At 46.8% G+C, this 57,671-nt stretch carries 59 protein-coding genes and 9 pseudogenes (1 of these 68 running past the window's edge); 28 read left to right on the top strand and 40 right to left on the bottom strand.

The window, feature by feature from the left end:
- The 3 genes in view from JCM10550_RS10050 to JCM10550_RS10040 are tightly spaced (at most 2 nt apart) and all read left to right on the top strand, a layout consistent with a single transcriptional unit that may run on beyond the window.
- Positions 1 to 171, top strand: partial view of an ATP-binding cassette domain-containing protein gene (locus JCM10550_RS10050; RefSeq protein ID WP_172673845.1) — the 3' portion only. The gene continues 267 nt to the left of window position 1, outside the view; only the last 171 of its 438 coding nucleotides appear in the window; its start codon lies beyond the left edge, outside the window; it ends in the stop codon at positions 169 to 171.
- Positions 172 to 173: 2 nt separating this feature from the next.
- Positions 174 to 515, top strand: coding sequence for an ABC transporter permease (locus JCM10550_RS10045; protein WP_062398877.1), 342 nt, complete (start codon positions 174 to 176; stop codon positions 513 to 515).
- Positions 476 to 967, top strand: coding sequence for an ABC transporter permease (locus JCM10550_RS10040; protein WP_245619016.1), 492 nt, complete (start codon positions 476 to 478; stop codon positions 965 to 967). The genes JCM10550_RS10045 and JCM10550_RS10040 overlap by 40 nt, the downstream gene beginning before the upstream one ends.
- Before the next feature lie 410 nt (positions 968 to 1,377).
- Here the strand turns inward: JCM10550_RS10040 and JCM10550_RS10030 are convergent, their stop codons facing one another.
- Entirely contained in the window at positions 1,378 to 2,016 is a 639-nt protein-coding gene (locus JCM10550_RS10030; RefSeq protein WP_172673844.1) for a winged helix-turn-helix transcriptional regulator, read from the bottom strand.
- Between the two features lie 484 nt (positions 2,017 to 2,500).
- Between JCM10550_RS10030 and JCM10550_RS10025 the strand changes: the two genes are divergently transcribed.
- Positions 2,501 to 3,598 (top strand): hypothetical protein, encoded by a 1,098-nt coding sequence (locus tag JCM10550_RS10025; protein ID WP_062398869.1) that lies wholly within the window; start codon positions 2,501 to 2,503, stop codon positions 3,596 to 3,598.
- Between the two features lie 39 nt (positions 3,599 to 3,637).
- Positions 3,638 to 4,690 (top strand): hypothetical protein, encoded by a 1,053-nt coding sequence (locus JCM10550_RS10020; protein WP_062398867.1) that lies wholly within the window; start codon positions 3,638 to 3,640, stop codon positions 4,688 to 4,690.
- A 46-nt stretch (positions 4,691 to 4,736) separates the two neighbouring features.
- Here JCM10550_RS10020 and JCM10550_RS10015 read toward each other — a convergent pair whose 3' ends face one another.
- Positions 4,737 to 5,987, bottom strand: coding sequence for an IS110 family transposase (locus JCM10550_RS10015; protein WP_062398865.1), 1,251 nt, complete (start codon positions 5,985 to 5,987; stop codon positions 4,737 to 4,739).
- A 401-nt stretch (positions 5,988 to 6,388) separates the two neighbouring features.
- On the opposite strand from JCM10550_RS10015, the gene JCM10550_RS10010 reads away from it, so the two are divergent.
- From JCM10550_RS10010 to JCM10550_RS09985, 6 genes are all read left to right on the top strand, one after another.
- The gene (locus tag JCM10550_RS10010) at positions 6,389 to 7,303 is read left to right on the top strand and encodes an ABC transporter ATP-binding protein (RefSeq protein ID WP_062398863.1); all 915 of its coding nucleotides are present in this window, start codon (positions 6,389 to 6,391) and stop codon (positions 7,301 to 7,303) included.
- A gap of 238 nt (positions 7,304 to 7,541) precedes the next feature.
- Positions 7,542 to 8,288, top strand: coding sequence for an ABC transporter permease subunit (locus tag JCM10550_RS10005; RefSeq protein WP_245619014.1), 747 nt, complete (start codon positions 7,542 to 7,544; stop codon positions 8,286 to 8,288).
- Positions 8,289 to 8,411: 123 nt separating this feature from the next.
- Positions 8,412 to 8,870: an ABC transporter permease gene (locus JCM10550_RS10000; protein ID WP_062398859.1), complete on the top strand. Its 459-nt coding sequence runs from the start codon at positions 8,412 to 8,414 to the stop codon at positions 8,868 to 8,870.
- The gene (locus tag JCM10550_RS09995; RefSeq protein WP_062398857.1) at positions 8,867 to 9,259 is read left to right on the top strand and encodes a hypothetical protein; all 393 of its coding nucleotides are present in this window, start codon (positions 8,867 to 8,869) and stop codon (positions 9,257 to 9,259) included. Before JCM10550_RS10000 ends, JCM10550_RS09995 begins: the two co-directional genes overlap by 4 nt.
- 317 nt (positions 9,260 to 9,576) lie before the next feature.
- Positions 9,577 to 10,059 (top strand): hypothetical protein, encoded by a 483-nt coding sequence (locus tag JCM10550_RS09990; RefSeq protein ID WP_157200146.1) that lies wholly within the window; start codon positions 9,577 to 9,579, stop codon positions 10,057 to 10,059.
- A gap of 132 nt (positions 10,060 to 10,191) precedes the next feature.
- Complete coding sequence (locus JCM10550_RS09985) at positions 10,192 to 10,620, top strand: hypothetical protein (RefSeq protein ID WP_062398853.1); 429 nt, start codon at positions 10,192 to 10,194, stop codon at positions 10,618 to 10,620.
- A 1,070-nt stretch (positions 10,621 to 11,690) separates the two neighbouring features.
- Here the strand turns inward: JCM10550_RS09985 and JCM10550_RS09975 are convergent.
- The 14 genes and pseudogenes from JCM10550_RS09975 to purH form a co-directional block, all read right to left on the bottom strand.
- On the bottom strand, positions 11,691 to 12,098 hold the full coding sequence (locus JCM10550_RS09975) for a hypothetical protein (protein WP_062398850.1): 408 nt from the start codon (positions 12,096 to 12,098) through the stop codon (positions 11,691 to 11,693).
- Positions 12,095 to 12,421, bottom strand: coding sequence for a hypothetical protein (locus tag JCM10550_RS09970; protein WP_062398848.1), 327 nt, complete (start codon positions 12,419 to 12,421; stop codon positions 12,095 to 12,097). Before JCM10550_RS09970 ends, JCM10550_RS09975 begins: the two co-directional genes overlap by 4 nt.
- 3 nt (positions 12,422 to 12,424) lie before the next feature.
- Positions 12,425 to 12,799: a DUF4162 domain-containing protein gene (locus JCM10550_RS22825; RefSeq protein ID WP_245619012.1), complete on the bottom strand. Its 375-nt coding sequence runs from the start codon at positions 12,797 to 12,799 to the stop codon at positions 12,425 to 12,427.
- Positions 12,800 to 12,829: 30 nt separating this feature from the next.
- A pseudogene (locus tag JCM10550_RS22820) lies at positions 12,830 to 13,248 on the bottom strand (ABC transporter ATP-binding protein); the annotation flags it as partial.
- A gap of 289 nt (positions 13,249 to 13,537) precedes the next feature.
- Positions 13,538 to 14,871 (bottom strand): annotated as a pseudogene (locus tag JCM10550_RS09960) (FAD-dependent oxidoreductase).
- A gap of 46 nt (positions 14,872 to 14,917) precedes the next feature.
- Positions 14,918 to 16,446, bottom strand: a pseudogene (locus JCM10550_RS09955) (sodium:solute symporter family protein).
- Between the two features lie 195 nt (positions 16,447 to 16,641).
- Positions 16,642 to 17,151, bottom strand: coding sequence for an acetolactate synthase small subunit (ilvN, locus tag JCM10550_RS09950; RefSeq protein ID WP_062398846.1), 510 nt, complete (start codon positions 17,149 to 17,151; stop codon positions 16,642 to 16,644).
- Positions 17,148 to 17,309, bottom strand: a complete 162-nt coding sequence (locus JCM10550_RS22815; protein ID WP_245619000.1) for a hypothetical protein — start codon at positions 17,307 to 17,309, stop codon at positions 17,148 to 17,150. Before JCM10550_RS22815 ends, ilvN begins: the two co-directional genes overlap by 4 nt.
- Positions 17,306 to 17,658, bottom strand: a pseudogene (locus tag JCM10550_RS22810) (thiamine pyrophosphate-dependent enzyme). The gene JCM10550_RS22815 and the pseudogene JCM10550_RS22810 overlap by 4 nt, the downstream one beginning before the upstream one ends.
- A gap of 169 nt (positions 17,659 to 17,827) precedes the next feature.
- Complete coding sequence (locus JCM10550_RS24975; RefSeq protein WP_281175360.1) at positions 17,828 to 18,055, bottom strand: hypothetical protein; 228 nt, start codon at positions 18,053 to 18,055, stop codon at positions 17,828 to 17,830.
- A complete protein-coding gene (locus JCM10550_RS24970; RefSeq protein ID WP_281175359.1) occupies positions 18,012 to 18,278 on the bottom strand; it encodes a hypothetical protein in 267 nt (88 codons plus the stop codon). Before JCM10550_RS24970 ends, JCM10550_RS24975 begins: the two co-directional genes overlap by 44 nt.
- Positions 18,236 to 18,837, bottom strand: a pseudogene (locus tag JCM10550_RS22800) (thiamine pyrophosphate-binding protein). Before JCM10550_RS22800 ends, JCM10550_RS24970 begins: the two are co-directional and overlap by 43 nt.
- Positions 18,821 to 20,331 (bottom strand): annotated as a pseudogene (locus tag JCM10550_RS09940) (2-isopropylmalate synthase). Before JCM10550_RS09940 ends, JCM10550_RS22800 begins: the two co-directional pseudogenes overlap by 17 nt.
- A 74-nt stretch (positions 20,332 to 20,405) precedes the next feature.
- Positions 20,406 to 21,901: pseudogene (purH, locus tag JCM10550_RS09935) on the bottom strand (bifunctional phosphoribosylaminoimidazolecarboxamide formyltransferase/IMP cyclohydrolase).
- A gap of 799 nt (positions 21,902 to 22,700) precedes the next feature.
- Here purH and JCM10550_RS22795 point away from each other — a divergent pair.
- The 6 genes and pseudogenes from JCM10550_RS22795 to JCM10550_RS09900 all read left to right on the top strand — a co-directional run bounded on the left by JCM10550_RS22795 (position 22,701) and on the right by JCM10550_RS09900 (position 29,574).
- The gene (locus tag JCM10550_RS22795; RefSeq protein WP_245618998.1) at positions 22,701 to 23,444 is read left to right on the top strand and encodes a phosphoadenosine phosphosulfate reductase family protein; all 744 of its coding nucleotides are present in this window, start codon (positions 22,701 to 22,703) and stop codon (positions 23,442 to 23,444) included.
- 132 nt (positions 23,445 to 23,576) lie between these two features.
- Positions 23,577 to 24,128 (top strand): nucleotide exchange factor GrpE, encoded by a 552-nt coding sequence (locus JCM10550_RS09920; RefSeq protein ID WP_245618997.1) that lies wholly within the window; start codon positions 23,577 to 23,579, stop codon positions 24,126 to 24,128.
- 4 nt (positions 24,129 to 24,132) lie between these two features.
- Positions 24,133 to 25,981 (top strand): annotated as a pseudogene (dnaK, locus tag JCM10550_RS09915) (molecular chaperone DnaK).
- Positions 25,982 to 25,986: 5 nt separating this feature from the next.
- A pseudogene (dnaJ, locus tag JCM10550_RS22790) lies at positions 25,987 to 27,130 on the top strand (molecular chaperone DnaJ).
- Positions 27,131 to 27,254: 124 nt separating this feature from the next.
- Positions 27,255 to 28,214, top strand: coding sequence for a methyltransferase domain-containing protein (locus JCM10550_RS09905; protein WP_062398838.1), 960 nt, complete (start codon positions 27,255 to 27,257; stop codon positions 28,212 to 28,214).
- 349 nt (positions 28,215 to 28,563) lie between these two features.
- The gene (locus tag JCM10550_RS09900) at positions 28,564 to 29,574 is read left to right on the top strand and encodes a hypothetical protein (RefSeq protein ID WP_245618995.1); all 1,011 of its coding nucleotides are present in this window, start codon (positions 28,564 to 28,566) and stop codon (positions 29,572 to 29,574) included.
- 38 nt (positions 29,575 to 29,612) lie between these two features.
- Here the strand turns inward: JCM10550_RS09900 and JCM10550_RS09895 are convergent, their stop codons facing one another.
- From JCM10550_RS09895 to JCM10550_RS17215, 4 genes are all read right to left on the bottom strand, one after another.
- Entirely contained in the window at positions 29,613 to 30,020 is a 408-nt protein-coding gene (locus JCM10550_RS09895; protein WP_062398906.1) for a DUF134 domain-containing protein, read from the bottom strand.
- Positions 30,021 to 30,088: 68 nt separating this feature from the next.
- A complete protein-coding gene (locus tag JCM10550_RS09890) occupies positions 30,089 to 30,658 on the bottom strand; it encodes a type 1 glutamine amidotransferase (protein ID WP_062398836.1) in 570 nt (189 codons plus the stop codon).
- On the bottom strand, positions 30,655 to 31,335 hold the full coding sequence (locus tag JCM10550_RS09885; RefSeq protein ID WP_062398904.1) for a diphthine--ammonia ligase: 681 nt from the start codon (positions 31,333 to 31,335) through the stop codon (positions 30,655 to 30,657). Before JCM10550_RS09885 ends, JCM10550_RS09890 begins: the two co-directional genes overlap by 4 nt.
- Before the next feature lie 110 nt (positions 31,336 to 31,445).
- Complete coding sequence (locus JCM10550_RS17215; RefSeq protein WP_172673843.1) at positions 31,446 to 31,727, bottom strand: archaeosortase/exosortase family protein; 282 nt, start codon at positions 31,725 to 31,727, stop codon at positions 31,446 to 31,448.
- A 2-nt stretch (positions 31,728 to 31,729) separates the two neighbouring features.
- On the opposite strand from JCM10550_RS17215, the gene JCM10550_RS19690 reads away from it, so the two are divergent.
- Complete coding sequence (locus JCM10550_RS19690) at positions 31,730 to 32,110, top strand: hypothetical protein (protein ID WP_218185179.1); 381 nt, start codon at positions 31,730 to 31,732, stop codon at positions 32,108 to 32,110.
- Between the two features lie 687 nt (positions 32,111 to 32,797).
- On the opposite strand, the gene JCM10550_RS09870 is transcribed toward JCM10550_RS19690, so the two are convergent.
- From JCM10550_RS09870 to JCM10550_RS09790, 15 genes are all read right to left on the bottom strand, one after another.
- Positions 32,798 to 33,289, bottom strand: coding sequence for a hypothetical protein (locus JCM10550_RS09870; protein WP_062398830.1), 492 nt, complete (start codon positions 33,287 to 33,289; stop codon positions 32,798 to 32,800).
- 372 nt (positions 33,290 to 33,661) lie between these two features.
- The gene (locus JCM10550_RS18765) at positions 33,662 to 34,060 is read right to left on the bottom strand and encodes a hypothetical protein (protein ID WP_157200144.1); all 399 of its coding nucleotides are present in this window, start codon (positions 34,058 to 34,060) and stop codon (positions 33,662 to 33,664) included.
- Positions 34,061 to 34,235: 175 nt separating this feature from the next.
- A complete protein-coding gene (locus tag JCM10550_RS09855) occupies positions 34,236 to 34,805 on the bottom strand; it encodes an acyltransferase (protein ID WP_218185178.1) in 570 nt (189 codons plus the stop codon).
- 446 nt (positions 34,806 to 35,251) lie between these two features.
- Positions 35,252 to 35,473 (bottom strand): hypothetical protein, encoded by a 222-nt coding sequence (locus JCM10550_RS09845; protein ID WP_062398820.1) that lies wholly within the window; start codon positions 35,471 to 35,473, stop codon positions 35,252 to 35,254.
- 256 nt (positions 35,474 to 35,729) lie between these two features.
- On the bottom strand, positions 35,730 to 36,050 hold the full coding sequence (locus JCM10550_RS09840) for a hypothetical protein (RefSeq protein WP_062398818.1): 321 nt from the start codon (positions 36,048 to 36,050) through the stop codon (positions 35,730 to 35,732).
- 92 nt (positions 36,051 to 36,142) lie between these two features.
- Entirely contained in the window at positions 36,143 to 37,189 is a 1,047-nt protein-coding gene (locus JCM10550_RS09835; protein ID WP_062398816.1) for a lipid II:glycine glycyltransferase FemX, read from the bottom strand.
- Positions 37,186 to 37,926: a hypothetical protein gene (locus JCM10550_RS09830; RefSeq protein ID WP_157200142.1), complete on the bottom strand. Its 741-nt coding sequence runs from the start codon at positions 37,924 to 37,926 to the stop codon at positions 37,186 to 37,188. Before JCM10550_RS09830 ends, JCM10550_RS09835 begins: the two co-directional genes overlap by 4 nt.
- A gap of 183 nt (positions 37,927 to 38,109) precedes the next feature.
- Entirely contained in the window at positions 38,110 to 38,835 is a 726-nt protein-coding gene (locus JCM10550_RS09825; RefSeq protein ID WP_062398812.1) for a hypothetical protein, read from the bottom strand.
- Entirely contained in the window at positions 38,816 to 39,658 is an 843-nt protein-coding gene (locus tag JCM10550_RS09820; RefSeq protein ID WP_062398810.1) for a DUF354 domain-containing protein, read from the bottom strand. The genes JCM10550_RS09825 and JCM10550_RS09820 overlap by 20 nt, the downstream gene beginning before the upstream one ends.
- On the bottom strand, positions 39,658 to 39,918 hold the full coding sequence (locus tag JCM10550_RS24965; protein ID WP_062398808.1) for a DUF354 domain-containing protein: 261 nt from the start codon (positions 39,916 to 39,918) through the stop codon (positions 39,658 to 39,660). Before JCM10550_RS24965 ends, JCM10550_RS09820 begins: the two co-directional genes overlap by 1 nt.
- A gap of 184 nt (positions 39,919 to 40,102) precedes the next feature.
- Positions 40,103 to 40,561 (bottom strand): PIG-L deacetylase family protein, encoded by a 459-nt coding sequence (locus JCM10550_RS09810; RefSeq protein WP_218185177.1) that lies wholly within the window; start codon positions 40,559 to 40,561, stop codon positions 40,103 to 40,105.
- A 125-nt stretch (positions 40,562 to 40,686) separates the two neighbouring features.
- Entirely contained in the window at positions 40,687 to 41,310 is a 624-nt protein-coding gene (locus JCM10550_RS09805; RefSeq protein ID WP_062398807.1) for a hypothetical protein, read from the bottom strand.
- Positions 41,307 to 42,227: a hypothetical protein gene (locus JCM10550_RS09800; protein ID WP_062398805.1), complete on the bottom strand. Its 921-nt coding sequence runs from the start codon at positions 42,225 to 42,227 to the stop codon at positions 41,307 to 41,309. The genes JCM10550_RS09805 and JCM10550_RS09800 overlap by 4 nt, the downstream gene beginning before the upstream one ends.
- Positions 42,214 to 42,678 (bottom strand): DUF1616 domain-containing protein, encoded by a 465-nt coding sequence (locus JCM10550_RS09795; protein ID WP_172673839.1) that lies wholly within the window; start codon positions 42,676 to 42,678, stop codon positions 42,214 to 42,216. Before JCM10550_RS09795 ends, JCM10550_RS09800 begins: the two co-directional genes overlap by 14 nt.
- Positions 42,679 to 42,773: 95 nt before the next feature.
- A complete protein-coding gene (locus JCM10550_RS09790) occupies positions 42,774 to 43,634 on the bottom strand; it encodes a UDP-N-acetylglucosamine-1-phosphate transferase (protein WP_245619010.1) in 861 nt (286 codons plus the stop codon).
- A 725-nt stretch (positions 43,635 to 44,359) separates the two neighbouring features.
- Here JCM10550_RS09790 and JCM10550_RS09785 point away from each other — a divergent pair.
- From JCM10550_RS09785 to JCM10550_RS09760, 6 genes are all read left to right on the top strand, one after another.
- Complete coding sequence (locus JCM10550_RS09785; protein WP_062398802.1) at positions 44,360 to 45,196, top strand: hypothetical protein; 837 nt, start codon at positions 44,360 to 44,362, stop codon at positions 45,194 to 45,196.
- Positions 45,193 to 46,170 carry a heparinase II/III family protein gene (locus JCM10550_RS22785; protein ID WP_062398800.1) on the top strand — a complete coding sequence of 326 codons (978 nt, stop codon included), beginning with the start codon at positions 45,193 to 45,195 and terminating at the stop codon, positions 46,168 to 46,170. The genes JCM10550_RS09785 and JCM10550_RS22785 overlap by 4 nt, the downstream gene beginning before the upstream one ends.
- Positions 46,171 to 46,811: 641 nt before the next feature.
- The gene (locus JCM10550_RS09775) at positions 46,812 to 48,434 is read left to right on the top strand and encodes a PKD domain-containing protein (protein WP_245619009.1); all 1,623 of its coding nucleotides are present in this window, start codon (positions 46,812 to 46,814) and stop codon (positions 48,432 to 48,434) included.
- Entirely contained in the window at positions 48,346 to 48,768 is a 423-nt protein-coding gene (locus JCM10550_RS09770) for a PKD domain-containing protein (protein WP_062398796.1), read from the top strand. The genes JCM10550_RS09775 and JCM10550_RS09770 overlap by 89 nt, the downstream gene beginning before the upstream one ends.
- A complete protein-coding gene (locus JCM10550_RS09765) occupies positions 48,740 to 49,342 on the top strand; it encodes a PKD domain-containing protein (RefSeq protein ID WP_062398794.1) in 603 nt (200 codons plus the stop codon). Before JCM10550_RS09770 ends, JCM10550_RS09765 begins: the two co-directional genes overlap by 29 nt.
- A 166-nt stretch (positions 49,343 to 49,508) precedes the next feature.
- Positions 49,509 to 49,925, top strand: coding sequence for a hypothetical protein (locus tag JCM10550_RS09760; RefSeq protein WP_062398792.1), 417 nt, complete (start codon positions 49,509 to 49,511; stop codon positions 49,923 to 49,925).
- Positions 49,926 to 50,002: 77 nt separating this feature from the next.
- Here JCM10550_RS09760 and JCM10550_RS09755 read toward each other — a convergent pair whose 3' ends face one another.
- From JCM10550_RS09755 to JCM10550_RS18750, 5 genes are all read right to left on the bottom strand, one after another.
- Positions 50,003 to 50,848 carry a hypothetical protein gene (locus JCM10550_RS09755; protein WP_062398790.1) on the bottom strand — a complete coding sequence of 282 codons (846 nt, stop codon included), beginning with the start codon at positions 50,846 to 50,848 and terminating at the stop codon, positions 50,003 to 50,005.
- 122 nt (positions 50,849 to 50,970) lie between these two features.
- Positions 50,971 to 51,378, bottom strand: a complete 408-nt coding sequence (locus JCM10550_RS09750; RefSeq protein ID WP_062398788.1) for a hypothetical protein — start codon at positions 51,376 to 51,378, stop codon at positions 50,971 to 50,973.
- A 28-nt stretch (positions 51,379 to 51,406) separates the two neighbouring features.
- Entirely contained in the window at positions 51,407 to 52,288 is an 882-nt protein-coding gene (locus JCM10550_RS09745) for a hypothetical protein (RefSeq protein WP_062398786.1), read from the bottom strand.
- On the bottom strand, positions 52,257 to 53,000 hold the full coding sequence (locus tag JCM10550_RS19685; protein WP_172673838.1) for a hypothetical protein: 744 nt from the start codon (positions 52,998 to 53,000) through the stop codon (positions 52,257 to 52,259). The genes JCM10550_RS09745 and JCM10550_RS19685 overlap by 32 nt, the downstream gene beginning before the upstream one ends.
- Before the next feature lie 910 nt (positions 53,001 to 53,910).
- Complete coding sequence (locus tag JCM10550_RS18750) at positions 53,911 to 54,099, bottom strand: hypothetical protein (RefSeq protein WP_157200140.1); 189 nt, start codon at positions 54,097 to 54,099, stop codon at positions 53,911 to 53,913.
- Between JCM10550_RS18750 and JCM10550_RS09730 the strand changes: the two genes are divergently transcribed.
- From JCM10550_RS09730 to JCM10550_RS09715, 4 genes are all read left to right on the top strand, one after another.
- Positions 54,089 to 55,384 (top strand): hypothetical protein, encoded by a 1,296-nt coding sequence (locus JCM10550_RS09730; RefSeq protein WP_157200139.1) that lies wholly within the window; start codon positions 54,089 to 54,091, stop codon positions 55,382 to 55,384. The genes JCM10550_RS18750 and JCM10550_RS09730 overlap by 11 nt on opposite strands.
- Positions 55,385 to 55,406: 22 nt before the next feature.
- Positions 55,407 to 55,823 (top strand): hypothetical protein, encoded by a 417-nt coding sequence (locus JCM10550_RS09725; protein WP_157200138.1) that lies wholly within the window; start codon positions 55,407 to 55,409, stop codon positions 55,821 to 55,823.
- An 86-nt stretch (positions 55,824 to 55,909) separates the two neighbouring features.
- Entirely contained in the window at positions 55,910 to 56,578 is a 669-nt protein-coding gene (locus JCM10550_RS09720) for a hypothetical protein (protein ID WP_157200137.1), read from the top strand.
- 81 nt (positions 56,579 to 56,659) lie between these two features.
- Positions 56,660 to 57,439, top strand: coding sequence for an undecaprenyl-diphosphate phosphatase (locus JCM10550_RS09715; protein ID WP_062398775.1), 780 nt, complete (start codon positions 56,660 to 56,662; stop codon positions 57,437 to 57,439).
- Positions 57,440 to 57,671 lie beyond the last annotated feature (232 nt).

Below are 57,671 nucleotides of genomic sequence, written 5' to 3'. Positions count from 1 at the left end.
GAACGAACAATATTTTTTCTGGATGAGATCACAGCAGCCCTTGACAACCGGATGAAACAGCAGGTGGCAGACTACTTTCTCTCTCACGAGGACTGGACGGTTCTTGCCATATCACACGATGATACCTGGTACCGTGAAGGAGTCCGCATCATTCCCGTCGGAGACAGCTGAAAATGGCCACGCCTGCCATTCCCATATCGGGCATCTTCTTTGCCTTCCTTCTGCTTGCCATTCCCGTTTTTGTCATGCACAAAACCCGCCTGCCGATGATCCGGGAGACAGTCTGGTCGTTTCTCCGGATGTCCATACAGCTGGGCCTTGCCGGTATTTTTCTGACGGTGCTCTTTGAATATAACAATGCTTTCCTGAACGTCCTCTGGTTGTGTATCATGATCACGGTTGCGGCGTATGAGTCCGTCCGAAAGCAGGAATTAAACATCCGAAAACTCTACCTGCGACCGTTGTTGCCTTTGTCATTACCACCGTATTCTGTCTCGTCTATTTTGAGGCCCTGATTCTTCAGGATGGCGGGTTGTCGGAAGCCCGATTTCTGATACCCATCGGCGGCATGCTGCTGGGCAACTCCCTTGGAGGGACTATCATTGCCGTAGCCCTCTTCTATAATGACCTGCGCAGAAACGAGAACCGCTACGTTTCGGGGCTTTCATTCGGTGCACAGAGAACCGAGGCCCTCCTCCCGTATTTCCGAACCGCACTGAAGTCCGCACTCATGCCCTCGCTGGGAAATGTCGCGGTGATGGGCATTGTGTTTCTGCCGGGGGGGCTCATGACCGGACAGCTGATAGCAGGTCTCTCCCCGATGATAGCCATTACCTATCAGATTGCCCTGATGCTCGCGATATATACATCAAGAACAATCTGTGTCACGATCGCGATTATTCTCACGTCGTATGTCAGCTTCGATGAATTCGGTATGCTGAAGAAAGAGATATTTATCGGGAAATGAGGAGACAGGGGGTTGCGTCTGCGTCTCGTTCGTGTCGCACCACGGATATCACGCAATATGCCCAATCCCATCTACCGGGTTCCCACGGGATGATACCATCCCCCCCTGTTGTCATCCCTTTTCCACCCGTTTTGCCTTCCTGCATTGGGGAATCAAAGGACGGAATGAAGATATTTTCTGCACGGAATTTCTGCCGGAATAAAATATTGTGCCGACACCGTCTGCACAATTTGCGGATATACGCGGTAAAACCGGAGATAATCATAGAGCTGACGGTAGATGTCAGATCCTGAAGGGATAAAATACTCACGGGAAATGAAAAAAATTGCCGACATTCTCAGATTCAGATCTGGCAGGGGTTTTCAGATCTCCGGGAATATCACGCATCCAGCTATAACTGGGATTATGGATCACATTTCAGGTAGTGGTTTCCGAACATCTGAGAGGCAATAACAGACAGAATTGCCTGAATATGTTGCTCTGACAATTCCGAGTGAGATGAGTCTCTTCATGTGCCAGGTGACAGTAGGGCCGGTAATATCCAAATGTTCAGAGAGTTCTTTTCGGGATATTTCTTTGTTCTTCAGAAGGATTGAATAGATTTCCTTCCCGGTTTTGCTTTTCAGAGCTATGATCATACCTTTCTCAGAGTCGGTTACAGACCCGCCCGCATTAAAGTAACCGATAAATCCATTTATCTGATATTTTTCAAGATATCTATATCGTACCAGCATCTCAAGATGATATCTGAAATCTCCCTCAGTATGGGATGACGCTCCCTTAAGTTCAGTATAACTCATGCCGGGATGCTCTTTTACAACACGCCAGATCTCTTTTCTTTTACTGTTACACAGGATATTATCTTTATTTACAGACTTAAATTGTAGAACCGGAACAAAATTCACTGCCAATAATATCTGCCGTACACCCTGTCCGTCAAGGCCAATTGAACTGGTGATCTGATTGAATACCAGAAGGAGAGAAGGAAAAAATACGTATCCCTCATTTCCGTTTTTATACTTATCAAGTGCGTCATCATAGTTCGTCACCCCCCCGGTTGCGGCTGCAACCCCCCCAGGCACCAGACAGATGATGAAAAGGATCAGGAAAAATCGTTTGTTCACCCCCCCGTTGTATTGTTTGGTGAAGTTTTCTGTGATTATCATTTGTCCCCCCCCGTGTATTAGTTCTGCAAAGCATATCTGCAAAAATCCCGTATCTTTTTATTGTTCCTCCATTCATATGCGGTTTATGGGACAAACCCCCCCGAACTGATTTGGATTGAACCGGATCATTGTATCCTGTCGAAATGAAGAAATTATTTTTCTCCTTCACTGTTCTGACAAAAATATATCCTCAGTTTTTTACTTCACTCAAATTCCTAAAATTTTCCAGATATTTATTTAGAGCTCTGAATGAGCAGCGGAGATATCCGACGGGTAGAGAGTTCTGCCACAAATCGTATTTAAGAACGTGAATATTATAATCTGATGTGGATGTACACAATCCAGATTTACCATATGTCTCTGAAAGATGCAGACAGGAGATATATTGTGCACATCAAACACCGGTGAAGATGAAATGTCAAAAAAAATCATAGTTATATCCCTGGCAGCCATAATTCTGGTAGCCTTCTGTTCTGTAGTGTTTATATCGTATACACATGCCAATCCTGAAGATTCAACAGATATTAAACCCGATATTCAGGAACCAACAGTTAAACTTTCAGAAACAGAATCAATCAATGGTGATGCCAACAATATCAAAACTCCCAAAACCATCAAAGAAAAAATTGTTGAATTATTTCCGGATATGGATATTGAATCATTAAAGCCCAGAGCTGAACCGGACTGGTTTATAAAAGGAAAAACATATCAGATATATGAGAATGCAATCACAAAGAAGGGAAAAAAATACCGAATAAAAGTTGATTCAGATTCCGAAGAAATAATACAGTTTTACCCCCTGTATGGGATGCACCAGAAAAAAGGAGAATTAGAAATTTCACTGGAAGATGCAGAAATAATCGCCCGGAAGCTATTACGAAATATAACCGGAGATAAAGCAGATTATTACATAAATAATTCAGTGATCACGTCGTCATATTTTCAAAATACGACTGCTGATGTCAGGTATACTCGGATACGGAATGGAATTCCGTATCTGACGAATGGAATCAAATTTTGCATAGACCCCCCCATGAATGGTGACGTCCTCGGTTATTCCAAATTCTGGCTGGATATTGAAAATATCACATTCCCATCTTCAGAACCTGATATAACATTGGATGAAGCTAAAAAAATTGTTGAGACAACCGTCAATGAAAAATACCCCCCCGGAACGGTGAAAAGTTTCACATTTAAGTCATCCCAGGAAGGTTTAGATACCATAAATCTGTGCTGGAATGATGATCCTGTACTGTTATATTATGAGAAAGAAATGCCTATCCGCCTTGTATGGCCGTTTTTTTTTCAAGTAGAATTAAATGAGAATCCTGAAGAGGAACCGGATAACCACAGAATACATTATTTGACCGTCGTTGACGCACATTCAGGTGAGATTCTTGAGTTATATTATGAAGATATTTCAATAGATGCGAGGAAACAATTTCGTGAAAACGATATTGATTGATTTATGGATATTTGATCCTGATAAAAGATGAGTGGATAAATGTCCAGAAAAATAATCATCATATTCCTGGCGGCCATAATTCTGGTGGCAGCCGGCTCTGTGCTGGCCATTCAGCACACAGACAGCCTGACTGAGAATTCAACAACACCTACAGAAACAGAAACGGTTACGCCGACCAACAACCCTCCTGAAATAGTAAAGAATGACACAGAATTTGATAGCGTCAAAGAAAGAATTGTTGAATTATTTCCCAATATTCTTCTGAGTTCCCTCACCCCCCCGACACAGGACTGTGACTCACAGATTCCTGAAATAAGATATATCCTGTATGAAAATGCCCTCACAGAAAAAGGGGGGGAAAAATATGACATAAAGGTTGACTATGAGACCAGGGAGATACGATCATATCGATCAACAGAGCCACAGCTTTCAAGATCTGAGGAACCAGAGATCTCACTTGAAGAGGCAGAAGAGATCGCACTTGAGTTTCTCAAAAAGTTAAAAGGAGACAGATATGATGAGGTCATTGAAGAGTCTCATATAATTACAAAGGACTGGGAGAATACATATGCAGACGTCAGATTAAAGAGATTTCACAATGATGTTCAATTTTATATCGGATCCATTCATCTGATAATTGATTTAAAGACCGGAGAGGTGGCGGAATTCTATCAAAGATGGCCTGATTTTAAAAACAGCACATTCTCATCTCCAGAACCAGAGATCACCCCCCCTGATGAAGCAAAACAGATCATTGAGACAACCATCAATGAAAAGGATTCAGAGACCAGAGGATGCATAAAATACTACTATGACTCTGTGAATTCAGAGACAATGGAACCATACTGGTACAGCAACTATGTTCTGTTATGGTATGAAAAGGATATGCCCGTCCGCCTTGTATGGAGAATTGACTTCACGGTCAATACAAAAGATGAAACAGAAACAGAGGATAGTGGACATAACTTTACTCTCTATACTGCTGTTGTTGATGCACATTCTGGCGAGATACTCAGCATGACATCCCCGAATTTCCGGATCTACAAACCCAATGAGTATATTGAGTCAGCATCCGAGGGCAGTGCAACCTGAAATAAATATGATCCTCTTTACATGAAAGTGTAAGGATAGATCATCCTTACCCTACCCTATGATCTATTCTGTCCATTACAATTTTCATCTCATGTAAAATTTTAATTCTTTCATCCACTGGGATTGAAATCGTCTCAAACACCTTTTTCTTGATGATATAGTTCTTTTCGTAACCGGTCTCATCTTCGTACAATTCGTCATTTGTTATGAGGTGCCAGGTAATGGTCACAATCTTTCGTGCAAGTGCGATAATTGCCTTGCCAAATCCCAGGGAATCCTTCTTGCGAAGATAGAATTCCTTCAGTTTGCTTTTCTTAGTCCTGGCTGCTGCATGGGCGATTTGTGTCAGCATCCAGCGTGCAACCTTGGAACCCCCCCTTTTCGTAATCCTTCCGTTGTAGTACTTGTCGGCAGACTGGTGTACGGTAGGAACAATACCCAGCCATGATGCAAGTTTGTCACCAGATGGAAAATCATGAAAATCTCCGATTTCAGCCAAAAGGGTCGCTGCACCAAGTTCCCCAATTCCCGGTACTGAAGTGAGAATCTTCATCTCCCGTGGATAACGGGCATACGCATAGTGAAAGAATTCGTTTTCAAGAGATCCAATTTCACCATCAAATGCGTCAATCATAGTGAGACATGACTTCAGACGGAGAGCAGTGTTTTCTGAGATTTCCGCATTTAACACTTCAAGGATTTGATCCCGCTTCTTTCGGAGATTCTTCGGGAGACTCTCAATGATTTCATTTACAGGTGTTCCTGAAATGATACCGGAAAGTATGCGTCTGCCGCCCTTCCCGAAAATATCCGAAAGTACATTGTCAAGATGAAATTCTTCATTGGACAACACACTGTGCGCTTCATTTTTGATATCTGAGCGTTTCCGAACAAATATGTGCCTTTGACGGATTAGAGACCTGAATCCGCGAACTTCCTGGGTGAAGACACGGGATGGCTGAATCATACCGTTCAGAGCCAGTTTTGCTATGAATTCAGAATCGACATTGTCAGTTTTCTTGTGGGTAAAGGCTTTGATGTCGCGTGCATTCCCGACAATAACAGGTATATGATCGTTGAGAGAGTCGTAGATAGGAACCCAATAGTCACTTGTTGACTCGCAGGCGATAACATCACACTGCTCGGATAATACCCATGATTTAAACTCTGAAAGACCATTTTCATTCCATTCAAACCGTTTTTGCTTCTTTAACGAATCAGTATCTGTCAGTGTTGTGGCAATGATGAACTGCTTATGAACATCAAGACCACAAGAATTGTGTATTTGTGATGACATAGAACCACATCCATTAATTAAAATGGGCAGTGAATTGACCTGAAGAGGGCAATTTTACATCCGTGATCCAAGTCACATTTGTGCCTCCGATGGCAATTCACTGGTTAGTTTTTTGCCGAGCTAAAAGCTCAAAGAGGGTACAACCTTCCTGCCCGACGGCTGAAAAGGGAGGTAAATGTAATTAAATGTTGGACGTTGTCCCACTTTCATTGGTTGTGCATGCTATTCATCAGAATATCATGAGCGTTTTTTGTAATCCAGATCATTGAAAATACCGATCCACCCCCCCACATCTCACTTAACAAACGTGTAGATGATTCTGCCATAAATCGTATAATATAAGGCACCAATAAATCTATACTCAAATTATTTATCTCCCATAAAAAGAGGCAGACCAGACCATGATCAAGACTGAGAATTTAACAAAGGAATATAATGGGAACTGCGTTGTGGATCACCTCAATATGGAGATAAAAGAGGGTGAGGTCTTTGGATTTCTGGGGGGGCCAAACGGGGGGGCAGGCAAGACTACAACCATCCTGATGCTGACAGGCATGATTGAACCCACAGCAGGAATCTGTCTGATTGACGGGATTGATGTTGCACGAAACCCCCTGAAGGCAAAAGAGGTCATCGGGTATCTGCCAGAGGATGTGGGTTTTTACGGCAATATGACCGGTAAACAGAATCTCGACTATTTGCAAATTTATGGAATCAGTCCGGACGGCCGGGAAGAGAGGACTGATTATCTCCTGGAGCTTGTCAGGCTGAATGGCGTCACCCAAACCGTTGGTGGCTACTCCCGTGGAATGAACCAGCGCCTGGGCCTTGCACAGGCACTGCTCAATGATCCAAAGGTGGTTATTCTGGATGAACCGACTGCCAACCTGGATCCGGAAGGCGTCGCCCAGTTCAGAAAAATAATCCGGGAGATATCAGACGAAGGAAAGACGATTCTCATCTGTTCCCACATTCTGTCCGAGATAAAACAGGTCTGCCGAACACTCGGCATATTATCACAGGGAAAGATGGTTGCTCAGGGAACGACAGAGGAGGTGGAAGAGCAGCTCAGAGAGCAGAGCAATATACCAATGAAGATCATCATCGAGTCCATAAAACCCCCCCTGCCGGAACTCTCGCATCCTGACATTCTTGAAATTCATAAAACAGAGAACCGGGCTGAGATCTCGGTAAACAGGGATATCAGAAGAGAACTCTCCGGCCAGTTACGGGAAGTCTCTGACGGGATAATCGAGATGCACCTCGAAAAACCCGGACTGGAAGAGCTCTTCTTACAGGTATACAGGCGGGAATGATATGAAAATCCGAAGCTCGCCATAATTGCCCGAAAAGAGACCTGCGATCATATCACCAGTAAAAAATTTCTGCTCCTTCTCTTAATGCTCTCCATAGTCGTGGGAATTGGAGCAATCACCGGTATAAATGATTATCAGAATAATCTGGACAGATATAAATCTGGAGACAGCAGCAGTGTCCCTTCACCACTCTCAATAATCAGTTCTATAACCGAGGTCATCGGATACTACGGATTTGGTGCAATTATTGCCATTGCACTCGGTTTTGATCTCATTTCAGGGGGAAAAAGAGACAAAGTCACTGAGATCCCTGCTCTCACATCCGGTATACCGGGATGAAATTATAAATGGAAAAGCGATTGGCGGGATTGCCGCACTCACGATTGCAATAACCGTGGTATTTATGCTGGTTTTTGCATTATTTCTTATTCAGGGAATTGTACCAACCCTGTATGAATTAGGCCTGATGCTCATAGTCTGGCTGATAACAATTATTTTTCTGGCATCCAACTTTGCCCTTGCACTGATGGCATCTGTAATTGCAGGCTCCAGCAGTAATGCCCTGATATTGTCTCTGATTATTCTGTTTGTTCTGTCACTTTTCATCCCGGTATTCAGCGCCAGGGTTGCGGTCTATACAATGCTTGGAGAGAATCCGAGAGACGAGCTCTCCATAGTGAGATATTACGCAGATTCTGATGAGGATTATGAATATTCAGAGAGATTAGAAGAGAAACAACAGGATTATAATCAGAAGTACTCTGCGATCTATGAGATTTCGTCATTATTCTCAATACAACGGAATTATTCTGATCTTACCAGAGTATTTGCAAAGCCGTCCTGGGACTGCATAGACGGCACACCCATACTCTCATTTGAAGAGGTCATGAATCAGGCCTGGTTACAGTTGTTATTTTTCCTGTTGTATCCCTCGATCTTTTTTGGAATTGCCTATGTGAAATTTATGAGGATGGATCTCAGGTAGAGGTGAGATAAATGACGGCAGACAGAGTAATACTCATTGCAAAAAAAGAATTTCATGATCACATTACAAGCAGGAGATATATTGCACTCCTTGTATTGCTCCTGATTATTACCGGGGGGGGATGTGTGTTCTGAATTTGATATCTACAACATGGAATTAGCAGACTATTCAATCTCCGGAAGCACTGCAATGGATGAAGATGGCAATATCAATACGGGTCTTGCTGAATACCGGCCTGCCCCGATTAATCTGTTCGGTGGAATTATGAGAGGACTGGCATCATCTGTTTTTGGAGCGCTTATTGCAATAGCAATAGGGTTTGATGCCATCACAAAAGAACGTGAATCAGGATCAATCAAATCACTGTTTTCACATCCGGTATACCGGGACGAAGTGATAAACGGGAAAGCTATTGGCGGAATTCTTGCACTCGCACTTGCGGTAACAACCGTTTTTGTGATTACCGTTGCAATACTTCTGATCAACAGTATTGTTCCGGGTCTGGATGAGTGGCCCGGAATCTTCTTGTTATGGTTTGTATCAGTTCTGTTTCTGGTAAGTTGTTTTGCCATGCAATCATGACATCAGTATTTGCCAGAACAAGTGGCATGTCATTGGTATACGCCCTGATCATCTTCTTTGCCTTCGCATATCTCGCACCTGCAATTGCACCATCAGTAAGTGGATACATCCTTGGGCCGGACCCAATGGCAGATATGCGTGATGACATCTCATATGAGGACTACGAATTGCTGGTTGAGGAGACGAAAGGCTATTACATGAATGAATGGGAGATCACGAACATAATCAACCATCTCTCAATCAAGCACAATTACGGACAGATTGGCAGTGCTATTACAAATCCATTTTTTTATGGAACAGAGGTGTTAAGAATGGGTATCGTCTGGATTATGCTGAGATGGGAATATCCTTTGAAGATTTTATGGGAAAGGTTGGATCCAACATTCTGATGATGTTTATTTACCCGGCAGTCTTCTTTGGAATTTCATATGTGAGATTCATGAGGATGGACCTCAGGTGAATAATCCATTCAGCAGTAGAAATCCAGATTATTTTTTTATCAGACATCTTTTTCCGGATATTTTTTTAAAGCTCTGAATGAGCAGCAGAGATATCCGACGGGTAGAGAGTTCTGCCACAAATCGTATTTAAGAACGTAAATAATATAATGTGAAATGGATGTACACAATCCTGATTTACCCTGTATCTCTGAAAGATGCAGACAGGGGGGGATATATTGTGCACATCAGACACAGGTGAAGATGAGATGTCCAAAAAAATCATTGTTATATCCCTGGCAGCCATAATTCTGGTAGCCTTCTGTTCTGTAGTGTTTATACCGTATACACATGCCAATCCTGAAAATTCAACAGATATTGAACCCGATCTTCAGGAACCAACAGCAAAGCCTTCAGAAACAGAATCAATTAATGGTGATGCCAACGATATCAAAACTCCCAAAACCATCAAAGAAAAAATTATTGAATTATTTCCGGATATGGATCCTGAATCATTAAAGCCCAGAGCTGAACCGGACCGATTTATAAAAGGAAAAACATATCAGATGTATGAGAATGCAATCACAAAGAGTGGAAAAAAATACCGAATAAAAGTTGATTCAGATTCCGGAGAAATAATACAGTTTAACCCCCCTGTTTGGGATGCACCAGAAAAAAGGAGAATTAGAAATATCACTGGAAGATGCAGAAATAATCGCTCAGGAACTATTAAGAAATATAACTGGGAATAAAGCAGATTATTACACAAATAATTCAGTGATCACGTCGTCATATTTTCAAAATACGACTGCTGATGTCAGGTATACTCGGATACGGAATGGAATTCCGTATATGGCGAGTGGTATCAATTTTGGTATGGACCCATGAATGGTGACGTCTTCGGTTATTCCAAATTCTGGCTGGATATTGAAAATATCACATTCCCATCTTCAGAACCTGATATAACATTGGATGAAGCTAAAGAAATTGCTGAGACAACTGTCAATGAAAAATACCCCGGAACAGTGAAAAGTTTCACATTTAAGTCAGCCCAAGTGGGTTCAGATACCATAAATCTATGTTGGAATGATGATTCTGAACTGTTATATTATGAGAAAGAAATGCCTATCCGCCTTGTATGGCCGTTTTATTTTCAAGTCGAATTAAATGAGAATCCTGAAGAGGAACAAGATAACCACAGAATACATTATTTGACCGTCGTTGACGCACATTCAGGTGAGATTATTCGGTTATATTATAAAGATATTTCAATAGATGCGAGGAAACAGTTTCGTGAAAAAGAGATTGATTGATTTATGGATATAAGATCCTGATAAAAGATGAGTGGAAAAATGTCCGGACAAATCATTGTCATATCTCTGGCGGCCGCCTGCTCTGTGCGGATTATTCAGCATACAAACCGCCTGACTGATAATTCACCACCTCTCCCCCCCTTATTCGACTTTATCCACCCTTTTTGCCTTCCGGCATTGGGGGAATCAAAGGATGGAATAGAGGTATTATCTGCACGGAATTTCTGCCGGAAAATGAAGGTCGGAATACCGGTTATTTGCGGAAAAACCGGAGTATTACAGGCTATTAAGGGGCCTGTATTGGCACATATTCTGAGAGGAGGTCTGGACTGTCTCAACTGAGATGGAGCCACACCGGCTTCTGTGTGGACGTGTTTTTTCGGGTAAAAGGCCTGTTTAAGGGCATTTAAGCATTGCTTAACCCAATGAAGGGATTCCTGCCCCCCCAAGCACACCATTCATACAATGATTACCGGTGAACTGAAGAATAAGGTCGATATTCTGTGGGAAATGTTCTGGACGGGAGGTCTGACCAACCCTCTGGACGTTATTGAGCAGATTACGAATCTGATGTTTATCTGTGATATAACTGACCGCATTCAGACAACGGCTGGTAACAGAAGATGGCATTAACGAAACGCCATTACATAACTGAAAATGAACCCCCCCATGTTTGCAACTTTGCAACGTCTTTGCATAAAAAAAACGGGAATATTGCAAAGAAGAACGCAGACCAATATGCCTTGTATTGTATAAAATAAGAAGATAATAGAGAGAAGTGTACAGATAGTACAGGTACTTTGCGTACTTTACCAGGAACATACAGCACCCCGGATGACACTACTCTCATGTGTGGTCTTGTCTATGACTCATGTAACATTGCAATAACAATTCCTAATTCAACGTTACAGCAGCAAATTGTCCATTCATGCCCGTATGGTCGAATGAATTGTTGCAATCCGGGATTGCAAAGACATGGCAGGATATGCAGAACGTACAACATGAAACAGGTTCATGTGACGCTCTGGCTTCAGACGTTCTCAACCTGAGTAAAAAATAAAAAAAGAATATCAACCCTCAGGAAGGGTCGTCACAATCTTCTCCCGGTTTAATATCCGGGTCATAAACCCGATAACACCCAGCAGAAGCATGCCCACAATAAACATCGCTCCCACGACCGGAGCGGACATCACCACCACTCCTTCCGTCACCAGACCGTCAAAAACGGAGATCACCGCAATAAATCCGATAATCAGCACGATATTGAGAATCTGGTTCTCCTTCATCCCCAAAAGCAGCTGGACTAACCCCAACATGCCGATGGCACAGGCGATGTAGACCGGGACGACCAGAACGACAAACAGCATCATGACAACCGAAGGCAAAACCAGAAAGTCTGCTGCCGTATTGGAAAGGGCCACCAGTATCCCGGCAATCAGGAGGGCAACGGCATAGGCGGGAACCATCACGCCGATCACTTTTCCCAGCCAGATGTCCCGCAGCGGCAGAGGGGGGGAACAGAGCAGCGTTTCAATGGTCCCTTCAGTCTTTTCCCCCCCAGAAATGCCTGTGAAGAAAAGAAATATCCGCTAAAGACACCCAGCACCAGAACCAGATACATCATCAGGGAATCAAGTGTGGATACAATACTTTTCGCGTCTCCATCGACAACCGCCATTATCGCACCAAGGAGGTCATGCCCCCCGAATACACCCATGAAAAGCACGATGCCCACGATAAGAGACCGGTTCTTTGCAATCTGTCTCATCTCTTTTTTTGCGACCACAAGGATTGGATGCATCGGTTACGCCTCCTCCCGCATCACTTCAATATAAATATCTTCAAGCGAACGCTGATCTTTTCCCACCTCTTCAATACCAATCCCGGCATTGCAGAGACGGGATATGACCGGTGATGCGGATGAACCGGACAGAGTGATGGTAAATCCGGTTTCGTTCTCCTGAAAATCAGACACATCCGCTACTGCGGAAACAACAGAACGTGCCTCTGTTACCTGAGCAGAATCGGAAAGCGTGAATCTCACCTTCGTAACACCGCGGTTTTTCCGGAGATTCTCCACCGAGTCCAGGGCTTTTATTTTGCCTCCGTGAAGAATGGCCACACGGCTGCATATTTTCTGCACCTCATCAAGGTTATGCGAACTCAGGAACACCGTCATCGATTCATCCCCTGAGAGATGAACGATCAGGTCGCGAACCATCTTCTGGGCCTCCGGGTCCAGCGTTGAGGTGGGTTCATCCAGAAACAACACCTCCGGGCGGTGCAGAATAGCCCGTGCAATACCCAGCTTCCGCTTCATTCCGGTGGAAAACGTCCCGACAAGCACGCCCTTTCTTTCAGTTAAGTCGGTAAACTCCAGCAGCTCAACAATCCGTTCTTCAATATCCGGAATGCCGTAGAGTTCCCCGTAGTATTTCAGATTTTCATACGCGGTGAGTTTGTCAAACAGACCGTTATTCTCCAGTAACACCCCGACCGTGCACGGGTCTTGTCACTGGTATCAAGGGGGGGCTGATCAAAAACAAGGGCGCTTCCTGAGTCCGGCCGTAACAGTCCCAGTATGAGCCTCATCGTGGTGGTTTTGCCGGAACCGTTGGGCCCCCCCAGAAAACCAAATATCTCCCCCCTCTGAATACGTCAAAGGTGATGCCGGATATCACCGGATTTTTATCGAAGGTCTTTTTCAGATTGTGTACCGAAACAACGTTCTCCATAGTTCACTCCCATTTTATGGTGGTATCCAAAAAAATAATCGAATGGTATATTTCTATTTGTCCAGCGGAGTGATTATACGTGCGGAGGATGTGATCCCCCCCTGTCCGGTCTCACCAATCTGCTTCGATGAATACCACCGCCTGAAAAAAGATATTTTTCCAGAAATGAGACCCGATGAAGTTCACGCCGGATTGTTCAAATCAAGGAAGTCAAGAACACGCCGGATGCAGCCGTCCATATTCAGGTACTCAAACTCACCAAACCTCCCCAGAGGTTCGATTCCGACATCTTTCAGATAGGAAAGAACAATTCCGATATTCTCCCGGTAGGCAAGGTCATAGACGACATACGCATACTCCTGCCGTTTGACTGCAGCATACACCACATCTTCAGGCGACCCAAGAATATCCATCTTTGTCAGTCCTTCTACCGTGTGGGAGATGATCTCATCATCCGTCATCCGGGAGACAGCATCACCCTCATTAAAGGTAATTTCGGCCAGCACCGACGAATGCCCGGCAGGGGCGACTGCATCCGAATAATTCGACGGGAATGAGATACGGTTGAACATACCCAGCTCCTTCTGGGGGGGCACATACAGCCAGGAATAATCATTCACTGGGTGAGATACCCCCAGACAGACGGAGAACAGGGAATTATAACAGAGGGCAGCGACCGCCTCACGAATCTCCAGCGGCACATCCAACAGGCAGGGCAGCAATTCCTGCGGAGGAATTGTCGAGATACAGCGGTCAGCCGTAATCGTTTCCGTGCCGTTGCTGATCAAAAATCCATCCTCCGTCTTCTCAATAGAAGACACCGAAAAATTACATCGGATGGTATCTTCAACAGGTGCGGCAATCGCACGCACCAGTGCTTCGATGCCGCCGGTCACCGGATAGGTAAAGACCGACTGGTGCGTATAGCCTTCGGTCTCAATGCCAATCGCTGATTTGATGATATCTTCCACCGGAGGACGGGGGGGGATACGGCCATCCACCCAGTGCAGGGACATCTTCTCTGCGGGATAATTCCAGATCTTCTCATTATACGGGATCATATAGAGGTCGGCAATCCCGGTGCCGAATGTATACAGAATCCACTCCCGGAAGTTTTCCGGAGGCTGCAGTTCCCCCCCTTTTTCAAGTGCGATGAGTGTCTTGATATATTCATTGATGCAGTAAAACCGGTCTTCTGCAGGAAGTTCGGCAAGACCGTTTTCAAACGGATACTTGACATACGCTCCCTTAAAAAAGATCTTGGTATTCCGGTTCCGCTCCGCCTTGTTCTCCCCCGAGCACGTCACGCATAAACGACTGAACCGTGGCATCACGCGAGAATATGATATGGGAACCCCCCGTCGTCAAACGTAAATCCATCTGTTGTATGGGAACGGCACAATCCCCCCCCGTATGTCTCGTCACGCTCCAGAATGACTACTTCTTCACCCTGTTGGGTAAGGAGTCTGGCAAGCGTGACACCGGTAAGTCCGCCACCGATAATTGCTGTCGTCACAATCTAGAATATTATGCCGCCGGGGCATAAAAAAGGCGGGGAAAAATTATTTGGGCTGAATGTACGGGCCGGTCAGGGTGGCATCCAGCACATCTTCGCTGTTCTTCGGTGTCATCAGGCTGAAGACAATCATCGCAAGGGCTGCGAGTGTCAGGGCAATGAGACTGAAATGCACCGGCAGCGGTGCGACAAACTTGTGGTAGTATCCAAAGATACCCGAACCGATGAGACCGGCAATCATACTGGCAATGGCACCGGCGCCGTTCGCCCGCCGCCAGTAGAGCGCCGCTAAGAGGGGCACGGCAAAGGTCGCGAGCATGACGCCGATGCCCATCCATATCAGCCACGCCAGCATCTCCGGCGGATTGATTGCAAGGAACAGTGACACGGCCGCGGCAATGACGACGCATACCTGACTGACCAACAGTACCTCCCGGTCGGGAGCGGTCGGCTTCAGCAGATTCCGGTAGACATCCCAGGAGAAGAGCGTGCCGATGGTGAGCATCAGCCGGTCTGTTGTCGACATCACGGCTGCCAGCACGATCACCGCAAAGATTGCCCAGATCATCATGTTGGGCATGGCATACTCTATCCCGTACATGAACGCAAAGTCCTGAGTGTTCACGGTCGCAGGCAATACCAGTTTTCCTTCCTCAACCAGTGTTCGCACGGCAAACCCGGTAAACTTCACCAGGAACATCACCACGGCATAAATCCCGAACGCGATCAGAGGAGACCACTTAAAGAATTTCGTATCCTTTGCGGCAAGAATGTTGTTTACCACATGCGGAGCACAGGCAAGACCGACGATCAACAGAATCCCAAATGAGAAGAGGAACTCCGGTGTACAGAAGGCGTATGACGCGTAGACGGGTGTGGGATAGAACGGCTGCACCATATTCGGGTCAATCGATGCCAGCACTTCGTTGATATGGGTCAGACCGCCCGCGGAGATGATGACCAGGGGGGGTGCCATGATGATCACTCCCACGATGAGAATCATTCCCTGTATCAGTGTGGTCCACGAGACCGCATACATACCACCGATCACCGTGTAGACCGTGATAATGACAGCCGATATGATCAGTGCTGTGGTATGCGGAATATTGAAGAGCCAGACCAGAACGAGACTGATGGCAGTGTACTGGCCAACGAGATAGATCAAAGAGACGACAATCCCTGACACCGCAGCAAGTCCCCCCCGCACTGTCTTTGGGCTTTCGTAGCGGTGTGCGAGGTAATCCTCGACGGTCATATACCCGGTCTTTTTCGAGACCGCATGGAGCTTTGCCCCCCCAAAGACAATGATGGCAAAGGACGCCGCCAGTGGAACGAAGAGCTGTTCCCATATACCCGGCCACCCGGATGCATAGCCAAATCCGCTGACACCGACCAGAGTCATGCCGGAACAGACCGAGGCCACCATCAGGATGGTGAATACCCAGAATCCAAGGGAGCGGCCCGCAAGAATATAGTCTTCGGTATTGTGTATTTTCTTTGAGGCCCAGCCCCCCCGATACCGATGAGCATGATACCGTAGAGTGCGATGATGCCAATCGTGATGAGATCAGACATCGGGATCGTCACCTCTGAAATGCAGGCCCCACCAGATGAGAAGGCCAAAACAGACTGCAAGCGCACAGGCCACAGACACGAACGTTATATCGGGTAATCCAAACATGTAACTAGGGTAATGTGTGGCATGTTAACATATAACATGATTGCATTTTTTCGGACCACCGTGCAGATTCCGGAAAAAAGAGAGAAAAATTATTTTTTGGGGGAAACGGTCTTCGAACCGCGCGGCATCGCAATCTTTCCGGTTCGCACCAGTTCCTTGATACCGTACTGCCGGAGAAGACTCACCAGTGCGTCAATCTTACCGGTGTCCCCCCCGGTCACCTCAAGAACAACCGTGCGTGTTCCGACATCAATAATCCGGGCCCGGAAATTGTCTGCAAGCTGCATCACCTCCGCACGCGTCTGCCCGGCTTCCGCAGCGACCTTGACCAGTGCAATCTCCCGTGCGACATGACTCGTGTAGGTGATGTCGCTCACCTTGATGACATTGATGAGCTTGTTCAGCTGTTTTTTCACCTGCTCGATGATCTCATCGTCTGCAATCACGACAGCAGTGATTCTGCTCATCCCCCCCGGCTCTTCGCAGGTACCGACGGCGAGACTTTCAATATTAAACCCGCGGCGGGTAAAGAGTCCTGCCACCCGTGAAAGCACACCCGGACGGTTTTCAACCAGAACCGAAATCGTATGCGGTCTCATCTCTTCTCCCCCCCCAGTATCATCTCATTGATGGCAGCGCCCGCGGGAACCATCGGCATGACATTCTCTTCACGCTCAATTCTGAAGTCCAGCAAAAACGGCCCGTCATGTGCAAGTGACGTCTCTATCGCGTCTTTCACATTAGAGGAGTCCGTCACGCAGATTCCCGGCACCCGTATGCCTTTGCAATACCGACAAAATCCACCGAAGGCATATCAGTATAGGAGTAGCGTTTGTCATAGAACAGTTCCTGCCACTGGCGAACCATGCCGAGATACTGGTTATTCAGGATCATGATCTTTACCGGGATATCATACTGGACAACCGTTGCAAGTTCCTGAATATTCATCTGGATACTCCCGTCCCCGGCAATGTCAATCACCGGTTCATCAGGCAGGCAATACTGGCACCAATGGCTGCCGGAAACCCGTAGCCCATGGTGCCCAGACCGCCGGACGTGATCCACTGACGCGGACGCGTAAATGAAAAATGCTGCGCAGCCCACATCTGATTCTGGCCCACCTCGGTCACAATAATCCCCGCACCGTTGAGGATGTCAGAGAGTGTCTGGACGACATACTGCGGGGGGTCAGAATGTCGGTATCCGCAGTTGCCCGCTCTGTTTTCTTCCATTCAGCAAGTCGACCATTCCACGGTCCCTGAACCCTATGTTCCGTCAGCTTTTCGTTGATCTCTTTAAGGACATACCAGACATCTCCCACAATCGGAAGGTCCACAGCCTTATTTTTCCCAATCTCAGCAGGTCAATGTCGATATGAATCACCTGTGCATTGGGGGCAAACGACTCGAGTTTTCCAGTCACCCGGTCATCAAACCGTGCACCAATGGCGATGAGGAGGTCACATTCGGTGATGGCATAGTTGGCGCTCTCGGTTCCATGCATCCCCCCCAGCATTCCCAGGTTCAGGGGGGTGACGGGACGGTATCGCACCAAGCCCCCCCATCAGGGTGGTGGTGACCGGGATCATCAGGGTCTCTGCGAGCTGCATGAGTTCTGCATCACCACCGGATGCAATCACCCCCCCGCCGCCTGCATAGATGACCGGACGGGCAGCACCGGCAATCATGCTGGCGGCCTTTGCAATCTGTCTCGGGTGTCCCCGCACGGTCGGCTGATACCCCCCCGTATCGAAACCTTCTCCGGGACGGTTTCAGGTTCCGCGACAACGTCGGTCTGCACATCCTTGGGAATATCGATTAAGACCGGCCCCATGCGTCCGCTACCGGCGATGTAGAAGGCTTCATGCACAATCTTCCCCAGTTCACCCGCATTATTCACGAGATAACTGTGCTTGGTGATGGGAAGCGTAATCCCGGTGATGTCTGATTCCTGAAATGCATCATTTCCCAGAAGGGTGGTCGGAACCTGCCCGGTAATTGCCACGAGCGGGACCGAATCCATGTAGCGGTGGCAATACCCGTCACGAGGTTACAGGCTCCGGGCCCGGAGGTGGCGAGGCACACCCCCACTCTGCCGCTTGCCCGTGCATATCCATCTGCGGCGTGCACCGCTGCCTGTTCGTGGCGAACAAGGATATGCCGGAGTGAAGAGTCATATAATTCATCATATATCGGCAGAACGGTGCCGCCGGGGTATCCAAAAATGGTATCCACCCCCCCTTCGTGCACCAGGCTCTCAATCAGTATTTTAGCCCCGTTTTTCATGTATCTTCCCTCAGTAGTCTGTTCATCCCGGCAATGACTGCTTCAACACTCGCGGTGATAATGTCAGTTCGCGCGCCGCGGGATGTTATTATTTTTCCGTCCTTCCTTAATTTAACCGTTACATCTACCAGTGCATCCGCACCACCAGTGATGGCATCCACATGATAATCCTCAAGGCTGATATCGCAACATCGGAGACCGAATCCTGCAGAGCACGAATCGCCGCGTCAACCGGCCCGTTTCCGGTGGCAGCGCTGGTTGTTTCCGCCCCGTTCACGGCCATTGTCACCGACGCGTCGGAGTTGACTTGTTTCCGGAGACCACCGTAAACTGGCGCAGACTGAGTGCAGGAGTACATACCAGCTGCAGCACCGTATCTGCAATCGCCATCAGGTCAGCATCGGTGACCCGCTTGCCTTCCTCTCCCAGCGTTTTTACTCTCGAAAGAATGGCGGAGAGTTGTTCAGCGGTGACCGTATACCCCCCCAGCTCATTCAGCGACGCCTCAACGGATGCTTTCCCGGAATGCTTCCCGAGAACAATCCTCCGGGTTCTGCCGACCATCTCGGGCGGCACTGGTTCATAGGTTCGTGCATTCCTGAGCACCCCGTGAGCGTGAATACCACTTTCATGGGTAAATGCCATGGACCCCCCCACGATGGCCTTGTTCGCCGGAAGATCAATGCCGGTCAGGCGTGCCACCAGTGTTGAGAGGGGGGGGTATATCCGTTCGGTATGAATGCCGGTATCCACTCCGTATAGCACTTCCAGCGACATCACCACCTCTTCAAAGGGAGTATTGCCCGCACGTTCACCGAGACCGTTCACGGTCACATGCGCACATGAGGCACCCGATTTCAGTGCGGCGATGGTATTCGGGAGTGCAAACCCAAGGTCGTTATGGCAGTGGATACTGACCGGTGCAATACGGGTAAGCGGGGGTATGAACTCTGCCGTCCGTTCCGGTGTCAGAATACCCACGGTATCGCAGAAACAGAGCCGGTCGGCACCATGGGCGACACCGTCAGTAAAGATATGGGAGAGAAACGCCTGATCGGCACGGGACGCATCCTCACCGGAAAGTTCAACGATAAGTCCCCGTTCCTTTGCATACTCGACAGCCGACATGGCCATCGCATATACCTCATCACGGGTTTTTCGCATCTTCTCTACAATATGCAGATCACTTGCCGGAACAACAAGGTGCACAGAATCGGCACCTGCGTCTGCGGCAAGATCAATATCATAGGGCAGTGCCCGCACATAGGTGCAGCATTCTGTACCCAGCCCGGCATCAGAAATCAATCCGATTGCCGTAAGCTCTCCCTCTGACGCAGCGGCAGAACCAGCTTCGATAACATCGATTCCAATATCAGACAGGGCACAGGCAACCTCCAGTTTCTGGTCAGGAGTAAGCGTAACACCCGGTGTCTGTTCACCATCCCTCAGGGTGGTGTCTAAAAAACGTGGTTTATGGACAAATAAAGCAATCACTCATAGGTAATTCACCGTACATGATCAGCGACCGGAAATGATATAATCCTTTGCCCGCGGGAAAAAGGGGGGGATTAATGTCTGAAATGACGGATACCGGTAAAGACCATCGCGACATTCAGGCGGTTTGCCGCATCAATTACTTCCTGATCACGGATGGAACCGCCCGGCTGAATCAGTGCTGTTGCACCGGCTTGGCGGCTTCTTCCAGCGTATCAGGGAAGGGCAGGAATGCATCGGATGCAACGGATGTGCCTTCAAGGGAGGACAATGCCTTATCCACCGCAATCTTTGCCGCATCAACACGGCTCATCTGGCCTGCCCCCCCGATGCCGACGGTGGCGGTGGGGTTTGCAAAGATAATCGTATTGCTTTTTGTGTGCTGACAAACCTTGAGTGCCATCCGCATTGCATCATATTCGGTAGCGGTTGGTTCCCGTTCGCTCACCACACGCCAGTTGTCAGTTATTGATTCCGGAGACACCTGAATCAGGGCTCCTCCGTTGATGGTGCGCACCGCAGGTGCTGTCTCTTTTTCCGGAAGAATCATGACACGCATGTTCTCCTTTCTTGCCATAATGTTCCGGGCGGAATCCGTATATCCCGGCGCAATGACAACCTCGACAAACGTTGACGCAAGCTCTTCTGCGACATCATCCTCAACGATACGGTTTAATGCGACAACCGATCCGTATGCAGAGGAAGGGTCTACATCACGGGCACTGAGATATGCAGAGAGGAGTGCATCCCCCGTTGCCACACCACAGGGATTGTTATGTTTGACAATCACTGCTGCCGGTTTATCAAATTCATGCAGAAGACCGGTTGCAGCATCTGCATCAAGATAATTGTTATACGACATCTGTTTGCCCTGAAGCGGTGTCTGTCCCGCAATGCCGCTGTCGCCATATACTGCCGCCTTCTGGTGTGGATTCTCACCGTAGCGGAGTTCGCGGCCGTTTTTCAGCTGGAATGAATACATCTCAGGGAATTCGCAATCAATACCGTAGAGATAATTGGATATGGCCGCATCGTAGGATGCCGTCCGTGCAAAGACTTTGCGTGCAAGATGCAGACGGTCTTCTTCTGAAAGGCCGCCGTCTTTCATCTCTTCCATTACCGTGGAGTAATCCGACGGATCAATAATTACTGCAACATCACGGAAATTCTTGGCGGCAGACCGGATCATTGCAGGACCACCAATATCGATGAATTCAATCAGTTCAGGCAGAGACAGGTCTTTTTTTGCCATCTCTTCAAAGGGGGGGTAGAGGTTGACTACCAGAAGATCAATAGGCCCAATATCCTGTTCAGTCATCACCTGTTCGTCTATTCCCCCCCTCCGGCCAAGAAGGCCGCCGTGAATCTTTGGATGCAGAGTCTTTACTCTTCCGTCCATCATCTCAGGAGAACCGGTATATTCAGAGACTTCTGTAAACGGAATGCCTGCTTCCGCGAGAACCTTTCTGGTACCTCCGGAACTTAGGATTGCAATGTTGGATTCGGACAGGAAACGGGCCAGTTCAACAATTCCTGTCTTGTCCCACACAGAGAGAAGTGCAGTCTTCATGCGCATACTATCAGCGTGAGATCATAATAACCTAATGAACAGACTATGCAGTGGTAACACGTATTTTTGCGTGAGAACGACACACACTATACCACTGTATGAGAGAACGTAGCAGAAAATCCGTCCGGGAACCACCTTTTCGGGAGAGTGTGTATTGGTGTCCGGAGTGCAATGTCCCGCTTGTTGCCTCAACCTGCGGGTGCAAAACACCGGGATATGAGATCCCTCTCACCAAACCCTACGATGTACGTCCCGCACTGGAGCATGACAGAAATGTCATCAAAAAATACCTGAACGACCGATTCGGTATTGAAACCATTCCCAAAATCCTTCTGCTCAATAAATCGGGAGGCATTGACCGCACGGACACCATCATCGCCAATGGTGTTATCTTCAGCCGCCTGACGTTTGATCCCCCCCTTCTGCGGGAGTATACCATTGAACTTACTCCCGATGCCCTCCCGTTTGTCATTGAAGAGGTGTCAAAAGGCATTGTCGACATCACGGATGAAGTTGCAGAAAAGGGGGGGAACCGTCACATGGGCGGGAAAAATGTTCCCTGCACAACAGATGTTACTGACGGACCGGTTATCGTTCATGCAAACGGGCGATACGGAACCGGGTGGCTGCGAAACAATGTGGTGAAGGTAAAGAGTCTGGGGAGGCCCCCCCGCCCCCCCATAGAGATGCCGGACCCCCCCGACAGAGAGCAGGTGATTCGCTGCAACAAACCGCATCTCAAAAACTTGGAACGGCACGCCATACGCTTTATCAAAACGGAAAAAGACCTGCGCCCGGAATGCAATGTCGCATTCTCCGGGGGGGGAAGGACAGCACCGTTGTTCGTGAACTTGCCCGGAAGGCAGGTGTCACCGACTGCTATTATGTCGATACCGGACTGGAATTCCCGGAGACCGCTGCATTTGTTGAGTCACTTGGAATCCCGCTGATTCTTCACGGGCCGGATTTTCAGGAAGGACTCAGGAAGAACGGTCTCCCGACAAAAGATGACCGTTGGTGCTGTGAATACCTGAAACTGGAACCCGTTCGTCAGTGGAGAGAGACTCGGGGGGGGAGTGCACCACGATTCAGGGGGAACCGCTGGTATGAATCGTTTGCACGGGCCGGACTTCCCGGAGTGGCAGTGAATCCCTACTATTCCGGGCAGCTGAACCTGTCCCCGATCCGGAGTTGGAGGGCGCTGGAAGTATTCCTGTATATCTGGTGGAGAGAGCTTCCGCTGAACCCATTATATGAACAGGGATTTGAGCGCGTTGGGTGCTGGATGTGCCCTGCCATGTTGGAATCCGAATATGAAGTTACCCGGGAACTTCACCCGGAGAAAATTTCAGAATGGGAGAAAATAATTGGCCGATATGCCAAAAAAGAGCATATTTCTGATGCAGCAATGAAATGTGGGTGGTGGCGATGGAAGAGCCCGCCTCCGAAAATGGTTTCACTTATGAAAGAGCGTGGCATTCAGATAAGCACAAAACGATCCGTAAATACACAAAAACCAATGAAAATTAAAAATAAACGATAAATCCCCCCCCTTTTTTGAATTCAACCTGATTAGTAAGGATTAGATATTGACTCAATGAAAAATATTATATAGAACCACTAGCCATAAATTAGGTATATCGATCATAAGATGCTATAAATGGCAGAGGAGATCATGACAGATAATCCGGACATGAAAAAAGATGAAACATCTGCACCTTCGGATGGCACCACGTCCTCTGATATGGCAGATAATGACCAGACTGAACTAACAGACGCTGAACGTCTGGTTGAACTCTACAGAGAGTGCGATGAGCAAAACAAACGTTACCTGAGGCTTGCTGCTGATTTTGAAAACTATAAGCGGCGGGTCGCACGGGAAACTGAGGAACGCTCAAACCGTGCTGTGGAACAACTTGCATGTGATGTACTGGTTATTGCTGACAATATCGAACGGGCACTGGCATCAGATGAAAACACCCTTCGTGAAGGGGTCGAACAGATTCATAAACTCCTTGAATCAGTCCTGAATCGTCATGAAATCATTAGGATCGAATGTCTGAACCTTTCCTTTAACCCGGAAACACAGGAAGCAGTGGCATATGTGCCTTCTGACTGTAATGAAGGCACGGTCATTGATGAAATCCAAACGGGATACTGCAGAAAGGGAAAAGTAATTCGCTGCGCAAGAGTCGCAGTGTCACAGGGAAAAACAACAGAGGCATAAAAATATGGCATCAGAAAAGATTCTCGGAATTGATCTTGGTACAACAAACTCATGCATGTCCATCATGGAAGGCGGAAAATCCATCGTCATTCCAAATGCAGAAGGAGGACGGACGACACCCTCGGTTGTTGCATTCTCAAAAGAGGGAGAACGCCTTGTAGGAAATGTCGCAAAGAGACAGGCAGTTACCAACCCCGGACGGACGATCATCTCCATTAAACGTGACATGGGATCGAGCCGGAAAGTAACGATCGACGACAAGGAATTCACTCCGCAGGAAATTTCCGCGATGATTCTTCAGAAACTGAAGACCGATGCTGAAGGATACCTCGGGGGGGAAAAGATTACGAAAGCGGTCATCACGGTCCCTGCATACTTCAACGATTCCCAGCGCCAGGCAACCAAGGACGCAGGCAAAATCGCAGGTCTTGAAGTCATGCGTATCATCAATGAACCGACAGCAAGTGCCCTTGCATACGGCATTGACAAAGAAGAAGAGGCGACCGTTCTGGTCTATGACCTTGGCGGCGGTACATTCGATGTCTCGGTGATGACCTTGGGTGACGGTGTCTTTGAAGTGCAGGCAACAGCCGGAGACAATCACCTTGGCGGCGATGACTTTGACCAGTGTGTCATGTCATACCTTGTTGAAGAGTTTAAAAAGAAGGAAGGTATTGACCTTACCAAAGACCCTATGGCAGCGCAGCGTCTCCGTGATGCAGCAGAGAATGCGAAAAAAGAGCTTTCAACGCTCCAGAAGACGAATGTCAACCTTCCGTATATCACCACCGATGCATCAGGCCCGAAGTTCCTCGACATCGACCTGACCCGTGCAAAGTTTGAACAGCTGATTGGCGCACTGGTCGACAAGACCCTCGGCCCGGTCAGGCAGGCTCTCGACGATGCCGGTCTTAAGGCAGGTGACATTGATCACGTCCTTTTAGTCGGTGGATCCACCGTGTGCCGATGGTACAGGAAAAGGTCAAAGATATCCTGAAAAAGGATGCTGACAAAGGTCTCAACCGGACGAATGTGTGGCACTTGGTGCAGCAATTCAGGGCGGTGTGCTGACCGGTGAGACAAAAGATGTGGTCCTTCTCGATGTCACACCGCTCAGCCTCTCCATTGAAACGATGGGTGGCATCGCGACCAAACTCATTGAACGCAATACCACCATCCCTACGCGAAAGAGCCAGATCTTTACCACAGCAGCAGACAATCAGACCAGCGTTGAAATTCACGTGGTGCAGGGAGAACGGGCACTGGCCAAAGACAACTTCACCCTCGGCAAATTCCAGCTGACCGGCATTCCACCCGCACCCCGTGGCATCCCGCAGATTGAAGTGACCTTTGATATCGATGCAAACGGCATCATCAATGTCTCGGCAAAAGATCTGGGAAGCGGAAACGAACAGAACATTACCATCTCCGGTGACCGGCATCTCTCTGATGAAGAGATTGATGAGATGGTCAATAAAGCCAAGGATTACGAGGAAGAGGACAAACAGAAGCGGGAAGAGATTGAAGTTCGCAATAATGCGGATACGGCTATCTTCACCGCTGAAAAACTCCTGAAGGATTCTGAGGATAAGATCACCGAGGATGAGAAAAAATCCATTGAAGAGGCTGCAGAAAAGGTAAAAACCGCACTGGAAAGTGATGAGACCGAGGCCATCAAGACCGCAACCGAGGCACTCACGGAAGCAGTATATGCCGTAACCGTCCGGATGTACCAGGAAGCAGCAGCTGAAGCACAGGCAAGCGGTGAGACCGGAGAACCTCAGACATCTGCACAGGATGACGATTCGGTTGTCGATGCAGATTATGAAGTTCAGAATGAGAAGAAAGAGTGAGCAGGATGTCCGGGAAAAATTACTATGACATCCTTAACGTTCCGCGTAATGCCGATGAAAAGGAGCTGAAACGTGCATACCGGAGTCTGACAAAGAAGTATCACCCGGACATCAACAAAGAAGAGGGCGCAGAGGATAAGTTCAAAGAGATCAACGAGGCCTACAGTGTCCTCTCTGACTCCCAGAAACGGGCTCAGTATGATCAGCTGGGCCATGATACCTTCACCAGCGCTTCAAAAGGCTCATACCAGGGTGGCGGTGCCGGGCCGGGCGGATTTAACTCAGACTTCGGGGGGGATTCGGAGATATCTTCGATTCCTTTTTCGGCGGCGGTGCACGCGGGTCGCGGGGGGGTCCGCAGGCCGGTTCTGACCTCTTAATGCGCATACAAATCACCCTGCAGGATGCGGTCTTTGGCGTAGACAGGGACGTTGATGTGATGCACAATGAACCCTGTAGTGCATGTGACGGAACGGGGAGTGCAACAAAAAAGACGAATACCTGCCCCCCCGATGTGGCGGAAGCGGGCAGGAACGTCGCGCCAACAATACTCCGTTCGGCCAGTTTGTCAGTATGGCAACCTGTTCCCAGTGCAGAGGGTCGGGCCGGATTCCTGAAGAACGCTGCAAAACATGCAATGGCAGCGGTCACTCGCGGGTAAAGAGGACCATCACGGTCAATATCCCTGCGGGTGTTGAGAGCGGCATGCGTCTGAGGATGGAAGGCTACGGAGAAGCCGGGGGGGATGCAGGCGCTCCGAACGGCGATCTCTATATTGAGATGCATGTCAGCCCGAATTCGTCATTCACCCGAATCGGGGGGGATAATATTGAGACCAAAGCAGAGATCACTCCTGCCCAGGCAGTGATGGGTTCATCGATTACGATTAAGACGATCGACGGCAGGAAGATTGATCTGAAAGTGCCTGCCGGTGTCCAGTATAATACGGCACTCAAGATTTCCGGAGAAGGTGTTCGCCGGCGCGGCAGGCCGGGAGATCTGCTCGTCAGGATGAAGATTATCATACCGAAACATCCGGGTGCACAGGAGAAAGAACTCTACGAAAAAATCCTTGAACTGGAAGGAAATAAAGAATCCGGTCAGGGTTCCAAGGGATTCTTCCAGGATCTCAAGGACAAAATGAAATAACCCGAAACAAATCCTTCTTTTTTGTGTCCATCCATCACGGCATGGTCAGAAACGGTCACCGATACCTGTCCATACCAATTCCAAAGCAGTTATCCCTCTGGCTGGAGTAGATCTGTACCCGCATATGAAATGTATCCTTGAACTTTCCGGAGAACATCCCGAACTTCCGTTTGCAGAAGTAGAGACCTTCGCCTGCATTGAAGAACGGGCAACACAGGTGGCTGTAGTTGAATGTCCCGACCCTGACGCCTGCGGCAAACTCGCCATGACCCATACGGTCATGGAATATCTGGGCAGATGTGATGCGGATGAAGCCAGCATCATTGCCATGCTTCAGGCACTCTCCCTTACCACCGAACAGACATTTGCCGCACGCGTACGCAAGATGGAGGATGCCCCTGAAACCCTGTCCCAACTGGCCCTTGAGAGGCTGATAGGCTCGAATATCGACGGCCCGGTCTCACTGGATGCACCGGAGACAGAATACCGGGCGATTATTACCGGCAACACCTGTTATTTCGGGCGGGTCATTCTGCATATTGACCGGGGGGGCAGTTACCAGTACCGAAATCCCATGCGCAGGCCGTTCTTTCACCCCCCCGGCGTAATGATGCCCATCACTGCCCGCACGCTGGTGAACCTTTCGCAGGCAAAGATGGGTGACGTCATCTGCGATCCCTTCTGTGGAACTGGCGGAGTGCTTCTGGAGGCGAAACTCTGCGGCATGAAGATTATCGGAAGTGATATGGATCCGATGATGATTGATGGCTGCCGCAAAAACCTGCCGGGCACCGATCTCTTCCTTGCAGATGCAACGGTTCTCCCTCTGGGTGATAACTCCGTTGATGCAGTGGTAACAGATCTTCCCTATGGGCATTCCGTATGTATCATGGCATCATCAATGGATCAACTCTACGCAGATTCACTGCATGAGATACGCAGAATTGTCAGACCGGGCGGGCGATGCGTCATTGTAACCCATGTGGATGTCCAACCGCTTGCAGAAAAGGAATTTACGGTTGTCAGGAAATTTTATCAGCGGATACACAAGAGTCTGACACGACAGATTTTAATATTAAAATAATTCCGGCACCCTGACGGAGTATGATATACCGGAACCATACTACCAAACATATTTTTTCTTCTGAATTTGTTATCTGGTTTACATGAGATGGCAGTGATGAAAAACAAAACGTTCGCCACTCTAATATAGTATCCGGTTGAAAGTACCTGCAGGCAACACGGATAATAATATCAATATCATTATACTGAATTCCGCATTGCCTGGGCAAAAAGGTTAACTCATGAATACTCTCAGGTGGATAAAGGATTCCTTCAGATCCTGTAATCCAAATAAAGTAATTGCAAGGCAGGCAATCAGGCATCTGAAAAAAATCGAAAAGAAACAGCTGTTTTCAGATGACATTTCAACCATGCGTGCAGCGGAAGGACGATGGTATGAATCCCTGATGTACGAAATGCTGCTGGAATTCTCACGCAGGTCAAACAATATTCAGCATATCGTTCGTAAAGGAGCCGATGCCCCCCTTCCCTTCGATTCCTGCAAAATTTGGCCAGAACGGCCTGTATTTCTCCAACCGGGGGGGGATATCAACATCCGTGGCAATGGACAGGACATCGCTGAAGTGGACATGCTCTTTGTCGGAGGGGGGGACGGCAAAGTCGGGTTTGCAGAGGTTGTCACATCCGGAACGGAGCTAAAAGAACTCAGAGAAGAGGTTCACTATAAAAAGAAACTGCTTGGTTATCTCTATGGTCAGATTACCGTACCTTTTGTTCTTTTTTCCTCGGTTGACATATCCCGTTCTTCTGTCGTAAAAAGACTGATGCGTGAAACGGAGAGCGTGCTGATTGTAACAAAGTCATGTGAGACGCTGAAACATCTTTTGACCAGCAGTGCAACAAGAGGTATTCCCCGCAAGCCACTGAAGCACGCAAAACTCATTGACGTTGCCGATCTTCAGCCGCGGCGACCCTTTGACTACAAACAGATTCATGATTACCGAAGGGACAGGATCCTCTCGGAAATTAATGCCGGCAGACCGAAAGAAGAGTTTAATGAGAGGGATGAACTCCCGCCTCTCGCCAAGAAACTCCTTCTGGGTGCCCTCCATGAATCCGGATCGCAGGAAATATGGAAAGGGAAAAAACTGGTCATAAAAGGAGTACCGTATGATCAGGAAAAGATCACAAAGGATTTTTCAAAAATAATTATTGCCCTGGATATTCCGGAATTTGAGCCGGTCATATACCTCCGGTCCCGAAATAAAAAGGAATATCTGAAAGTCGTCGTCCGGAAATCCGGTGGTTTCCGTGTTGAAAGTAAACGAACCCCCCAGATGACCGGATTTTCCTCTGGCTGGAGTCACTCAAGCCAACGCTCGGAGGAAAGGTCTGCCGAAAATATGCAGATCAATTCCTGACACGGGCCTGATACCCACCCTGTCAGAAAAACAGGTATTTACCGTTCTGTCTGCTGTTCATGGGATGCATCTGCTGCATAGCTGCACTCCCGGTTTTTGCAGCAGCAGTCTTTCGTCTCTGAATCAGCACAGCCTGCCATCTCAAGCCGTTTGCCTTCAACGAGGGCTTCAACAACCTTTCTGCGGCCTTCATGAAGATCACGCCAGAGGGTTTTCCGGGAAACGCCCATATGTCCGGCCGCAACTTCCTGATCATAATCCAGCAAATCAACCAGCCGAAGGGCCTCAAGCTCTTCAGGTTCAACTACATTCACCCTTCCCTCGGTATCGGGATGGCAGCATGGCTGAAAACAGCGGTACTGGGAATCAGCACTCAAAAATCTTCTTTTACGGGGTCTCCCACGTCTGGTAGGTTTTTCTCCCCCCCCGGTATTACACCCTCTCATTTGTACAGGTTCCTCTATTGGCAGATTATTTATGCATACGGTATTTTCTTCTTTCTGTAACGGATATTTCAATGGCTGACAAGAGTAGACAAAAATCGCTCCACTACCCAGGTGTTACGCACTTCTGGATGAAACTGAACCCCCCCATAGATCGGATCGGTATGATGGCGCACTGCCTGGATACAGGCATCCGATTCTGCGAGAACAATAAATTCACTCCCCCCCGGAACAGTGCCGAACCGGTGCAGTTCATATGCAGTCCATTCGTTGTCACGGAATACCGGGTCATCCGATACCCTGCACCGGACAGGAGTCATGCCGATTTCAGGATTTTCTTCAATGCTGCCCCCATACGCAAGAATGAGTGCCTGCATACCGGCACAGATTCCCAGAACCGGCACGGGCGATTCCTGAATCCAGGCAAAACACTCGGTCATTTCGGTAAACCGGTTGTCTTTAAGCGGTGTCCCGCAGAGAATCACTGCCTCGATATTCTCCCCAGCTACACGCTCCCATTCGGTAAAATGACAAATTTTATACTGATATCCGCATGCCTCTACGATATCTGCAATCGGGCGCACGAATTCATCCTCACCGAGAGAATGCAGACGGTGGCAGAGATCTATGAGAAGGATCATTTATCTCTCACCTCTGCTGTCTGTATGCAGTACCGGCCGTTGTAATTCGCATATACCGACTCTGATGTGAGCGCCACGATCTTTCCGGAAAACGGTGCGTCCGTCACCAGGGTTTCAAGTTCCCCCCCCTCGCCGGTGAGGGTGATACCATATTTTACCGCATAGAGCCGCAACAACCGGAGCGCTTCATGGTCGATACGCCGTCCCAGCCAGGTTTCGTCAAAGGGAGCGGAGAATACTCCGGAGACAATGACAACAAATCCCTCATCAATCAGAGTCTGCATATACCAGTCCTGGTCGATGTGCCAGAGGGGGGGATTATAGCACCAGAGACCAAGGGCATCACAAATTTTCTGAATACGGGTGGCCTGGTATACGGAGAGAACGGCCCCCGTCACAATCCCCTCAATGTCATATTGTTCCACAGCACGGGCGATCGCCTGTTTCAGGTCTTCCAGTTCCTCTTCCTCAATCCCTTGTGTGGTATATTCCAGTATGGGAATGCCCATTGCCTCTGCCTGTAGCGATGTGAGATGAATGTTCGGTGTATGGAACATGTAACTTTCGTCATTTTCAGATACCAGGGAAATGAGACAGGAGACCTCTTCTTTCTGCATCGCCAGGTATGTGGCATATACTGAGTCTTTGCCGCCGGAAAAAAGTACGCCGAGTTTCATATGTATATTCCAATTTCTTTCATTTGTATTGTCAGGCAGGCCCGACAATGATATGAATAGTCTCTCTGTGAATGGATATAAAGGGGAAAGGCATAATTCTGTGCAGGCAGTTATTCATGTTGTTTTTTCGTACCCATCAGCGAAAATCCCAGATGACGGGTGAAGAAGTAGTACCAGAATATCACCATCCAGAGAGAAAATAAAATCCAGCCGGTATGGACATGCACCTGTTCAATCACTCCCTCCGGCCCGTAGATATATCCGCTCAGTGATATGATTGCAATTCTTCCGATATTTGATGCATAGGTTCCGATGTATCCAACCAGTATCAGCAGGCCCCCCCCGCTTTGATATCGCCTCAGGAAATGTTGACAGCACAATGATGGACGCAACGGTGAATGTCCCCCCCAGCGACCAGATGCCGGTACAGTCTGATACAACAGCAAGTCTGATCTGTTCACCTGAAATGGATAAGAACGAGATGATATTGCCATTCACTTCAGGGTCTATTCCCATCAGGCTGATGATACCGGTGGTTAGGGTGATTGTCGGGGGGGGAATAAGGGGGGGCGCAATTAACCAGTCCTCATGCCGGATAAACAGTTCGTATAATTCAAATCCCAGAACCGCAATGATTGGAAACAGTGCCGGAAAAATCAGCGTTTTAAACGAAAGCAGTCCAAAGGCTATAATACTGACTCCCGATAAGAGCAGGGAAAATTCACCGATGGAAAACGGAGGATTGCCAAGGCCAAGGGGATATTTAAAAAGCTGAATATACAGATCCCGATTCCTGCCAAAACCACAAGAATCTGTTCTCTTTTATCAAGCAGTTTTTGGGTTTTATGAGAAAAATAGATCATTGAGATGCAGGTCAGTATCCAGATACTGATTGCATCAACCTTTGAGTAGGAAAGAGATGTAGAAATAAAAAAATTGCAAGAATACTTACGGTAAGAATTACCCAAATCTTCGCAGCCTTCTGCGGAGTGATGGTATTGGGAGGGTTGAGATCCATGCTGTTTTTCTCCGGCGGTATCACCATGATGTAACCTGAGTTTTACAATATCCCACACAATATATATCAGTTTCATCCGTCCGGACATCTGCTCCTGTCCGGTCACTTCTCTTTCGTTATCTGTCCCATCACTACCGGGCGTCTCTCTACTATCCACAGCTGACTCTGGCCGACATATCACGGCACAAATATGCAAATCCTGCATATTCTGTGAGTTTCTTCGGATATCCGGCACAACAGGGGGGGAACTCAGGGGGGGCAACAATACCTATATCTATAGTGCCATCACGATAGTGCACAGAAGTTATCCGGGTACGCCTGTTCACCTGCGTCAACGCGAGGATATGCCCGACGCAAGTGCCGGACACATTAATCTGTTAAATCGATTTCTTCAACCCGGGTCCAATGCGATTTTTTCAATCCTTCAGAGAACCGGATCTCCATTCATTCTTTTCTGCCAATGAAATCCCGAACAAGGGAGACATCCAGATACCCGGTTGCAAACATTAAACCTGCATACAGCAATGATGACAGAACGATCCCCCCCGGAAATACGGAAAAATGACCCATAAACAGCACAAGAAACACTACCGCAAATGAAATCATCAGATACCCCCCCAGTTTGTGGAAGAGGACACGGAGAGGTTCGATGTCCTGCGATACGTAAATTGATGCAAGACAGTAGAGAACCAGCACGATAATAAAGGCCAGATAAGCTCCCAGAAATCCAAAAGACAGAATCATTACATGACTGAAAAGAGGAAATGCCAATAAACTGCTCACGGTAATGAGAACAAATGGTCTCGTAGATTTTTCATAGAATGAAACATTTACATAGGCAACAAACTGCTGGATAAAGATGAACACATATCCAATTGCAATGAGAAGGATGTAATCCCCCCGCAGGCGAATAATCAGCGGAAAATAACAGCTCAATCAGATCTTTCGCATAAAAGAAGAGAATCAGCACACAAAACATTGTCATGGCAAAAAGAAGTCTGCCAATTTCTCCCAGTCCCCCCGGCCGATTCAGGAGGCGGGATTTATCCTCCGTTCCTGTTGATTCGGGGGGGACTGATATCAAATATAATGCCGATGAAAAAAACGTGATTACCGCTGCCAGTGTGAGTGATACATCGAAGAATGCCTGAAACTCAATACCAAGATCATGGCTGATCACAATTTTATTCAGATTCTGGCATAAGGTAATCCAGATGCCAATAATATAAACGGAAAAACCAAAGGTCAGAATTTTCCGGGACGGTATCTGAAATGAGTGAATGGAATCAATAATCGTCTTCCCCTTCCTCAGAAGAACGGCAAGAAGGACAAGGAATGGGGGGGGAGAGCAAAGATAATAAAAATTTCATCAAAATGGCTGATTCCCAGAACCAAGACCACCAAAAATACCAAAGCCAGTCGTAAAACACCTGGTGCGGTGGAAATCGCAGCTGCAAATGAATGATTTTTCTTTCCCCGCAATAATCCCATGATATCCACACTCAATGTGACCGAAAGTAATACCAGAATTAATACGGAAAACAAAAACGGCCATATCTCAACCGGTAAATTCAGAAAAGTGCAGATTTGAACCGGAAAGGTAAAGAGAACAAGTCCGACAACACCCGTTGCAACGATCCCGTAAATCAGTGAAAAACCAAAATATTTTCGTCCTTCACCGGCATGACCCAGAATATCAAAAAACAAAAATTGGTTCCCAGTTGAAAGATTGCAGGAAGGGTGATCACAATCAGCATGATGATGCCATATTCAAAGGGGGTTATCGCACGTGCAAGGATAATTTTTGTAATGATCCCACACAGCCTCATGAGGACAAGGGAACCAACATAAAACAGTGCATAAAATGAAAGATTCCGGTCCATCATATGTCCTCTTTTTCCGGAACGGGAATACAGGATTTTACTGCATCCATCTCTTTATGCAATGCCTCAAGGTCAGTACACCGATTCATTGCTTCTTCAACAGTGGTTATTACTTTCGCAGGAACGCCAGCCACAATGTCGCCTGGTGCAACATCCTTTGTAACCACAGCACCAGCTGCAACAATGGAGCCCTCCCCCCCAATGGTAATACCCGGAAGGATGACTGCCTTCGCCCCCCCGATGTAGCCATTCTTCCGGATTGTTACCCGTCCAAAAGTAATAGGATATTCAGGGTTAATGCAGTGATAACTCGAATCATGGGCAACAATTACCGCCCGTGGGCCAATGTTGACTCCATCCTCAATTTCTATGAGATAGGGTCGTGATTCCTCAATGAAAACCCCATGTCCGATTCCAACATGGTCTCCAATTGTTGTCCCCCGCCACCGGTAGAAGGTATTCCGTAACCGGTCATTGGGGGGGACATTCATTGCAAGAATGTGAAGAAATCCTTTCACAAGAAGGCTGAACCGAATTCGCTTGTAAATTCCCTCACTATGTTGCAACACTTCTCCCCCCCCTTTATCTCATATCAACCATGCATTCCGGCACTGAAATCCGGTAGCAATGAGTCGCACGATAATGCAGCTATCATTTCAATACATCCTTTGGCCGATGCGAATGAATCCGGCCGGTTTTTTTAACAGATAATACTCAAATAATGAAAAAAACGGTTTCATGTCTGATAACGAAAAGATAAAATACGCATCATCCTGATAAAATTTCATAAAATCAGTCACCGTCTTCAGTTTGTAGGTAAACGGACTGCTGCTCCGGAGTACCGCCAGCAGATGACGCAGATCATTACTGATGACATTTCTGCTCTTTATTCCGGTTTTATATTCATAGGAATCGGAAATACGATTGTCTGTCGCGATTTCATGCAGCAAAAACGGAAAATCAACCCCCCCTGCAGAAATCGCACACTGAACCGAACCCCCCCAGAAACGGGGATTTATCTCCAGAAATTTCGGTTTTCCGTCACGTTCGTCAATGACAAAATCCAGTTCGGCGATACCCCCCAGATTTTTACCGCTTTCAGGATATCAGCCGTCAGGTCCATAATCTCCCGGTTTTGTACCGTCTCGACAAAACAGCCCGGTCCGTTACGAAGTGGGTATGTCCGGTTCTCCTGTATGACACAGATTCTTTGGATTTCATAGTCTTTATCGATCAACGCCGCAGAGGAGTATCGTTTTTTGAAAGGAATGTATTCCTGTACAATTGAGGGACCATAATGATGCAGGCTATAGGCATACCTCTCCTCTAACAGGTCAGGACTATCAACCGTACAATTCCTCTCCCTCCTTTTTCCTGATTTGGTTTTATAATGACCGGATATTTCAGATTCCGCTGAATATCATAAAGATCATCAGGACGATTGATAAAACCGGTCTTTGGCACAGGAATACGGTTGGTGGCGGCAAATTGCATCATCCGGGACTTATCAACAATGGTCTCAAGTGTTGAGATTTCTGGATAGGCAATCGTATAGTCATACAAGGGGGGGCATTCTTTGCAAAAAAGAGCATTTCATCCTCCCCGTTGGGCATGATCATATCATCTTCGGTTAATTCGGAAAGAAATGCATCATCATACTCGGTAATTCGTTTTTTAAAGCAGTATCGAGAATAAAAGGGCAGGGATCTCTTATCATTTGAAACAGCAGTTGCCGGTACCTTATTCTTTCCGAGGGAGCGTACAACTGCAAGACCGATGTGGTCTTCGACACCCGTTGGCACAAATGCATTCATACTATCCTCCTCCCTCCACCACGGTAACTCGGAACAACGTCAATTATGGCAATACGCAATATAAATATACTCTCAGGAAAATTCCCGTCTTTTTAATGATGAGGTAACCGGTTTATAGACATTGGTATATGCCGATTCCATACATACCACAAAAGAGGAACATTTTTTCGCTGAAAACCGGATGTCAAGATTCGGATTGAATTTCGAAGAGTAATAGGTATGCAGCCGTTCATTTCCGGCCGTCCCCCCATGGTAACATATGACGTTAAACCCTGTTTGCAGCAATATTGAATTTCCTCCCACACCAGAAGATCATTGGGAGACGGGGGGGAGATATTTTTTAGTGGTTTAGGGTTCCCAATCCAGCTTAATAGAGTATTTTCATACAGAATATCGATTAAACCGGTCACTATATCTCCTTCAGATCTGGCAACAAATATCTTCACGTTCTCGGGGGGGTATGCATCATATATTTCACATAAATATTCCTTTGGAACACGTACTGTCCGTCCCTGTTCCCGGTAGCGGTCAACCATCAGATTATAGACTGCTTCAAGCTCATGTTTTCCACCCGTTTCAACGGTGAGTCCGCGTTTTTGTGCCCGGTTAATATCCTGCCGCTTCTTTTTCGGAAGACTCAGGAAGAGATGTTCGGCACCGGGGGGGCTCAAATCAGTCACATAACTATATTCTGGTTTAACGGTATACCCGGACCAGGTAAATGGACGAGGATCAGATAATGCCGGAGGCAGAAATATCTGCACATATTGTGCTTTCAGTTCCTGTCTGATATAGTCATTTATTGCATCCAGAAAGGAAACATACAGACGCTCTCTTTTGCTTTGCTGCTGAACGGCATCAAACCGAAGGACAGGGCCCAGGTAGAGGAGGGCCGTGTGAGGCGGAGGGGGGGATACGACAAGGTTTATCCCGAATTGTTTTTTCTGAAACAGAGGCAAGAGGCCAATCGGCTCATCATTGACCGATCCCATGAGTGGATGCAGTGCAAACCCACTGTGTGTAGCGGCAATGTTCAGCCAGTCCCAGGTATGAAAAATCGTCCCATGAGAAGATTCATGAACAATTTCATCCCACTCTCCGGCATTCTTTCTATCCACACGGTATAATTCCACATTCATCGTAATCGCACCAGAATTTCATTTGACACGCTTTCTCCATCGGGACGCAACAGATAGTGATCGGCTTTACCCTCAACAAGGGTTGCATTTTCAGAAATAATTTCTGCAGTGGTATGTTCCGGAACGTACAGATCAAAAGAGCCCCCCCCACTGAAATCGCCGGTAACCGACAGGGTATCTTCAATATACTGCCATTCAAATGCAGTCGCTTCACGTGCCTGCCACCATGAAGCAATACCCTGACCCGTTGTGATCCATGCATCATCGTCTTTACATGCCCGAATAATCTTCCAGTACCAGTCACCAAGTTCTGGGTATTCCAGAGCATTGAAGACAGCCGGGTGCCAAAGGAGTGTCAGGACACCACCCCCCCTGTTTCTGACCTGTTCAATAGCACTCCTGCATACATTCCACCCGTTCTCCTCATCCTGAAGAGTAATATCCATCAGTGAGAGGGGAATTTCAAGAAGCGGAAGCATGCCTGTTGCAGCCTGCGGGTGAAAGGGAAAACAGGTCCCCCCCCATCTGAAACCTCTTCCATCAGCTGCTTTGTAGCCCAGAGAGGTATCGTATAAAAATCCGGTTTCGGACTGATATTCCCATGTCTCAGGAATGGTCAGGTTCAGACGATGCTGCCGGATACCGGTGACATGGTAACCCAGCAGTTCTTCCAGTTCGGTTTTCTCACGATTGAGCAGTCCGGGGGGGTCGGCATGGGAAAATGTGGATCCATGCACACCAATCTCATGCCCGTCTTCGGAAAGCTTCTGTATTAATTCGATGACACGGGATTTCTGCAGAGAATGACACCGTCCGTATAAATGCCAGGATTCCGGTCTGAACAGACTTTTTTTCCGGATTCTTTCAAAAAAAAGTATGTCGAACAAACGCCCAGTTTCTGTTCATTCCGCATCATTTCTTCAAAGGTCCAGTAGGTTCATGCCCCCCCTGCATCTTTGGGAAAGGGACTTCATCTGATTTTTGAGTCCATGAAAATCCTTCCCTCTGACAAATCTCAGGGGGCCGGGTAACCCATTGATAGGTCTTGGTAAATTCATCCACATCATGCGTGAGACATACCGCAAACTCCTGTCCCGAGGCCAGTGTGACTTCCGGATTAGAGGCACCCCCCCGATTTCACGGCACCCCCCCGTCAGAATTGCCCGGAACAGGATATCCTCATAGAGATCAACAAGAGGCGGTGAAAAACCAGAATTGTTCTGAACATTATTATATTGAATTTCTGTTGTATCCAGATACCCGGAAAGAAGGGAGCCGGTTAATCGGAAGATATCAAACCCGATGACAATCCCTGATTTTGATCCGGATATACAGGGATAGTTCCGGTCATCTGACCGGAATTCGGCAATACACGTATCACCGGAATCATGGGTATCGACGGGAACCTGAAACAGGGGATGTGTTTGATTACGGAGAGTAATTTCTCCGGCCTGTTCTTCAAGAGCAGTATTCTGAACAAGAGTAACCGAAAACTGTCCCCCCCTCCCCCCCTCTGCTTCATATCCGGTACATACACCAGAATCCGGTCTGCCAGCTGGTTGAACAGACAAGCCGGTTGTAGTAATAAAATGATTCATACCATACCGGGATACCGGGTCATCCGTATTACAGGCAAATGAGATCATTTTTGGTGTCCCTTTCGGTCAGATGTTTTTGACAGCTCTCTGGATATTCACTGATAAAGTCTGTCATCCAGGCCGATACATTGATTTTGTCCGCCAGAAGACGTGCTCTTTTTTGCTGCCATTCCTGTTTTGAATCGGTGTTCTCAAGAATCTGAACCGCTTTTTTAAGAGCGGCATCCTGGTCGGGGGGGAAAAAGTACATCAGTCCGTATGTATCACGTATCTCCCGGAAATTTCCGCTGGTGTTCCCCGTTGCCTCTCCTTTGGCATTCGCTTCGATATGAATCGCAGGAGTCCCTAAAACTGCTGCTTCCGTAGTAATTGTCCCTCCTTCCCCGATGTATAAAGTGGCATAGGCTAAGAGAGAATGAAATTTCTCCGGAGAGATGTGGAGGAGATACTTCTCCAGTTCAGGTACGGGAGGTTTCTCAGAACTGATGAACACCTTCCCGTATTTTTCCAGCGTGGTGACAACTTCTACCGGGTCTTTAATCCCTTGTAACCCAACATCGTGAGATGCTGCCCAGGAGATAAACCGTACAATGATGAACCGGTCATTCACGGTCAGGTTCAGTTCATCCAGAACGGAACTGTCCGGCTGAAACTCATCAGGATGCAGATATGCAAGTTCCTTATATCCTTCAAACCGCACCTGACGTTCGCCAAAATCCCTGAGAAAACAGGAAGGGGGGGTACATATCGTGTCCGTGAAAGGTGATGTAAGCTTAATAATCAGATTCGCATCTTCGGTATCCCAGAATGAAATGTATGGTTTGTGTATTACTCTGGAGACATGGGCAAGATAGGGAGAGCCCAGTGCCACTAAGAGATCGGGTCTGAATTTTTTGCTACCTGATATATCCGGTAATCAAACTGTAAAAGAGCCAGGGCCTTGCCTGTCATGCTCGTCTGATGTTCACCGACAGTAATATAGTTAAACTCATATTTTTTCAGCAGGTCAACCGTCATTTCTTTGTTTCTGGTTACCATCAAAATCTCATGGCCCTTGTCCGACAGATCCTTAACCGTCCCCTTAAAGAAGTGGACATGTGCTGGATGCCCGATATCAATTAATATTTTCATAAAACCCCCTCATTTCATCCATACGTTATTTTTTCAGATTTCTGAAAAGGAAAAAGGCCTATATCCTTCAGACAGGCATCTGTGCAGCATCCGATATGGGAAACAAACACCATCCGGTATCAGCAAGAAAATCTGCTATCGTAACACCCATTTTATCACCTCAAAAGCCTCCGCATAGCGTTCTTCAATCTGGGTGCCCCCTCGTGAGTGCAAGGCCCCGGATAAAATCACAGTCAAAGTACGACCGGTCATTCTGGGTCTCATAACAGCCCAGAGCATCAATTTTCATCTGAAGATACTCTTCCTTTAACGAGACAAACGCGAGTGCATTGAAGGTAATGTTATTCCATGGCTGTTCATATCCAAGAATCGTAGATTGCTTGAAGGCACGCAATGTCTCTTCACGGGTTATTTTATGATCCTGATGCGTATCAAAAGAAGATGGCGTAAATACCGTAACCGGCTTTATTTCGTTTCGTAATTCAATCAGTGTATCAAGGATCTGCTGGCGGTACTGGGGGGGAAACTTCCGGACTTCATATTCAAGCAGAATGGGATCGTCTATCCCCCAGAATTTTGGTCGCAGCTTTGACTTCTCTGCGAAGAATATCTTTCGGGTACTCCTCAGGGACTGACTGTTCACAACAGGACAGTGCCACATATTTTACATCATAGCCTTCACGAACAAATCGGGCAATGGCCCCCCCCGCACCCCCCCAGTTCACCATCGTCCGTATGCGGACTGATGATCAGTATCTGTTTTGTCATTTATTTTTTCACCCCGATAGCACACAGATTCCGGTACAACACCGGAATTTCATCCGAAGAGAATGTCAAACTCTCTCCTGCATACACGACATCCTGTGCAAGGATACATGACGAGTCATACTGTTCGGGAACAGAATGACGGAGAACCTCCCCCCAGCTCTTCACGATATCCTCTTTGTCAAGATTCATGCAGAGATCAAACAGAGACGGGACGGAGGAAAATACCCGGGAGACCATGTCAGCGGTTTTCGCTGAACCAAGGAATCTCCCTGTATACAATCGGAGGCTCTTTTTATCAGCACCCTCGGCCTCCATTTCGGTAATCTTTGCTGCCAGTCTGTCCCGGAATTCACCAATCCGCTCGTTCAGGGTTGCGTCCAGCAGATCTTCTCTGGTGAGGGAGAACGTATGCTGCAGCTCTTTCACGGCATTTTTGTGCACCGTTCCCAGGTAATAATCCTTTGAAGACCATGCAAATGTCAGAGGCTGGTTAAAACCAATAGCTGATGAGATGGCATCTGATATTCTGCCGTATCGAAGTCCTCCTCCCGATCCTGAGATAAAAAAATGCGTACCCAGTCCCTCAGCGAATATCAGGTTTCTGCTCACCGCAGAGAGACTCATGTTTTCAGAAAACGTATCAAACAGACGGAAATCGGTACCAAAATCCAATTCATGTTCTTTTTTGCAGACGGGGGGCATGTAGCCCTGCAAACCCCGAAAGGATCCATCACCAGAGATGCTTTGCCGCCACAATCGCAATGATACCAGAATGGAATCTCGCCGGTGACAACCGGCCTTAAATCGAGATCGGCATTTCTGAGTATGGTATTATAAACCGCATTGTAGGAGTCCAGATTTTTGAGAATGTGTGTGCATTCACCGGAAAACAACCGGTTCTGCTGAATATCGGAGTACCGGAAAAAGAATACGTCGAGTCCAAGAATTTCCCTTGAAATCCGGGAAAATATGTATGCGTTCAGATCAGAAAACGAATCCGCACGTTCATAACTTCTCCACATCATCTCAATAATTTCTAGATTTTCCGATGGAGTGCCCGAATACACATGTTCAAGCCGCAGCATCTCCTCTTCCCATATTTCAGGACGGGGGGGTTTTTCAATTCTGTCAAAGCACTTCCATTTATCCAAACCCTTTACCGTGAACCCGATTTTTTGCGTGCCTTTCTTATTCAGTGCAGGCACCTGATTTTTATAGAGAAATGAAGCGGTCGTTGCATTCTGATCCGCAAATCCAAACAATGCAATTCCGTGAGTCCCATTTTCAGCAAGCATCTCCCGAAACTGATGTAACAAAAATACTTTTTTCCAGACGCCCGAATAGGGGGGGAAAAAATTTGGTTGATGACCGGACTCAAGTATGACGGTATCCTCCTGAACCGAAGGGATACTGCCATACTCAAACCCAGCATCACGGGCAAATGACAGGGATATATCCAAAAGAGATGATATATTCATCTGCTGATCGAACCGCAGCCCGCAATGCTTTGGAATCATTTGAGCCAGGTCAGAGGTCATCATCTTTTTCTTCCTTTTGCGATTTGTTCTTCATCAGATCATTATTTTTGGACACGGACCAGAATTTAAGTGCAGACAGATTAACGGGTCTGGCATGTTGGCCCGTAGTACTTTCTTTTGAAATCAGTTTTTGGATTCTTTCATGAAAGAGCAGTTCTGCTTTCCATATGCACACCGCAACAAGAGAAAAGATGAGAATTGCACCGACAATGTTTATTGGAGTGGTGTTTACCGCCAGTACCACATCAATAAAAAGAACAAGCAGGATCACCGAGATTATGCTAAAGACTATGGAAAGTCCGATTCGTTTGACATCAGATATTTCATTTTTTTCCGGGTAAAACACCAGTGTTACGGCATAGCCGGGGGGGATAAACAGAACGAGAATAACCCCCCCAAACAATGCCTGAATCAAACCTAACAGTATCGCAACAAATTCAATAATGCAACCCACCCAACAACATAACAGGAGAGAAGCTGTTTAAATTTAAAGGTTTCCCCCCCACTACCCCCCCGGAATCATAAATCCAATGATGCAGAATATCCCGGTCAGGCATACATCACGTTTACTCCCTGACGTTCTGTCATTGGGAAATAATAGGGCAATACCCACTTCAGAGTAAGAGGATTCGGGACTTCAAGCGTTCCGTCTTCCCGGATTTTTCCAAACTTGGCGACAGGATATTTTTCGGGACGAAGCCGCCAGTAGACATACAGCAAAAAATTTATAACGTGAGGGATGAGCATGACAAAACCACTGAAAATAAATCCCTCTATCACGATCGTTGCACCGATAGCCGCACCAACGGATAGCGCTCCGATGTTTCCCCCCCAGAAAATACGGGCAGGGTACTTCTCAAATAACCAGTAGGCCGCAAGAGACCCGGTCAGACAGACAATAAACAGAATATCCATTACTCCGGCATTTGCCATGGTCTTTATAATTAATGTGATAAGCACCATCAAAGAAAGACCTGGTGCCAGACCATTAAAGCCTGAATGCATATTTACCAGGTTGGCTACTACCGGGACGTAGAGAGGAAGGATCAACTGCAGGTAAAAGATGCCTAAATCAACGGTTCCAATAAACGGGACATATACAAGAGTCACCGTTGCGCACGAGATCAGGGAATATGAACAGTAATAGAGAAGAATAAGCTTCGCTGGTCGTCCGATATTTACCATATCGTCAAGAATGCCAAACAGAGCAAAAAGAGTGACAACCATAATTATGACATAATTCGCCGGAAGAATGTAGCTGCAATAAAAAAGTGAAATAACGGAGAGGGACAGTAAGGATATCAAAAGAATGATGAGACCACCATTTACTGCAATTTCAGGACGGTTTGCTTTGTACATATCTTTTGCAACAATATTATTCTCTTTGAGTTTCTGAATGAGATAGGGCATCACCACAATTGTGCAGATAAACGGTACAATAAAAAAACAGAAACCATCAGGTTTAAAGAGCTGATCAAATTCACAATTGTCATTTTATCTCCTTCTCGACATAATGTAATAATACAGTATCGGTCATCTGCGGCACCCGGAATCCCCCCCGGAAAAAAGTATTCGCAGAAATCCGTAATATCATTAAAAATATTCCATTAATTTCCAATTTGACCACGCATACTATTTTTAGAGAGTAACCTGCCGGAAAGGGAGTAAATTAGTCCATATAGAAATAATTTCGTACCTATTTTTTAGAGGATTATTATCTGAAATCTGAGGGGTAAAATCCTATATTTCAGAAAAAACGATGAATTTCGCTTTAAATCAATGATTGTCCATAACGATAGTGCAATTTGATATTGCCTATTGTCAATCAATATCAAATATCTTTAAATAGTGGTGGATGGAATGGGTCTCTGAACACAGAGGAGCACAGTACCAACATGGTGTTATACAAAACACACATTCGGGAAATTCTCCTACCACTTTTTAGGGGGGGGAAATTGCAGTGAACGGTTATTCTCAGGTGAACATCCCAAAAATCAAACAGGAACCACTTTGGTGTCATTCCTGATGAGGACAGGACAATGATTGACAGACGCATTAAACCAGCAGCGAACGTTAAACTTCCATTATTCAGGTTAATTATCAGTGTAATAATAATTAGCTTAGCATTGCCGGCAATGGCATCAGCAGCATCGCATCCAAACCTCTTATTCTCCGACATTACCGAGGCTCCCGGATACCAGTACCATTCATCTTCACCCTGGAACTCCTGGGAAGCAGTCATCATCAATTCGGCAGATGCCTCGCTCTCACGCGATTTCTCCAACCCCCCCAACTGGGCATCATATAACCGGATATCCTACCGGAGTGGATTTGCAAGTGATCTCGGTCTTGCCTACCAGATCACAAAGGAACAGAAATACTTAGATAAAGGACGTCAGGCACTCCTGAACCTCGATGTCGGGGGGGACGCTCCGTATGACATGGATCGGGCAGTGGCACTGAGAGGGTATGCACTGGCCTATGACTGGATACAGCCAGGTCTGAGTTCAACGGACGACACCACCATACGGGACAAACTTGCCCGTCTTGCAGACCATACGTATCGGGACCTGAACGGCGACGGAACCAAAAAGACCTATGTCTCGTTTGCTGACTATCACGGACAGGCATACCCCAGTGTTGCAATCGCAGGACTGGCACTTGAGGATTATACCAATCCAAACAGAATAACTCTTTCATCAGGCCCTGATGACTGGACAAAAGCGGGCACGGATTATCTCTTCGTAAACGACGAACTGCACACCTACAACAGACCGCTCATTTCATATGGATTCGATGAGGAATCCGGAAAGCACCTGCTGGCTCATACAAGACCTATGTCATCGATGATCTCCTCTGGTGGTTCCAAGTATATAGTGTCCACTATGACAGGAATATCCTCGAAGACTATCCAGCAGCAAAAAAGATCGTCACCTCAGAACTCTGGGAGACACTCCCGAACGGATACATGAACAACTATGTGACATCAGGGAACACGCTCGAAACCTACCAGAGGGGGGGCATTATCAGTCTTCTGAATGACCAGGAGAAGGGGGGGGAAGTACTCAGATACCTGGACCAGACCAAAGGAGATTCGCTTCTCCCGTACTCTAGGGAAAATGATCTCGCACCGACAAAACTTCTCTACACCGTCTATGGAAATTACAACGGTGTCAGCCGCGAGTCACCTGAATGGACCAGTCATCTGGATGAAGACGCCATCTATCAGGTGTTCAGGGGGGGAGACTGGGAAGAAGACAGCGACTGGTTATCTCTTGTCACATTCGATGTGGAGTCAAACAGTAACCGGGACAGTGCACACCATGACCAGCTGAGTATTGAATACTACAGCAGAGGAGATCTTCTTCTTGCAGATGCAGGTGAAACAAAGCATATTCTTGACACCTATTACGGACAATACGCCGCCCACCACAACAGTATTCAAATCGAAGATCCACAGACACCATTTGCAACCTCGTTTTGGGCGGACAGCCAGGCAAGAGGAGTATACAAAGGAGATGCAACCGGCCTTGATACACCAGTTACTGTGGACACCACCATTCAGACTCCATGGATGGACAGTATTGTCGCATCAGAAAAAATAACGGATGTAATCGGCAGTTCATGGTCGGATTCCGACAGTCTCTCATCACCGATAGACTACAGCCGGACGATTATGTATCCTGAGGATGACTACTTCGTAATCTTCGACCGGTTTGACGGAACTGAGGAATGGACATACCGGAACGTTTTCCGTCCGACCAGTCTCAGCATTGCACCAACCTCTCAGGCACGGTTGGTCATGTCCAGGGAGACCTCAGGATTGACGGAACCGCATACAACTGGTTATCACTCCCCCCCTATAAGAGCGAAACCAAGACCGGCATTACCACAAACTCTCTCACATGGGACACGACAAATCCATATGGTGACAAGGTTAGTTTAAACATCTATTCAGCCCCCCCGGAATCGGAAGTAATCGTAACGAAACATGCGGGGGGGAGAATCGCCGGCTATGGCACTGAGTCCGAAGTGTATTCACCTGTTGTTTATCTGAAAGAGGGCCCGGAAAAAGATCTGTATCGGATTACCGTGCTCACATCGAACTATCTGAGCGAAGAAAAGAAAACTACTGAGGAAATACCGGTCAGCGGAAACGGAAATGCAATACGGGTCAGCGGAACAGGCAATACCGATGTCATCTATTCGGGAGCCGGAAGCAGTAGCTTTGGAGCATTCTCAACAGATGCTGAGACGGCATTCATCAGAACTCCTGCATCAGTTCAGGATTACAGCTACACACTCACCAAAGGGACGTATCTGAACAAAAATGGCGCACCCCCCCTCATCAAGAGTAGCGGAACAGAGAGTATTTCACTGAACAAAGAAGGGAATTCAGTCGCCATTGTGGTTGACGGAACTTCAACAGGTCAGGTCTCACTATCCCAGTTAAACACCGATATTGGACAGGTACTAAAGGACGGCGTGCCATACACCGGATGGAAGCTGTCGGCAGATAAAACAGCCATTATCATCACCACAGCAGCCGGAAGCCATGAATACACATTCCTCACTTCCGGAGAAGTGATGCCTACACCAATCATTCCTGTGGCGGGATTCAATGCAATTCCAACAGAGGGCCAGGCGCCACTGTCCGTTCAGTTTACTGACACCAGTACAAATGCAGTCTCCTGGTCATGGACCTTTGGAGACGGAACGAAATCCGTAGTAAAGAATCCGTCGCACACCTATGCAGAGCCGGGAACCTATAGCGTGATTCTGACGGCAACGGGTGAAGACGGTTCAGATACCGAAGAGAAAACCAATTACATCACCGTAACACCTGGGGCTGCAACGAATCCGGCAGCGCCGGTTGCAGCCTTTAAGGCAGATGTAACGTCCGGTCAGGCACCCCCCCTTACCGTGCAGTTCACTGACACCAGCACCAACAGTCCTGACTCATACTCATGGAACTTTGGTGACGGAACAACTGCAGAAGAAGTAAATCCTGCACATATCTACACACAACCCGGCACATACACCGTTACCCTCAAAGTCACGAATGCAGACGGAACGGATACTGAGACAAAGACCGGTTACATATCCGTAACTGATATAGAAGAACCGTCCGAAACCACAAAACCGGTAGCGGCGTTCAGTGCTGACAGCGTAACCGGGCCTGCACCAATGCAGGTGACCTTTACCGATCAGAGCCAGGGCATTCCAACTTCATGGACATGGTACTTTGGAGGCGGAGCAAGCTCATACGAACAGAACCCGACACATACCTACACAGAACCCGGCACATACTCGGTAACCCTGAGGGTGATCAATGCAGAAGGAATCGACTTTGAGTCCAAATCAGGATACATCACGGTAACCGATGAAGACACCACCGCTCCGGTTACAAACCCGCCGGTAGCAGCGTTCAGTGCAGATGTCGTATCAGGCACTGTCCCACTGGAAGTTACCTTCACGGATGACAGTTCAAACAGTCCGGATTCATGGTCGTGGAATTTCGGGGGGGATGGATGGCAGGCAAATGTACAGAACCCGTCACACACCTACACACAACCCGGCATTTACGCCGTTACCCTGGAAGTCACGAATGATGATGGAGCAGATGTCGAGACAAAGACCGGTTACATATCCGTAATCGCTGCAGAGAAACCGACACCAACTGAAACACCAGAACCGACACCGACTGAGACACCGGAACCGGAAGAAACCACAAAACCCGTGGCAGCGTTCAGTGCTGACAGCGTAACAGGACCTGCACCCATGCAGGTGACATTTACCGACCAGAGCCAGGGCGTTCCCACTTCGTGGACATGGTACTTTGGAGGCGGGGGGGCAAGCTCATACGAACAGAACCCGACACACACCTACACAGAACCGGGCACATACTCGGTAACCCTGAGGGTGATCAATGCAGAGGGAATCGACTTTGAGTATAAAACAGGATACATCACAGTAACTGATGAAGACACCACCGCTCCGGTTACGAACCCACCGGTGGCAGCGTTCAGTGCAGATGTCGTATCCGGCACCGTGCCACTGGAAGTTACCTTCACCGATGAAAGTAGTAACAGTCCGGATTCCTGGTCGTGGAACTTTGGTGATGGAACAACAGCAGAGGAAGAAAACCCCCGAACACACCTACACACAACCGGGCACATACGCGGTCACCCTGGAAGTCACAAATGCTGATGGAGCAGATGTCGAGACAAAGATCGGTTACATATCCGTAATCGCTGCAGAGAAACCGACACCAACTGAAACACCGGAACCGACACCAACTGAGACACCGGAACCGGAAGAAACCACAAAACCAGTGGCAGCATTCAGTGCTGACAGCGTAACCGGGCCTGCACCAATGCAGGTGACCTTTACCGATCAGAGCCAGGGCATTCCAACTTCATGGACATGGTACTTCGGAGGCGGGGGGGCAAGCTCATACGAACAGAACCCGACACATACCTACACAGAACCGTACATACTCGGTAACCCTGAGGGTGATCAATGCAGAGGGAATCGACTTTGAGTATAAAACAGGATACATCACGGTAACCGATGAAGACACCACCGCTCCTGTTACAAACCCGCCGGTAGCAGCGTTCAGTGCAGATGTCGTATCAGGCACTGTGCCACTGGAAGTTACCTTCACGGATGACAGTAGTGACAGTCCGGATGCATGGTCATGGAACTTTGGTGATGGAACAACTGCAGAGGAAGAAAATCCCCTGCATGTCTACACAGAACCGGGCACATACGCGGTCACCCTGGAAGTCACGAATACAGATGGAGCAGATACCGAAACAAAAACAGGCTACATATCCGTAACTGCTGCAGAGGAACCGACAGAAACCACAAAACCCGTGGCAGCGTTCAGTGCTGACAGTGTAACAGGGCCTGCACCAATGCAGGTGACCTTTACCGATCAGAGCCAGGGCATTCCCACTTCATGGACATGGTACTTTGGAGACGGAGCAAGCTCATACGAACAGAACCCGACACACACCTATACAGAACCCGGCACCTACTCGGTAACCCAGAGGGTGATCAATGCAGAGGGAATAGACTTCGAATCTAAAACAGGATATATACAGATTATTTGATGAGTATAATCCGAACCTACATTATTTTTTAGCTTTACAGAAATCATTGGTCATCAGGCCAATGCTGATGGGGGGGGTATTCTACCAAACATTTTTTCAGCATTTTTTCTTGATCCCACCAAATATATATTTAAACAATATTGTGCTATCATATCCCTGAGTACATATGAATGACAGGTGTGAAGGCAATGAATTTTATTCAATGTTTAAAATTGCAGCAATCGTTGCAATAATTATTGCAATTATCATAACAGGATATCTGTTTATTTTCACCAAAGAACAGTATTCATCGCTCTACATTATACCAGAATCATACCAAAATCAGACCCAGAATGATAGAATCTCTTTTACCTATGGAGTTATCTCTTCTGAAGAAGGTGTCACTGATTATGAGAGTAAAATATTTTTAAATAATGAATTAGTCCATACGGAACAATTCCAGCTGAACAAAAATGAATACTATGAAAAAAATGAAGAATTGTTGCTGAGAGAAAATGTGACCTATCCTGCAAAGATTCAGGTAATTCTCAATAGTGAAATAAACACAGAAGAAGTCCATTTCTGGATTGATAAAAATAGTTAAATCTTTTTTAGTGGCATTATAATCACCAGATATACTGGTTTACCCGATAGTGTACTCATGTCTCAGGAAGGAACCTGTTATACCGATTTTGATGTATTTTGGGGGGGGAGGGAAACAGATTTTATCATCTCCTCAAGAACCGAAAAATAACTATTAACGTCAATATTCAGTGTTTCTTTAAGATAACCCGCTTTTTCCACCGTTAACTCATATGAACCACGCCTCAAATACAAAGAGACATTGCCATATCCACTCGTGGTATATGGCATATCATCAATGGTGATACGTGCATTTTTCATCGGTTGTCCTTTATCATCCCTTACAATTATTTTTACCATTCCTTCTTTTAGGGAATCCGGAATATCGATAAAGAGTTTCTTCTTTGTAAGAGAAGGCCTGACTGAAATCGTTTTTGACTGGTGTGCCTCAAGGTCAACAGAGATCCAGAGAATATCCTGATCAAAATACAGATTTGTCTTTTCGATTTTCCCATTGTCAGCAACGTAAACACCCTCGTCCAGTATTGGCATGCGCACGACGAACGTTACACCTTCTACCGGTACATCATTTTCATTCGTAACACGAATCACCGCTTCATCCATTTCAACGGAAGAATCAAAGGAAACCTGCTGTAGATTTTTGAAATGATCTGCAATTTCTCCCGGTTCGACGGCAGTCAGGCCGTATTCCTCTGCATAGGAAAAAATGTCCTGAAAATTTTGGGAATAGATTGGATTTTCCACATCTTCAGACCGCATAAGAAACAGTGCCATATCATTATTTGCAGAGACACTTCGGATCACATTTTTCCAGTCCGAAAAGAATTCCTGTCGGGTATAACGGTTTGACAAAAACTCGGTCCGGGGGGGCTCAGATTCCGGCAGAATTACCGTTCCCGTTTGTTCTCCATGATAGTATGCCATCTGGGGGGGTGGCGTAATCCTTCACAATACAGAATATTATCATACGGGGGGGGCTTACCACAACAGAGATGGTGTACGGAATCTTCCTCTCCTTGTCATTCAAAACAGAATTAAGGGAATTTCTAAGCCGCATAACCCCCTGAGACATCCGTATATTCGACACTATTGTTACCTATTGCAAAGGTATCCGTTTTTCCGTACCTCATGGTATTTCTACCAGAGTCATATCCACAAAGGATCAACGGAGTGATTGCATCAGGATATGGATGCAGTGAAATCCGGTTTTCATTTTCAATATGCTGTTCAGCAATATCCTCGCTACCAACTGAGATGTACTGAGTCAGATGAAGAGACGAACCCGGCCCAATCATTTCAAAATTACCAATACTGAGTGAACTATAATCATATGCGGTAGATCCCTTGTATGAAGTATATCTGGGATATGGGGCAGTATCCCCCCCATATTTGATATATAATCCGGAATCACCATCTGAAAGATAGAACGTTCCATAAATATCATCGACATCCACCGTATCTTCTGAAGGATATATCTCCTTTTCAACTTTTCAGGGATTTTTTCAGTACAAGAGTGGATGCAGGCATGAAGAGATTTGTGGATAAATATGCCTTCATTACTGGTGCGTCACTTGTGGAAAGCCTGTCATTTGAAATCGTAAATTCTCGTTTAATCATTTCAGGCAGGAATGTATATATTACGCTAACGGATGACCAGTCGTTGATTCTCCGTTCATCTTTAAGAACGGTATGGTAAATTATCTGGTTTTCTACGATCTCCCGTGTAAATGTCTCATCAAAGAACGTATATGACTCCAGATCATCGCTATTTCCCAGCCATGAGATTCGGGCCATCTCATACATCACGCCTTCCTGGAGATAATTCCGGGAAATATCGCCAATAGATTTAATTGTTGGCGTTTGCTGATCAAGGATCACTTTATACGATTTTGATCTGATCTCAATGTTTGATCCGACGGTATTGATTGATACCTGTTCGTCGATGTAATTTCCATCATCAGGACTTTTTGATTGCTTAAAAAAGGCGTATATGCCAAAATCCCTGCTTGAAAATATTTTATCAAGGGTTTTCTGTGAATCAATAACAACCTCATTATCCTCTTTATTAAGATTGTTGATCAATTTATCTGACATTAATACATATCTGGTGCCAAATAGTGAATATAGGTCCACCATCTGATTCCCGTTTTTAGAGAAATAGATGCCGTTTAACAGTTCAATAAAAGTACGGGTCTGCGTACCGGATGCAAGTCCGTATGATACATCCATTTTTTCCGTATAAACAGGCACGGTGCGGTATCCATATCCTGCGACTTTCTCATTCGGATCTCCGGTATCTGACAGCCATTGCATTCCCTCAATGATATAATCATCACCGGAAATGGAGGGGGAGATAATATCCATTGCCAATTACCGGCGTGATAATGATTACCGAAAAAATAAACGCAAACAGAATTGTGATCGCCAATTTGCTGTCTTTAAGTTTAGTTTTTAATACCTGAACAATATACCAAAGGCCCAATACCGCAACAACCGGGACTATGATGTAGAGATATGAAATCTCTCTGAGAGCACCGGTAGTACCAGAAATTCCTTCCGAAGCTTGTATAATCGCTGGCGCAACGGTTGTCAGAACCACGGTTACCGCCAAACATTTACCCTTCAGATCAAGCTGGAAAAATCCAATGATGCCAAGTATTACATGAATCGGTCCGATCCAGAACGGCGTTGTCAAAAAGGAATGAGACATCCCGGTCGAGGGGGGGATGAGGGCAAATTTTTTTTCATTGGTAAATCGGGAATAATGTCGGGTAAATTCATTTCCCAGAAAGACAAGTAAACTTCCGACTGCAAAAATAAATGCTGAGCAGATGATCACATATACAAATTCATGGTTTATGAAGAGGTTGTTATATATCACATTGCTTAATTCATCCGCAAAAAAGATGTGAAACTTGTTTGAAAGGAAATTACCGGGGGGGTCAAAAAGAGGGTTGCTTTTGCTGCATACTGTTGATAGAGGTGAGGAAAAAATTTTACCGCGATCCAGAAGAAAAGAAACGTGCTTGATGATAATATAAACAGTGGACGAGAGAATTTTCTCCCGAACAAGCAATACATCCAGAAAAAACCAATGGAAAAGATCATAAGATAAATGAGAGAGCCGGTGTGCGTCAGCGCTATTACAAAGACCGTCATGAGCATGAGAAACAAATTTTTCAGGGTGATTTCTTCAGAATATGAGATGTATATTACAAATAATAAAAACGGGAGAACAAATGTTGACGGCCGAAAATTGTTTACCGTCAGCACAACGCTGGGCATAGAAAACAGAAACAAAACGGCAAACAGTTTTTGAGATTTTGTTTCAAGAAAAAGACCTGCAAAGATAAAATAGATTATTGCGACAATTCCCAGGAACAATGCACTAAACAGATAGGCAGTGATATCAGGTTCAAGATTGGTAACTTTTGCGAGAACGGCAATAAACAGCCATGAACCAAAGGGATAATTAAAAAGATTGTCCTCGAGATGGGGGGTTCAACACCTTTTTCCCCCCCATTTCTTCATAAAAATCAAACAGTGAATCCGTTGCGTACATTCCCTGTGTGTGAAAAATATGGGTATACGTATCTGTTCCAAAAGGACGGCCGAAATACAGTGAAGGGATAAGATATCCGATTAAAAGGACTGCAATAAGAAAAAGCAATAATATAAAGAAAGATCTGTCTTCAGCATAATATGAATGAATTCGCTTAAAGCATCTCGTATCTTTTAGCCGGTTTAAGCTTTTTGATCCCATAATTTCCCATTTTTATGATATTTTGTTTCAGAAATTAACCGCCGGTCTCTTTTTTAAACATGGGATTCAGCTCATCTTTTATGAGTCCCCAACACCACGAGAACCTGATACCTCATCTATTATTGTAATATATTAATGTGATCCACACAATTTCATTCAGGTCAAAAAAAGACAAACATTATTATATTGATGGGGGACTGTGTGAGAGTATGAAGGGCACGAATCATATAATATCAGTCATTATTACAAAAAAATATTTATTCTTCGGAATCATAATCGCACTGACCGTATCTTCCTCATTCTCAGCATCGGCAGCATCGCATCCAAACCTCTTATTCTCCGACATTACCGGAGTTCCCGGATACCAGTACCGTTCATCTTCACCCTGGAACTCTTGGGAGATGGGTATCATCAACTCAGCAGATGCCTCGCTCTCACGCGATTTCTCCAACCCCAACTGGGCATCATATAACCGGATATCCTACCGGAGCGGATTTGCAAGTGATCTCGGTCTTGCCTACCAGATCACAAAGGAACAGAAATACTTAGATAAAGGACGTCAGGCACTCCTGAACCTCGATGTCGGGGGGGACGCTCCGTATGACATGGATCGGGCAGTGGCACTGAGAGGGTATGCACTGGCCTATGACTGGATACAGCCAGGTCTGAGTTCAACGGACGACACCCCCATACGGGACAAACTTGCCCGTCTTGCAGACCGCACATACCGGGATCTAAACGGCGACGGAACCAAAAAGACCTATGTCTCGTTTGCTGACTACCACGGACAGGCATATCCCAGTGTTGCAATCGCAGGACTGGCACTTGAGGATTATACCAATCCAAACAGAATTTCTCTCTCATCAGGCCCTGAGGACTGGACGAAAGCAGGCACAGATTATCTCTTCGTAAACGACGAACTGCACACCTACAACAGACCGCTCATCTCATACGGATTTGATGAGGAATCAGGAAAGCACCTGCTGGGATCCTATAAGACCTATGTCATCGATGACCTCCTCTGGTGGTTCCAGGTATACAGTGTCCACTATGACAAAAACATGCTCGAAGATTACCCGGTAGCAAAAAAGATCGTCACCTCAGAGCTCTGGGAGACACTCCCGAACGGATACATGAACAACTATGTGACATCAGGGAACACGCTCGAAACCTACCAAAGAGGTATTCTCAGTCTTCTGAATGACCAGGAGAAAGGAGAAATGCTCAGATACCTGGACCAGACCAAAGGGGGGGATACGCTTCTCCCGTACTCAAGGGAAAACGACCTTGCACCGACAAAACTTCTCTACATTGTCTATGAAAACTACAACGGTATCAGCCGGGAGTCACCGGAATGGACCAGTCATCTGGATGAAGACGCCATCTATCAGGTGTTCAGGGGGGGAGACTGGGAAGAAGACGCGGACTGGTTATCTCTTGTCACATTCGATGTGGAGTCAAACAGTAACCGGGACAGTGCACACCATGACCAGCTGAGTATTGAATACTATAGCAGAGGAGATCTCCTTCTTGCAGACGCAGGTGAAACAAAGCATGTCCTTGACACCTATTACGGACAGTACGGCGTCCATCACAACAGTATTCAGATCGAAGACCCACAGACACCGTTTGCAACCTCGTTTTGGGCGGACAGCCAGGCAAGAGGAGTATACAAGGGGGGATGCAGGTGGTATTGATACGTCGGTTACCGTGGATACGGTGATTCAGACCCCCCCGTGGATAAAAGGGATTGCTGCGTCAGAAACAATTACTGACCTGATTGGCGATGACTGGTCAACAAAGAATACCCTCGCATCACCCATTCACTACACCCGGACCGTTCTGTACCCAAAAGATGATTACTTTGTGATCGTTGACCGTCTGGAAAGCGATAAAGAATGGATATACCGCAATGTTTTCCGTCCGTCCAGTCTCACCATTTCACCAACAAAGGATAAAAACGGGGATAAAAAATACGTAGAATCTGAGATAGGGCATGTCAAAGGCAGCCTTACACTAAACGATGATTCATATGGCTGGCTTTCTTTACCCTATAAACGTGAAACCGAAACGGGCATTACAACGAACTCTGTCACATGGGAAACAACAAATCCATACCGTAAACCGTTCAGCTGAACCTCTTTTCGGTTCCGGCGTCGGAGATATATATCACAAAGCATGTCGGGAGAATTGCAGGATATGCTGCTGCATCAGAAGTTTTTTTGCCAGTATTATATCTGAGAAACCGTCCGGCAGAAGAACTCTTTCGCATTACGGTTCTCGCATCAGGATACCTGAATGAGATGGATAAAAAAACGGAAGAGTTACCGGTCACCGGAAATGGAAATGCCATACGGGTCGGTTCATCGGCCAATACCGACACCATCTATTCAGGAACAGGAGACGCCACATTTGATATATTTAAGACAGATGCAGGGACGGTATTTTTCCGCCAGCCAAAGAATTCAGCGGATTATTACTGTATGTTGTCAGGCGGCACTTATCTCAGAAAGAATGGGGATGACCTGATCGGCATCTCTAAGACGGATGCAGGGATGGAAATCACGGTTCATATGCCAAAAAATACGATACAGCGGATAACCCGAGATGGGATGCCATATACCAATTTTAAAGAGACCAACGGGGGTTCCGCAGTAAAGATCATTTCAGATAAGACAAACGCTGCATTTGAGATTTATTCAAAAAAACAGACGGCTCACATTATCGTCTCAGATGAAGGCGGATTATCCGGCCCGTCCCGGACGGTGACCCCCCCGACGGGAATCATACGGGACAGATACCCGGCAGATCAAAACGCCGGAGGTTTCACCTTTAGCCTGATATCGGGCTGCATCATCATACTCGCTGGTTGGTATGTCAGGAGAGAATGAACTGTCCTCTGATATCTCACCGATTTTTTACAAAATGGTGCACAAACTATTAGTCATAGCGAACCGACTCCATGCTATTGTATGAACGGTCTGGAAGCAATTATTGCAGGTGCAATTCAGGGAACCGTTGAATGGCTCCCGATAAGCAGTGAAGCACAGACTATGCTTTATCTGCTCAACTATCTCCATATGGACCCTCAGACGGCTCTGTCATATGCGTTTTACCTTCATTTCGGCACGATGATAGCAGTGATGATTCGGTTCCGGGGAGAGTTTGTTGAGATCTTAAAAAATCTTCGTCCGGACTATAAACTGACACGAATTCTCCTGATTGCAACTCTTTCAACGGCGATAACTGCTCTGCCGCTCTATCTTCTGCTGAAAACCGTATCCCTGGAACAGAATGCCTCCACCTTTACGGTCTTAATCGGATGCCTGCTGATCCTCACCGGCGTGATTATGAAAGTATCCGGCACACCGGGCGAAAAAGAGATGGATCAAATGAGTGACAGGGATATGGTGATCACCGGAATTGCACAGGGCTTTGCCATCCTTCCGGGGGTTTCACGGTCTGGAATTACGGTGGCAACCCTTCTTGCACAAAAGATAAACCAGGAGACCGCACTGGTCATTTCTTTTCTGATCAGTGTCCCTGCGGCACTCTCAATTTTTATCATAGATTTTGGTACAATACGGCTGATACCTCTTCAGACCGCCGTCATTTTAGCAGTGTCATCCCTTTTTTTCGGTTATGTATCGATGAACGTCCTGCTTAAGGTAGCGAAACGGACTCCGTTCTGGATATTCTGTATCATCCTTGGTGCAGTTACCATATCATTTGTCTGGCTTATGAATGGATAATTTCAGGATATTGTTTTTATCCACGATGGGGGGGTCAACCGCTATATTTTTGCCTCCATCCACTCCAATGAACTCTTTCCCCGTACTCACAACCTCTGAAATTTAAATGCAAAACAGAACATCCGGACGTGAAATCAGATCATGGGGGGGCATCATGACATAATCTGTTTCTGAGATGAATAGGGGGGGTTATTATTCAATGCACGGCATTTCTGCCAGACGCATCAATTTA

The organism is Methanogenium cariaci JCM 10550, assembly GCF_001315945.1.
Taxonomy (GTDB): Archaea; Halobacteriota; Methanomicrobia; order Methanomicrobiales; family Methanomicrobiaceae; genus Methanogenium; species Methanogenium cariaci.
This window is presented reverse-complemented; position numbering and strand designations above follow the sequence as displayed.

Coding starts and splice junctions, on each gene's coding strand:
- JCM10550_RS09800 (WP_062398805.1), bottom strand. CDS start 42,227: ATGATGACCTCTGACCTGGCTCAAATGATTCCAAAGCATTGCGGGCTG.
- JCM10550_RS09970 (WP_062398848.1), bottom strand. CDS start 12,421: ATGCATCCAATCCTTGTGGTCGCAAAAAAAGAGATGAGACAGATTGCA.
- JCM10550_RS10020 (WP_062398867.1), top strand. CDS start 3,638: ATGTCCAGAAAAATAATCATCATATTCCTGGCGGCCATAATTCTGGTG.
- JCM10550_RS18750 (WP_157200140.1), bottom strand. CDS start 54,099: ATGATACCCATCTCCCAAGAGTTCCAGGGTGAAGATGAACGGTACTGG.
- JCM10550_RS24965 (WP_062398808.1), bottom strand. CDS start 39,918: ATGAAAATATTAATTGATATCGGGCATCCAGCACATGTCCACTTCTTT.
- JCM10550_RS09805 (WP_062398807.1), bottom strand. CDS start 41,310: ATGAGTCTCTCTGCGGTGAGCAGAAACCTGATATTCGCTGAGGGACTG.
- JCM10550_RS22825 (WP_245619012.1), bottom strand. CDS start 12,799: ATGACGGTGTTCCTGAGTTCGCATAACCTTGATGAGGTGCAGAAAATA.
- JCM10550_RS09885 (WP_062398904.1), bottom strand. CDS start 31,335: ATGAAACTCGGCGTACTTTTTTCCGGCGGCAAAGACTCAGTATATGCC.
- JCM10550_RS09755 (WP_062398790.1), bottom strand. CDS start 50,848: ATGGCATACTATCATGGAGAACAAACGGGAACGGTAATTCTGCCGGAA.
- JCM10550_RS09985 (WP_062398853.1), top strand. CDS start 10,192: ATGAATGGTGACGTCTTCGGTTATTCCAAATTCTGGCTGGATATTGAA.
- JCM10550_RS09900 (WP_245618995.1), top strand. CDS start 28,564: ATGCGTGCAGCGGAAGGACGATGGTATGAATCCCTGATGTACGAAATG.
- JCM10550_RS22785 (WP_062398800.1), top strand. CDS start 45,193: ATGAACAACTATGTGACATCAGGGAACACGCTCGAAACCTACCAGAGG.
- JCM10550_RS09895 (WP_062398906.1), bottom strand. CDS start 30,020: ATGAGAGGGTGTAATACCGGGGGGGGAGAAAAACCTACCAGACGTGGG.
- JCM10550_RS09990 (WP_157200146.1), top strand. CDS start 9,577: ATGTCCAAAAAAATCATTGTTATATCCCTGGCAGCCATAATTCTGGTA.
- JCM10550_RS09835 (WP_062398816.1), bottom strand. CDS start 37,189: ATGAATGTGGAATTATACCGTGTGGATAGAAAGAATGCCGGAGAGTGG.
- JCM10550_RS10045 (WP_062398877.1), top strand. CDS start 174: ATGGCCACGCCTGCCATTCCCATATCGGGCATCTTCTTTGCCTTCCTT.
- JCM10550_RS09995 (WP_062398857.1), top strand. CDS start 8,867: ATGACATCAGTATTTGCCAGAACAAGTGGCATGTCATTGGTATACGCC.
- JCM10550_RS09770 (WP_062398796.1), top strand. CDS start 48,346: ATGGAACAACAGCAGAGGAAGAAAACCCCCGAACACACCTACACACAA.
- JCM10550_RS09715 (WP_062398775.1), top strand. CDS start 56,660: ATGAACGGTCTGGAAGCAATTATTGCAGGTGCAATTCAGGGAACCGTT.
- JCM10550_RS24975 (WP_281175360.1), bottom strand. CDS start 18,055: ATGCATGGAACCGAGAGCGCCAACTATGCCATCACCGAATGTGACCTC.
- JCM10550_RS09790 (WP_245619010.1), bottom strand. CDS start 43,634: ATGCCCTATCTCATTCAGAAACTCAAAGAGAATAATATTGTTGCAAAA.
- JCM10550_RS09840 (WP_062398818.1), bottom strand. CDS start 36,050: ATGAATGCATTTGTGCCAACGGGTGTCGAAGACCACATCGGTCTTGCA.
- JCM10550_RS22795 (WP_245618998.1), top strand. CDS start 22,701: ATGCAATGTCGCATTCTCCGGGGGGGGAAGGACAGCACCGTTGTTCGT.
- JCM10550_RS09890 (WP_062398836.1), bottom strand. CDS start 30,658: ATGATCCTTCTCATAGATCTCTGCCACCGTCTGCATTCTCTCGGTGAG.
- JCM10550_RS09760 (WP_062398792.1), top strand. CDS start 49,509: ATGAATGACAGGTGTGAAGGCAATGAATTTTATTCAATGTTTAAAATT.
- JCM10550_RS09745 (WP_062398786.1), bottom strand. CDS start 52,288: ATGGATATTATCTCCCCCTCCATTTCCGGTGATGATTATATCATTGAG.
- ilvN (WP_062398846.1), bottom strand. CDS start 17,151: ATGAGACCGCATACGATTTCGGTTCTGGTTGAAAACCGTCCGGGTGTG.
- JCM10550_RS09920 (WP_245618997.1), top strand. CDS start 23,577: ATGACAGATAATCCGGACATGAAAAAAGATGAAACATCTGCACCTTCG.
- JCM10550_RS09730 (WP_157200139.1), top strand. CDS start 54,089: ATGGGTATCATCAACTCAGCAGATGCCTCGCTCTCACGCGATTTCTCC.
- JCM10550_RS09825 (WP_062398812.1), bottom strand. CDS start 38,835: ATGATCTCATTTGCCTGTAATACGGATGACCCGGTATCCCGGTATGGT.
- JCM10550_RS09785 (WP_062398802.1), top strand. CDS start 44,360: ATGGCATCAGCAGCATCGCATCCAAACCTCTTATTCTCCGACATTACC.
- JCM10550_RS10025 (WP_062398869.1), top strand. CDS start 2,501: ATGCAGACAGGAGATATATTGTGCACATCAAACACCGGTGAAGATGAA.
- JCM10550_RS09905 (WP_062398838.1), top strand. CDS start 27,255: ATGAAATGTATCCTTGAACTTTCCGGAGAACATCCCGAACTTCCGTTT.
- JCM10550_RS10010 (WP_062398863.1), top strand. CDS start 6,389: ATGATCAAGACTGAGAATTTAACAAAGGAATATAATGGGAACTGCGTT.
- JCM10550_RS10015 (WP_062398865.1), bottom strand. CDS start 5,987: ATGTCATCACAAATACACAATTCTTGTGGTCTTGATGTTCATAAGCAG.
- JCM10550_RS09775 (WP_245619009.1), top strand. CDS start 46,812: ATGCCTACACCAATCATTCCTGTGGCGGGATTCAATGCAATTCCAACA.